Source organism: Methylobacterium sp. 142-1Y (genome assembly GCF_057747795.1).
The window spans coordinates 4,300,541-4,356,204 of record NZ_CM173224.1; the positions used below are offsets into that span (position 1 = coordinate 4,300,541).

The following is a 55,664-nucleotide window of genomic DNA, read 5'->3' on the forward strand; positions in this document are numbered from 1 at the left end:
ATCGCCCGCGCCGTTCACGCAAATGTCAAACTGTCCTGTCACCGGGTAAGGCGGGAAGCCGCGACCCGGCGTCGATCCAAGGAGGAACCATCGTGTCGGACACCGCTGCCGGAACCAGTGCTATCCCGGTCCTCGACGAGACCGAGGCGACGCCTGAGACGGGGGAGGGCGCCCGGCGCGACGAGGCCGAGATCCTCGCCGAGTCCAAAACGGCCCCCAAGACGGCGTCCAAGACGGCGTCCACGACCGGGGACGAGGTCGTCGAGGACGCCGCCCGCCAGGCCAGGGCCGATGCGGTCGCGGCCGGCCGGGCCCTGCGCCACGAGCCGGGCCGCTACGTCAACCGCGAGTTATCGTGGCTGCAGTTCAACCGCCGGGTGCTGGAGGAGGCCTCGAATACCGGCCATCCGCTGCTCGAACAGCTGCGCTTCCTGTCGATCTCGGCCAACAACCTCGACGAGTTCTTCATGGTGCGGGTCGCCGGCCTGCACGACCAGGTCCGGGCCGGGCTGACCGCGCCGTCGGCCGACGGCCTGTCGCCGGCCGAGCAACTCGCCCGCATCGACGCCGAGGTCACCGGGCTCGCCGGCGACCAGCAGCGGCGCTGGAGCGAATTGCGCGAGGAACTGCACCACAACGGCATCGACCTCGTCGAGGCGATGGACCTCTCGGCGGAGGAGGCGGCCTGGCTCGAGGATTACTTCCTCCAGCACATCTTCCCCGTCCTGACGCCTCTCGCCATCGACCCGGCCCATCCGTTCCCGTTCATCCCGAATCTCGGCTCGACCATCGCGCTCACCCTGGTGCGCCCGCGCGATGCAAGGGTGCTGCGCGCGCTGATCCGCCTGCCCTCGATTATCGACCGCTTCGTGCGCCTGCCCGATCTCGGCCAGACCGGCACCGCCCGGTTCATCGCCATCGAGCAGGTGATCGTGTTGTTCACCAGCCGCCTGTTCCCGGGCTACCTCGTCAAGGGCCAGGGCGGCTTCCGGGTGGTGCGCGATTCCGACCTCGAGATCGAGGAGGAGGCCGAGGACCTGGTGCGCCACTTCGAGACGGCGTTGAAGCAGCGCCGCCGCGGCGTGGTGATCCGCCTCGAAGTCGTCGCCACCATGCCGGAGGACCTGCGCAACTTCGTCGCCGACGAACTGGAGATCGCCAACGACGCGGTGTTCGTGGTCGAGGGGATGCTCGCCCTCAACGAACTCTCGCAGATCGTCGGCATCGACCGGCCGGACCTGAAGTTCAAGCCCTACAACCCGCGCTTCCCCGAGCGCATCCGCGAGAGCGGCGGCGATTGCTTCGCGGCGATCCGCCAGAAGGACTTCATCGTCCACCACCCCTACGAATCGTTCGATTCGGTGGTGCAGTTCCTGTCCCAGGCCGCCCGCGACCCGAACGTGGTGGCGATCAAGCAGACGCTCTACCGTACCTCCTCCAACTCCCCGATCGTCGCGGCTCTCGCCGAGGCGGCGGAGGCCGGCAAGTCGGTGACGGCCCTCGTCGAGCTGAAGGCGCGCTTCGACGAGGAGGCCAACATCCGCTGGGCCCGCAACCTCGAGAAGGCCGGCGCGCAAGTCGTGTTCGGCTTCATCGAGCTGAAGACCCACGCCAAGCTCTCGATGGTGGTGCGCCGCGAGGGCGACCGCCTTGTGAGCTACTGCCATGTCGGCACCGGCAACTACCACCCGATCACGGCGCGCATCTATACGGACCTGTCGTTCTTCACCGCCGATCCGGTGATCGGCCGCGATGTGTCGCGGATCTTCAACTTCATCACCGGCTATGCCGAGCCGGCGGAGCTGGAGCGGATGGCGGTCTCGCCGCTGACCCTGAAGAAGCGCCTTCTGGAGCACATCGCCGAGGAAATCGCGCACGCGAAGGCCGGGCGGCCGGCGGCGATCTGGATCAAGTGCAACTCGCTGGTCGACACCCAGATCATCGACGCGCTCTACGACGCGAGCGAGGCGGGCGTCGCGATCGACTGCGTGGTGCGCGGCATCTGCTGCCTCCGGCCCGGGGTGCCGGGCCTGTCCGAAAACATCCGGGTCAAGTCGATCGTCGGGCGCTTCCTGGAGCACGGCCGGGTCTACGCCTTCGGCAACGGCGTCGGCCTGCCCCACCCCAAGGCGCGGGTCTACATCTCGTCGGCGGACCTGATGAGCCGCAACCTCGACCGCAGGGTGGAGGCGATGCTGCCGATCCTCAACCCGACGGTGCACCAGCAGGTGCTCGACCAGATCATGATGGCGAATCTCCTCGACAACCAGCAGAGCTGGCGTGTACTGGCGTCCGGCGCGAGCGAGCGGATCGGGCCCGCCGAGGGCGAGGAACCCTTCAACGCGCACAAGTATTTCATGACCAACCCGAGCCTGTCGGGGCGCGGGAAGGCATCGAAGAAATCGAGTCCGCGCGCCCTCAGCCGGCGCGCCCAGCGCGCCTGATACGAGGTCCCAGGCCGGTCCCGGGGTCCCTGTCCGTCGGGCGGCGCTCCCGTGATGAGGACCTGGATGGGCCTGGATCAGACCGCCCTCAACGAAGCCGCACTCGCCCGGATCGAGCCAGGCAGCCCCGTCGCCATCATCGATATCGGGTCGAACTCCGTCCGGCTGGTCGCCTATTCGGGCATCAGCCGGGCACCGACCCCGCTCTACAACGAGAAGGTCCTGTGCGGCCTCGGCCGCAACGTGCTCTCCACCGGCCGCCTCAACGAGGAGGCGGTGCGCCGCGCCCTCCAGGCGCTCGCCCGGTTCCGGGTCCTGTGCGAGACCATGCATGTCGGCCAGGTCTTCGTGCTGGCCACCGCCGCCGCCCGCGACGCCGAGAACGGCCCGGCCTTCCTGGAGGCGGCGCGGGCCGCCTGCGGCCACCCGATCGAGCTCCTGTCGGGCCGGCGCGAGGCGGAGCTGTCGGCCTACGGCGTCATCTCGGGGTTCCACGCGCCGGACGGCGTGGTGGGCGATCTCGGCGGCGGCAGCCTCGAACTCGTCGATTTGCGCGGCTCGGCGGTCGGCAGCGGCGTGACCATGCCGCTGGGCGGGCTGGCCCTTCAGGATCTCAGCGGCGGCTCGCTCAAGAAAGCCCGCAAGATCGCGGCCGAAGCGCTGAAGAAAGCGGGCCCGCAGCTCGACACGCTCAAGGGCCGCACCTTCTACGCCGTCGGCGGCACCTGGCGGGCGCTGGCCCGCCTGCACCAGGCGGCGCGGGATTATCGCCTGCACGTCATGCACGGCTACACCATCGAGCCGAACGACGAGCTGTCGTTCCTTCAGGTCGTCGAGCAATCCGACGCCGCGACGCTCGCCGCCGTCGAGAGCGTGTCGGAAGCGCGCCGCCCGCTGCTCGCCTATGGGGCGGTGGTGCTGGAGGAGCTGATCCGCTCCGGGCGCCCGCGGGAGATCGCGATCTCGGCCACCGGCGTGCGCGAGGGCCTGCTCTACGAGAAGCTCGACGACGCGGCGCGGGCCCGCGACCCGTTGCTGCTGGCGGCGGCCGAGCTCAACCGCCTGCGCTGCCGCAGCCCCGGCCACGGCCCCGAATTGCAGGCCTGGACCGACGCCTTCATGGCGAGCCTGTCGACGCCCGAGACCGCCGACGAGCGCCGGCTTCGCCACGCCGCGTGCCTCCTCGCCGACGTCAACTGGCGCACCCATCCGGATTACCGCGGCGAGCAGAGCCTCAACGTCATCGCCCACGCCTCCTTCGTCGGCATCGACCATCCGGGCCGGGCCTATCTGGCCGTCGCGGTGTTCTTCCGCCACGAGGGCGTCGCCCCCGAGAAGGCGAGCCCGCTCCTGCGCCAGCTCGCCGGCCCGCGCCTGTTCGAGCAGGCGCGGCTGCTCGGCGCCGTCCTGCGCGTCGCCTTCCCGGTCTCGGTGGCGATGGAGGGCGTCCTGCCGCGCACGCCGCTGGCGATGCGCGACGGCGCGGTCGTCCTGACGCTTCCGCACGCCCTGCGGGATCTGGCCAGCGACCGGCTGTCGAACCGCCTGCGCGGCCTCGGGCGGCTCCTCGGGGTCGAGGCGCGGATCGAGATCGAGGGGTAGGGGGATCGCGGGGTTCGGCCGGCCGGGAATCTCCGCTAAGGTTCCCGCGCCTGTCCCCGAGCCCGGATTCCATGGACCAGACCCCTTCGCCGACCCCGATCGCCATCGACGATTTCCTGAAGCTCGACGTGCGGGTCGGCACGATCGTCGAGGCGGCGCCGATCCCGGAGGCGCGCCGCCCGGCCTACCGCCTCGTCATCGATCTCGGCGCCGCGCTCGGCTTGAAGAAATCCTCCGCCCAGGTGACGGTGCACTACACGCCCGAGACCCTGGTCGGCCGGCAGGTGCTCTGCGTCGTCAACCTGCCGCCGCGCCAGGTCGGCCCGGTGCGCTCCGAGGTTCTGACCCTCGGCGTGCCGGATGCGGAGGGCGCGGTGGTGCTGATCGCGCCCGAGCGGCCGGTGCCGAATGGCGGGCGGTTGTACTGACCCTCCGACTGACCTCCAGGAGATCGACCACACCATGACATCCAGCCACGGTCCCGGTTCCAACCATGGTCCCTTGCGGGTCGGCATCGGCGGCCCGGTCGGGTCGGGCAAGACCGCCTTGATGGAGGGCCTGTGCAAGGCCCTGCGCGAGCGCTACGACCTCTGCGCCATCACCAACGACATCTACACCAAGGAGGATGCGCGCCTCCTCACGGTGGCTGGAGCTCTTCCCGAGGAGCGGATCATGGGCGTCGAGACCGGCGGCTGTCCGCATACCGCGATCCGCGAGGACGCCTCGATCAACCTGGCGGCGGTGGCGGAGATGCGCCGGCGCTTCCCCGCCCTCGATCTCGTCCTGCTCGAATCCGGCGGCGACAATCTCGCCGCCACCTTCTCGCCGGAACTCGCCGACTTGACGATCTACGTCATCGACGTGGCCGGCGGCGAGAAGATCCCGCGCAAGGGGGGCCCCGGCATCACCCGCTCGGACCTTCTCGTCATCAACAAGACCGATCTCGCGCCCCTCGTCGGCGCCGATCTCAAGGTGATGGAGGAGGACACCAAGCGCATGCGGGGCACGCGTCCCTACGTCTTCGCCTCCTTGCGCCACGGCGACGGCGTCGCGGCGGTGGCGCGCTTCGTGGTGGAGGCCGGGGGGCTTTAGTGCTCCTCGACCTCCTGCACTGGGTCGCCCAGCCCGCGTCGCTTACGGCGCGGCGCCTCGGCTACGCCGGCGACAGCGTGCGGCTCGCCTCGCGCTCCCGGCGCTGCCGCGCGGCCTGGGCGCCGCATCTGGCGGCGGCGCAAGACGCGGTGCGGGCGGCGATGCGCGACCTGCCCCGGCGCGACACCGTCGTCGTGCTGGGCTCCGGCCTTCTCGACGACGTGCCGATCGACGATCTGGCCGCCACGTTCCGGCGGGTGGTGCTGGTCGATGCGGTGCATCCCTGGCGCGGCCGCTGGCGGGCGCGGCGCTTTGCCAACGTCTCGCGCCTCGTCCACGACCTGAGCGGCACGCGCGACCTGCTGCTCGGCCGTGGCGAGACCTTCGGGCCGATGCTGCCGCCTCTCTGCCGGGAGGCCGACCTCGTGGTCTCGGCCAACCTCCTGTCGCAACTGCCGATCCTGCCGGTGGCCCGGCTCGAGGCGGCGGGCCGGCTCGGGCCGTTCACCGACCCGGAGGCCTTCGGGGGCCTCATCGTGGCGGCCCATCTCGATGCCCTGGCGGGGCTATCGGCGCAGGTCTGCCTCGTCACCGACCGCGACGAGACCGAAGAGGACCGGGACGGGCGGGTCCTGGAGCGGATCGACCTCCTCTACGGCGTCGATCCGGGGCCGGCGGTGCGGGGGTGGGACTGGGTCCTGGCGCCGTTCGGCGAGGAGGCGCGGGACCGGCGCCTGGTGCATCGCGTCGGGGCTTACCCGGATTGGCGGCCGGCGGCATGACATGACGGCATGACGGCGCGGGGCCGGCACGGCTTCGCGCCGGGCGGCGAGGTGTCTAGTGTCAGGCTCCTGGCGGATGAGGGCTGTTCGGGGAAAAGGATGGCGCGGGTATTCCCCTCTCCCCGCGGGCGGGGAGAGGCCTGAGCCCCCCTTGTCGGGGGCGAAGGAAGCGCAGGCGCAGCCGGAGCGAGGGTGAGGGGGTGGCGCCGAAAAAGGCTCCTTCGGCAATACCCCCTCACCCTCGCCCTACGGGCTCGCTGCTCCCCCTGGACGGGGGATCAGCCCTCTCCCCGCCCGCGGGGAGAGGAGATTGCCCGCGCCATTCCGCGTCCCTGGCAGCCCCGTGGTGCATGGGCGGAGGACCACGACGATGACCCGCGACAGCGGCCCGGCCATCTCGGCCGAGGCGCCGGCCGAGGCCCCGGGAGAAGCCCATTGGCGGCGCAACCTCGCGGTGTGCGTGTTCGGCTCGTTCACGACGCTCGTGGCGATGACGCTGCTGCTGCCGTTCCTGCCGCTCTACGTCGAGGAACTCGGGGTCAAGGACCAGGCGGCGATCGTGCAATGGTCCGGCGTGGCCTTCGGGGCGACCTTCTTCAGCGCCGCCCTGGTGGCGCCGCTCTGGGGCCGGCTCGCCGACCTCTACGGCCGCAAGCTGATGCTGATCCGCGCGAGCCTCGGCATGGCGGTGGCGATGTCGCTGATCGGGCTCGCCGAGACCGTCTGGCAGCTCGTGGCCCTGCGGCTGCTGGCGGGGTTCCTGGGCGGCTACGCCTCGGGCTCGACGGTGCTGGTGGCGACGCAGACGCCGAAGGCGCGCTCGGCCTGGGCGCTCGGCACGCTGGGCTCCGGGATCATGGCGGGCAACCTCGTCGGGCCGCTCGTCGGCGGGGTGCTGCCGCCGCTGATCGGCATCCGCGCCACCTTCCTGGCCGCCGGCGCGGTGATCTTCGTGGCCTTCCTGGCGACGCTGTTGCTGATCCGCGAGGAGCCGCGCCCGCCGAAATCCGCCCGCAAAGGCGGCGGGTTCTCCAGCATCCCCGACAAGCGCCCGGCCCTCGCCATGCTGGCGACCGGCATGCTGCTGATGCTGGCGGTGATGTCGGTCGAGCCGATCATCACCGTCTACGTCGCCGAGCTGGCCGCCGATCCCGCCCGCGTCACCCTGGTCGCCGGGCTCGCCATGTCGGCGACCGCCTTGGGCAGCATCCTGTCGGCGCCGCGGCTCGGGCGGCTCGCCGACCGGATCGGGCCCTGGACCGTCATCACCGGGAGCTTGACCGCTTCGGCCCTGCTCCTGGTGCCGCAGGCCCTGGTGACGAGCGAATGGCAGCTCGTCGCCCTGCGCTTCCTGATGGGGCTGGCCTTGGGCGGGCTCCTGCCCTGCATCGCCAGCGTGATCCGCCATTCCGTGCCCGACCGGGTGGCCGGAACGATGCTGGGCTATTCCACCTCGTCGCAATATGTCGGGCAGGTGGTGGGGCCGCTCATGGGCGGCTTCGTCGGCGGGCATGTCGGCATGCGGGCGGTCTTCCTCGGCACGGCCGTGCTGATGGCCTTGGGGGCCGCCGGGACCGCCCTGGCGCGACCGAAGGGGATGAGAGCGTGAGCGAATTCGGGTTCGAACGGCGGATGATCGAGATCGGCGACCCGTCCGGCGGGTGCCTCGCCGCCCTGGAATTCGGGCCGGCCGAACAACCCCTCGCCGGCCTCCTGCTGCACGCCAACGGCTTCAACGCCCGCACCTACCGCAGCCTGCTCGAACCGCTGACAGACCTGCACGTCCTCGCCTACGACCATCGCGGCCACGGCCGCAGCACCCTGCCGGCGGAGCCCGAGGGGCGAACCGACTGGTGGGACGTCACGAACGACCTCATCGCGCTCCTCGACCGGCTCGATGCACCGCCCCTCGTGCTGATCGGCCACTCGATGGGCGGCACCGCCTCGCTGCTGGCCGCCGCCGAGCGGCCGGAGCGGATCCGCCGCCTCGTGCTCCTCGACCCGGTGATCCAGCCGCCGGAGCGCCGCGGCGAGGGCCATGCCGGCCTCGCCGAGGGAGCCCTGCGGCGGCGCAGCGAGTTCCCGTCCCGGGAGGCGGCGCTCGCCGCCTATCGCGGGCGCGGCGCGTTCCGCACCTGGCCGGAGGCGCCGCTCGCCGATTACGTGGCCGATGGGTTCCGGGATGGCCCGAGCGGCGTGACGCTGGCCTGCACCGGGGCCTGGGAGGCGTCGAGCTACAGGGCGCAAGGCCACGATCCATGGGCGGCGCTCGACCGCCTGTCCTGCTCGGCCGAGATCCTGCGGGCCGAGACCGGCAGCACCTGCGCGCTGGCCGAGAGCCGGGGCGCCGTCGAGGTCGAGACGGTGCCGGGCACCACCCATTTCCTGCCCTTCGAGGCGCCCGAGCGGGTCCGGGTCGCGATCCGGCGCGCCCTCGCCTGATCCGAAAGGCGGGGGCGCGGCTTACCTCTTTCGAGGGATGACGGGCGCCCCGACAATCCCCCATCGCGCAGATAGCTCCCGGCTGTCCCGGCGGCCCAATGTCGACCGGACGGGACGGCGCGGCTTTCCGCGGAGATCCGCCCGCTCGAGCCGGAGGGGCGCGTCATGAGATTCTGGCTCGGTCTGTCGGGATGCCTGGCGCTGGCGGGGGCCGGCGCGGCGCTGACGATGGAGGGAAATCCGCCCGCGGCGGGGCCGGTGCCGGCGGCGCAGCCGCGCGCGGCCACGGCCTGGACCGATGTCAGCGAGGCCGACCGGGCCGGTGTGCCGCGCCAGATGCAGGCGCGCGTCATCCTGGCCCGCCAAGCGGGCGATTGGGCCCGCCAAGCGGGCGATTCGGCCAGGCAAGCGAGCGATCCGCCGGGCCCGGCAGGCGATCAGTCCAGCGCGACGCCGAAACCCGTCGAGCCCGCGCGAACGGCCCCGGACATCCGGGCCGTCGAGGAGGCCCGGCAGCGGGCCGAGGCGCGGGTGCGGCGGGCGGAGGCCGAGGCGGATTTGGCCCGTCGACGCCTGGAGCAGGAGGAGGCCCGCGCCAACGCCCTGTCGGACGCCGCGATGGCGGCGCGCCGCGACCTGATCGCCGCCCGGGCCGAGGTCGAGGAGCTGCGGGCGCGGACGGCCGAACCGGTCGGTTCGACGGTCCATACCCAGGCGATCCATGCCCAGGCGATCCATGCCCAGGCGATCCATGACCAGGCGGCGGCCGCTGCCGACGAGGCTCGCCTGGCCGCGGAGAAGACCGCCGATGCGAGCCGGCAGGCGCTGGCGGAGGAGCGGGAACGGTCCGAGCAGCTGGCGGGTGCGCTCGCCGAGGCACGCCGCCGCGTCGCCGTGCTGGAGACGGCCGCCGAGGCCGCGCAGGTCGCCCATCAGGCCCAGGCGCAGAATGCGGCGCGGGAGCGTGCGATGATGCGGGCGGGCCTGCGCCGCCTCGCCGTCGCCCTGCGGGCCGCTCAGGTGGCCCAGTCGGAGGCCGCCGCCCGCGAGGTGCAGGCCGCCGGTGCCCGCGACCGGGCCGAGCAGGGACGGCTCGCCGCGGAGCGGACGACCGCCGAGACGCGCGGGCGCCTCGATCGCCTGAAGGCCGGCCGCGACCGCGACGCGGAGGCCTCCATCGACACGGCGCCGCAACGGCCGTCGCTGGTGCTCCAGACCCGCCCCGGCCCGGCGCCGCGGGGAGGGGCCGCCTGGACCGCACCGCGGCCGACGGCTGCGCCGGACACGCTCGACGAGGAGCGGCTGCTGGTCCAGGCCGCCGCCCTGCTCGGGCGCGGCGACATCAGCGGGGCGCGGCTCTTCCTCACCCTCGGCGTGCGGAGCGGCAGCGCCCGGGCGACCGCGCTCCTTGCCGAGACCTACGATCCCGACAGGCTTGCCGCCCTGCAGGTCCGCGGCCTGCGCGGCGACCCCGAGACGGCGAGCGCCCTGTACCGCCAGGCCCAGCAGAATCGGGGAGGCCGACAGCCGGATCTCGCGAGTCGCGATCCCGCGGCGACGCCGCCGGCCGGCCTCGGGCCGCAGGGACCGGCGGGCTGGACCAGCCCGGTCCGCCAGGCCGGCCTGCCGGGGCCCTTCGTGCCGCCCCTGGCCGCCCCATGGGGCGGCGAGTGATCTGAAGGGGAGAGACCGCATGACCCGCCGCGCCGCGCTCTGGTTCGCCCTCCTGCTGCCCTGGACCGGCCCGGAGGCCGACGCACAACCTGTCGCCGATCCCCCGCTCAGCCCGACGCCCGCGCCCGCCCGGCCGGCTCGGGCCGCTCCCCCGAAGCCGCGGGTGCAGGTCTCCGCCCCGCGGGAGAGCGCCGAGGACGTGGCGCTCGGCAGCCACCTCAACGCCAACACCGTGGCGGTGATCTCCGGCACCCCCGGCGGCACCTACTTTCGCATGGCGAGCGACCTCGCCTTCGTGCTCGACGGCGTCAAGGACCTGCGGGTGCTGCCGGTGATGGGCAAGGGCGCGGGGCAGAACGCCTACGACCTGCGCTACCTGCGCGGGATCGACATCGCCTTCGTGCGTACCGACTCCCTCGACCAGTTGCGTAAGGACAAGCGGGTCGGCAACGCCCAGTCGCACATCGCCTATATCGCCCGGCTGTTCAACGACGAGCTGCATGTCGTCGCCGGGCGCGACGTCACCGACATCCGCCAGCTCGCCGGCCGCAAGGTGAGCTTCGACGTGCGCGGCAGCGGCACCGACGTGTCGGGCCGCGCGATGTTCGCCGGGATCGGGCTGGCCGTCGACGCGGTCAACGTCGACCAGCCGAAGGCGCTCGCCATGCTGGAGCGGGGCGAACTCGCGGCCGTCGTCTCGGTGGCGGCCAAGCCCGTGGCGGTGCTGGCCGAATTCCAGGCCGGCGACCGCTTCCACCTGCTCGACGTGCCCTTCGCCGGCGGTGTCGCCGAGAGCTACATGCCGGCGGAACTGACCCATGCCGATTACCCGCTCCTCGCCCCGGAGGGGAGTGCCGTGCGCACGCTCGCGGTCGGCACCATCCTGGCGGCCTATAACTGGCCGAAGGGCAGCGAGCGCTACAATCGCATCGCCCGTTTCGTCGACGCATTCTTCAGCCAGTACGACGCCTTCCTCAAGGCGCCCCGGCATCCGAAATGGCGTGAGGTGAACCTCACCGCCGAGGTCGCCGATTGGCCCCGCTTCCCGGCGGCCCGGGACTGGCTGGAGCACCGCATCGCCCCGGCCCCGCGGGTCGCGGCGGCGCCCGGCGAGGTGGCGCAGTTCTTAGGCCAGCGCCGGGGGGCGGGCGAGGTCGACCGGGACCAATTGTATCAGGAGTTCCTGAAGTGGCGGGATGAGCGGGGGCGGTGAGGGAATCCTCATCAAGCTCGTCGGCGTATCCTACCCTCGACCTCATCCTGAGATGTCGGTTCATCGAAGATGGACCGACCTCGAAGGAGGGCTCCAGATGCCGCTGCGATCCCTGGAACCCTCCTTCGAGGTCAGCCGATCGAAGATCGGCTGATACGAAATCCGGAAGAACACTTCCGGATTTCGTATCACCAGCCCGCGCGGCGCGTGAGCGAAGCCGATTTCCGCATCGCGAAGCGATCAGTCGGAAATCGTATGACACCTCAGGATGAGGTTCTGAGCGGGATGGAATAAAGGTTCCTTCCGCGCCCCTTTGGAGGCCGGTAGAGATCGAAACGAAGACGGCGCCGCCCTCTTGCGAGACCGGCGCCGTCTTCTTCGCGAACCCGCTCCCCCTCAGAGCGGCCGCTTCAACGTCCGCGCCACGAGTCCCAGAATGCCCTCGCGGAACACCAGCACGCAGACCACGAACACCACGCCCTGGATGATCGTCACCCAGGCGCCGAACTGCGCCAGGTAGTTCTCCATCGCGATGATGACGAAGGAGCCGAGGATCGGGCCGAAGACGGTGCCCATGCCGCCGACCAGCGTCATCAGCACCACCTCGCCCGACATCGACCAGTGCACGTCGGTGAGCGAGGCGAGCTGGAACACGATCGCCTTGGTCGAGCCGGCCAGCCCCGCCAGCGTCGTCGAGAGCACGAAGACCGCGAGCTTGTACTGGTTGGCCCGGTAGCCGAGCGAGATCGCCCGGGGCTCGTTGTCGCGGATCGCCTTCAGCACCTGGCCGAAGGGCGAGTGGATGATGCGGTAGATCAGCAGGAGGCCGAGGAAGAAGATCACCGCGACGAGGCCGTAGAGCGCCCGGTCGTCGGCGAGGCTGATGATTCCGAACAGGTTGCCGCGCGGCACCGCCTGGATGCCGTCCTCGCCGCCGGTGAACTTCGCCTGCAGCGAGAAGAAGAACACCATCTGGGCGAGCGCCAGGGTGATCATCGAGAAGTAGATGCCTTGGCGCCGGATGGCGAGCGCGCCGAAGACGAGGCCGAGAAGCGCCGCCATCAGGGTGCCGCCGAGGATCGCGAGTTCCGGCGTCAGGCCCCAGTTCTTCGCGGTGTAGGCGGTGACGTAGCTCGCCATGCCGAAATAGGCGGCGTGGCCGAAGGACAAAAGGCCGCCGTAGCCGAGCAGCAGGTTGAAGGCCAGCGCGAACAGCGCGAAGCACAGCACCTTCATCAGGAAGACGGGATACAGGATGAAGGGCAGCACCGCGAGCAGGACCGCGATGACGACGAAGACGAGGCGATGGAACGCCTTGGCGTCCCGGCCCTCGGGCAGGGCGGTGGCGATCGGGGAGGCGTCGGTGGACGCCGCGGCGGAGGACATCGTGGGGGATCCTTCAGGCGAGGCGGGTCAGGCGGTGCGGCCGAACAGGCCGGCGGGCTTCACCAGCAGCACCAGCACCATGATGACGAAGATCACGGTCGAGGAGGCTTCCGGGTAGAACACCTTGGTCAGGCCCTCGACCAGCCCGAGGCTGAAGCCGGTGATGATCGAGCCGAGGATCGACCCCATGCCGCCGATCACCACGACCGCGAAGACCACGATGATGATGTCGGCGCCCATGTTCGGGTTCACCGAATAGACCGGTGCGGCGAGAACGCCCGCGAAGGCGGCGAGCGCCACGCCGAAGCCGTAGGTCAGCGTCAGCAGCAGGGGCACGTTGACGCCGAAGGCCTGGACCAGGGTCGGGTTCTCGGTGGCCGCGCGCAGGTAGGCGCCGAGCTTGGTCTTCTCGATGACGAGCCAGGTTGCGATGCAGACGACGAGCGAGGCGACGACGACCCAGCCGCGGTAGTTCGGCAGGAACATGAAGGGCAGGCGCTGGCCGCCCGAGAGCTCCGAGGGGATCGCGTAGGGCAGGCCCGACACGCCGTACTCGTTGCGGAACAGGCCCTGGATGATCAGCGCCAGGCCGAAGGTGAGGAGCAGGCCGTAGAGGTGATCGAGCTTGTAGAGCCGCGAGATCAGCAGCCGCTCCAGGATCACCCCGAACAGGCCGACGATGATCGGCGCGAGCAGCAGCGCCCACCAGTAGCCGAGACCGGCATAGTTCAGCAGCATCCAGGCGACGAAGGCGCCCATCATGTACTGCGCGCCGTGGGTGAAGTTGATGATGTTCAACAGGCCGAAGATGATCGCCAGCCCGAGCGACAGGATGGCGTAGAACGAGCCGTTGATGAGGCCGAGCAGGAGCTGGCCGAAGAGCGCCTGCATGGGGACGCCGAGGATCGTTGGCATGGGGTCTGGCGACTCGCGTGGGGACCGGGCCTGATTCGGATGGGCCGGCGGCGCTCGTCGAGCGCCGCCGGAAAGGAGCGTCGTACGACTTCCGATCGATCGCTTCGCGATGCGGAAGTCGGCTTCGCTCAAGTGCCGCGCGGGCTGGTCATACGCTATCCGGAAGGGATCTTCCGGATAGCGTATCAGCTCTTGTTCACCAGCGGGCAATTGCCCTGGTTGAGCGGGCGGAACGCCTCGTTGCCGGGGATCGTCGCCAGGGTCTTGTAGAGGTCCCACGGACCCTTCGACTCGGCCGGCTTCTTGACCTCGAACAGGTACATGTCGTGGATCGTGCGGCCGTCGGGGCGGATGTTGCCCTTGCCGAAGAGCGGATCGTCGGTCGGGATCTCCTTCATCTTGGCGACGACCTTTCCGCCGTCCGAGGCCGACTTCAGCGCCTCGACCGCCTTCAGGTAGTGCAGCACGCTGGCATAGACGCCGGCCTGCACGGCGGTGGGCTTCTTGCCGCCGGCCTGCTTGGCGAAGCGGTCGGAGAAGGCGCGGGTGCCGTCGTTGAGGTCCCAGTAGAACGGCTCGGTCAGCACCAGCCCCTGCGCCACCTTCGGGGTGAGCGCATGGATGTCGGACGAGAAGATCAGCAGGCCGGCGATGGCCTGGCCGCCCTCGGTGATGCCGAACTCCGCCGCCTGCTTGATGGCGTTGATGGTGTCGCCGCCGGCGTTCGCCAGCCCGATCACCTTGGCGCCGGACCCTTGGGCCTGGAGCAGGAAGGACGAGAAGTCGGCGGTCGGGAACGGCGTCTTGACCGCGCCGACCACCTTGCCGCCGTTCTTGGTCACCACCTCGGTGGTGTCGCGCTGCAGCGCCTGGCCGAAGGCGTAATCGGCGGTGAGGAAGAACCAGGTGGTGCCGCCGCGCTTGACCATGGCGCCGCCGGTGCCGTTCGCCAGCGCCACCGTGTCGTAGGTCCAGTGGACGGTGTTCGGCGAGCATTGCGGACCGGTGAGATCCGCGGTGCCGGCGCCCGAATTGATGAAGGCCTTGTTCTTCTCGCGGGTGACCTGGTTGATGGCGAGCGCCACCGAGGAGGTCGGCACGTCGAAGATCGCGTCGACGCCGTCGCGGTCGTACCATTGCCGGGCGATCGAGGCGCCGACATCCGGCTTGTTCTGGTGGTCGGCGGCGACGATCTCGACCTTCAGGCCCTTCTCGGCGGCCTTGAAGTCCTCCACCGCCAACCGGGCGGCGGCGACCGAGCCCTCGCCCGAGATGTCGGCATAGACGCCCGAGCGGTCGTTCAACACGCCGATCTTGACCGGGGTCTGCGCGAGCGCCTGGCCGGCGGCAACGGCGCAGAGCGCGCTGGCGAGCAACAACCGTTTCAGCATCGACTATCCTCCCTGGTGGCGCCGCCCGCACGCGGCGGCATTCGTCTCGAAATCCGGGCGGGCCTGTGATGCCCGCCTCTCGTCATTGCAGGACGTCCCGGCCCTCGTTCAGGGCCGCGCGCCCTCGTTCGGCGCCGCCGTCTCGGCCTGCGCGGCCTTGGTGACGAGCGGGCAGCCGCCCTGGTCGAGGGGCCGGAAGGCCTCCGCGCCGGGGATCGTCGCCAGCGTCCGGTAGAGATCCCACTCGCCCTTGGATTCGGACGGCTTCTTGACCTCGAACAGGTACATGTCGTGGATCTTGCGGCCGTCCGACCGGATACTGCCCTTGCCGAACAGCGGATCGTCGGTCGGCAGTTCCTTCATCTTCGCCACGACCCGGCGCCCGTCATCGGCCTTGCGCAGGGCCGCCACGGCCTTGAGGTAGTGCAGCACCCCGGCATAGACCCCGGCCTGGGCGGCGGTGGGCTTGCGGCCCCCGAACCGGCGGGCGAAGCGGTCCGAGAAGGCGCGGGTGCCCTCGTTGAGGTCCCAGTAGAACGGCTCGGTCAGGACCAGCCCCTGCGCCACCTTCGGGGTGAGGGAGTGGATGTCGGAGGAGAAGATCAGCAGGCCGGCCAGCGCCTGGCCGCCCTCGGTCACCTTCAGCCGCGCCGCCTCGCGCACTGCCCCGATCGTGTCGCCGCCGGCATTGGCGAGGCCGATCACCTTGGCGCCCGAGCCTTGCGCCTGGCGTAAGGACGGCGCGAAATCCGCCGCCGGGAACGGCGTCTTGACGCTGCCCAGCACCCTGCCGCCTTTGCGCAGGATGAGCGCCGTGGTGTCGCGCTGCACCGCCTCGCCGAAGGCGTAGTCGGCGGTGACGAAGAACCAGGTGTCGCCGCCGCGCTTGACCATGGCGCCGCCGGTGCCGTTGGCGAGCGCCACGGTGTCGAAGGTCCAATGGACGGTGTTGGGCGAGCAATCCGGCCCGGTGAGGTCGGCGGTACCGGCGCCCGAATCGACGAAGACCTTGTTCCGCTCGCGGGTGACCTGGTGGACGGCGAGCGCCACCGAGGAGGTCGGCACGTCGAAGATCGCGTCCACCCCCTCCCGGTCGTACCAGGCCCGGGCGAGCGCCGCGCCGACGGCGGGCTTGTTCTGGTGGTCGCCGGCCACGACCTCGACCGCGAGGTCGTGGCCTTGCGGGCGGAAATCCTCCACCGCCATGCGGGCGGCGACGACCGAGCCCTCGCCCGAGATGTCGGCATAGACGCCCGAGCGATCGTTCAGCACGCCGATCTTCACCGGGGCGCCGGCAACAGCCGCCACGCTCGAAGCGAGGCCCGCCAGCAGGGCCGTGAGGAGGACCCGCGCCCGCATCACACGCCGAGATAGGTGTGGAGCTTGTCGATGTTGGCGTCGAGTTCGCTGTTGGGGATCATGTCGATCACCCGGCCCTGCTCGACCACGAAGTGCCGGTCGGCCACGGTCTGGGCGAAGCGGAAGTTCTGCTCCACCAGGATGATCGTGTAGCCCTCGGATTTCAGCCGGGCGATGGTCCGGCCGATCTGCTGCACGATGACCGGTGCCAGGCCCTCGGTCGGCTCGTCGAGCAGGATCAGCTTGGCGCCGGTGCGCAGGATGCGGCCGATGGCGAGCATCTGCTGCTCGCCGCCCGACAGCTTGGTGCCCTGGCTGCCCGAGCGCTCCTTGAGGTTCGGGAACAGGGTGTAAATCTGCTCCACCGTCATCCCGCCGGGCTTCACCCGCGGCGGCAGCATCAGGTTCTCGTAGACCGACAGGCTCGAGAAGATGCCGCGCTCCTCCGGCACGTAGCCCAAGCCCAGCTTCGCGATGTTGCGCGAGGCCATGGCGATGGTCTCGGTGCCGTCGTAGCGGATCGAGCCCTTGCGCTTAGCCAAGATGCCGATGATGGCGCGCAAGGTGGTGGTCTTGCCGGCGCCGTTGCGGCCGAGCAGCGTCACCACCTCGCCGGGCTTCACGTCGAAGGAGATGCCGTGCAGCACGTGGCTCTCGCCGTACCAGCCCTCCAACCCCTGCACGGCCAGCAGCGGGGCGGCGCTCGCGCTGCCTGCGGGGACCGGCTTCGTCATCACCGCCTCAGCCATGACCGGCTCCGATATAGGCCTCAATCACGCGGGGATCCTTCGACACGGTGGCGTAGTCGCCCTCCGCCAGCACCTGGCCGCGCGCCAGCACGGTGATGCGGTCGGAGAGCGAGGCGACGACCGACAGGTTGTGCTCGACCATCAGGATGGTGCGGTTCGCCGAGACCCGGCGGATCAGCGCCGCAGTCCGGTCGACGTCCTCGTGGCCCATGCCGGCCATCGGCTCGTCGAGGAGCAGCATCTCGGGCTCCAGCGCCAGGGTGGTGGCGATCTCGAGCGCGCGCTTGCGGCCGTAGGAGAGTTCCACCGCCGGAATGTCGGCGAACTCGCTGAGGCCCACCGCCTCGACCAGCTCCAGGGCTTCCTGGTTCAGCGCCCGCAGCACCGTCTCGGAGCGCCAGAAGTCGAACGAGTCGCCGCGCTTGCGCCGCTGCAGGGCGATGCGGACATTCTCCTTGACGGTCAGGTGCGGGAAGACCGCCGAGATCTGGAACGAGCGGACCAGGCCGAGCCGGGCCACGTCCGCCGGCTTCATGCCGGTGATGTCGCGGCCGTTATAGCGGATCGAGCCCGCCGACGGCACCAGGAACTTCGTCAGCAGGTTGAAGCAGGTGGTCTTTCCGGCGCCGTTCGGGCCGATCAGCGCGTGGATCGTGCCGCGCTGCACCTCGAGCGTCACGCCGTTCACGGCGCGAAAGCCCTTGAACTCCTTGGTCAGTCCCTCGGTGGACAGGACGATGTCCCGGCCCTCGGCACCCGCTCGGGCGCGTCCCTCGGCGTGGGTGGTCGGTTGAGCCATGTCGGCGCGTCACCCCTGCGTTTCCTCACTCGCGCTTATGCGCGTATCGCATAGCGAAACAGCATGCCGCGAATGGAGTGTCAACGGGTTCGCGCCGGCCCGGCACGGGGAGTTCCGGGCTTGTCAGTGCTTAATTCACGGCCGGTCGCGGTGTGCGTGCCGGTTCGAGCACGGCTCGCGCGGCACGGGTAAGGGGCCGTTCGACGGTGCGGTGCAGCAGGATCGCCGCGAGGCTGGCGAGGACCAGCATCAGCACCGCCAGAATGCCGGGCCCGGTCAGGGCCGCGAGGCCCGTCGCCTCGGCGGCGATGCGCACGCCCCGTACGACGAAGGGATGAGCCAGATAGAGGGCATAGGACGCGTCTCCCAGTACGATGGCCGGCCGGAGCCGGCGTCCCGCCCCGCCCGCCGGCCCGAGCGCGACAGCCGCGACGAGGAGCAAGGCGGGCCCGCCCCAGGCGAGGCAGCGGGGAAGGGCGGGCGCCTCGCCGGCCAGCGATAGAAGGGCGAGTCCCGCGACGGCGAGCGCGAGACGGGCGGGGCCCGGCAATCGCAACCCCTCCTGCCGCGCCAGGGCGAGGCCGGCGCCGCAGGCGAATTCGAGCACGATCGGGTCGCTCCAGAACGCCAGCGGCACCGGCCATGGCCCAGGAAGCTGCCCGCTGAGCACGAGGCCGGCGAGCAGCGCGAGAACGCCGAGCACCGCGCCGCGCCGGCCGAGCGGCAGCGCGAGGGCGAAGAGTGCGTAGAACGCCATCTCGTAGTTGAGCGTCCAGCCGAGCGAGTACAGCGGCTGCACCGCGCCGTCGGTCCGGGCCATCGGCCAGAACAGGTAGGAGGCCACTAGATAGCCCGGTCCCTCGGTCCCGGCGCCGAGGAGGCCCGGCCTCGCAAAGGCGAGGGCGAGGACGAGCGTGGTGGCGAGCCAGTAGAGCGGCACCACCCGGGCGATCCGATGCGCGAGGAAGATCCGTCTCGGACGTGCCCGCCCGTGCAGGGGGGCTGAGGCGTGCACGATGATGAAGCCGGAGATGACGAAGAACACGTCGACCCCCGCCGGCCAGGGCAGCCACGCCGCCGGGACGAAGGAAAGTCCCGCCCGGGCGGCGAGGCCCGCGACCTCGAACTGCGCGTGGCCGGCCGCGACCATCAGGGCGGCGAGCGCCCGCAAGGCCTGGATCAGCGGCAGGGGAGCGGGGCGTGTCACGAGGGGTCGATCACGTCGCTGTTTCGCGCCCGGACGGTCCGGGGCGTCGAGGTCCGTCATACCGGAGCGGGCTGCCTTCCGGCCAGGGGCGGGCCGTGACGATGATGACGCAAAGGCGGGAACAATGTTCGCGAAAGCTCGTTGTCCGCACCGAAAGCGTCCTGCCAAGCCGCTCGGAACGAATGGCTCGATATTCGGTCGTTGACCGGACCCGACGCTCAAGAACAGAATTTCAGGAGATCACCGATGAAGACGCTCGTTGCCCTGACCGGTCTTGCCGTTGCGCTCGCCACCCCCGCCTTCGCGCAGCAGGTCGGCGATTTCAACCAGTTCCGCTCGATGGCGCTGATGTCGAACGCGTTCGAGGTCAAGTCGAGCCAGATCGCCCTCGAGAAGTCGCGCAACCCGCGCATCCGCACCTATGCCCGCGAGATGATCCGCGACCACCGTGCCGCCAACGTCGCACTGCTCGGCGGCCGTGAGAACGTGGCCCGCGGCACCGGCGCCGGCATCGGCGGCCTGATCGAGGCGCCCTTCGCCATCGCGGGCGGCGCGGTCGGCGCGGCCACCGGCGCGGCGGCGGGCGTCGTCGGCGGCACGCTCCAGGGCGGCCCGGTCGGCGGCCTCGAGGGTCTCGGTGCGGGTGCGGCCCGCGGCGCGCAGGTCGGTGCCAACGCGGTCGATTTCGACGGCGACGTGACCACCACGGCGGCCACCCGCGCCATCCCGCTCGGCCCGCAGCAGCAGGCGATGCTCGCCGAGCTCGCCGACACCCCGGCCGGCCCGGCCTTCGACCGGACCTATGCCCGCATGCAGGTCCAGGCCCACGGCATGACCGTCGCCAGCTACCAGGCCTACGCCCAGTCGGGCCCGAATCCGGCCCTGCGCGCCTACGTCCAGCAGGCGCTGCCGGTGATGGAGCAGCACCTGGCGATGGCCCAGCGTCTGCCGGGCGCGCGCTAAGACCGGCGATCCGGTGAGGTAACGAAGCGGCGGGCCGGAAGGCCCGCCGTTTCCGTTCGCGTCACGCGGGTATGTGCGCGGCCTTCGGAAATGGCGGCGCCAAAGCACCGAAAGATTCGGTGTCGCCGATTGATTGACGTAGCGGCCGGGCCTATCTTCGGCGGGTGAGGGCTCGCGGGTGGCGGCCCGCGAGCCCTCTTGTCAGTGGTTCAGCTCACTACATGAGCCCGATCGTGATGGTCAGAGACCATCCGGTCGGGCTTTTCGTGATGGTGATGGTGAGTATCGGAAAACCGTTCACATCCGTCACCTCCTTCCCGGCCATGCCTGCTCAGCCCTTTCGGGTTTCGACGGCGGCCGGCGAATGCCGCCGTACACCCACGCGCCATGGGCTCTCGCAGCCGGGAAGGTGTCCGCTGACGTAAGGATCATAGCGGCTGCCGGACGGGTTGTCTCCATCCCGTCTTCGCCTCGTCGTCGACGCGGGCCCTCAGATCTCGACTGCGCCGATCGTTTCCTCGTCGAACGCCACGCTCTTCACGATCGCCACCACCGGCAGGCCCGGCACGAGGGCGAGTTCGTGGACGGCGAGACGCGTCACCTCGGCGACCAGGCTCGCCTCGCCGCAGGCGATCTCGACCCGGGCATGGGGTCCGTGACCCGGGGCCACGGCTGTGACGGTGCCGGAGAGGACGTTGCGGGCACTCAAGGAGCGCGGCGCCTCGCGGGCCACCAGCACGTCGCGGGCCCGCACCCGCACCCGCACGGTCGTGCCCAAAGGCAGGGGCAGCCGCGGCACGGTCAGGCGGCCGGGCGGGCCGTCTAGGCGGGTGAGGCCGAAGGCGTTGTCATGGGCGGCGACACGCAGGTGCAGCAGGGCGCCGGTCTCTCCCGTGTCGCGGCCCGGAAACAGCCCGCCCCGGCGCAGGATCTCGGCGGCGGGGCCGCAGGCCGCCACTTGTCCGTGATCCAGCACCACCACCGTGTCGGCGAGGCGTGCCACCTCGGCGAGCGCATGGCTGACATAGATGATCGGCACCCGCGCCTCGTCGCGCAGGCGCGCCACGTAGGGCAGGATCTCGGCCTTGCGCGCCTCGTCCAGCGCCGAGAGCGGCTCGTCCATCAGCAGGAGCCGCGGCCGGGCGAGCAGGGCCCGGCCGATCGCGACGCGCTGGCGCTCCCCGCCCGACAGCCCGGCCGGCCGCCGGTCGAGCAGGGCGCCGATTCCGAGAAGATCGGCCACCGCCTCCAGGCTCGGTCCACCGGAGCGGTCGCGGGAAAACCAGCGCCCGAACACGAGGTTCTGGCGCACGCTGAAGTGCGGCAGGAGCCGCGCGTCCTGGAAGACGTAGCCGATCCGGCGCCGGTGCACCGGCACCCGGACACCATGATCCGTATCGAGGAGCGTGACGCCGTCGACCACCACCCGCCCGCGATCCGGCCGGACCAGCCCGGCGATCACGTCGACGAGGGTCGACTTGCCGGAACCGGAGCGGCCGAACAGCGCGGTGACCCGCCCCTCCGCAGTGAAGCCCGCATCGAGCGCGAAGGCGCCGCGGACGTGCCGGACCGCGACCTCGATCATGCGCCCAGCCTGCGCTTCGCCCGCCGCGCCAGCCACTCGGAGGCCAGCAGCGCCGCCATCGACAGGGCGACGGAAACCAGGGTCAGGTGGAGCGCCCCCGCCTCACCCCCCGGCACCTGGGTCAGGGTGTAGATCGCGGACGGAAGGGTCTGGGTCTCGCCCGGGATGTTCGACACGAAGGTAATGGTGGCGCCGAACTCCCCCATCGCCTTGGCGAAGGCGAGCACCGCCCCGGCGAGGATGCCCGGGAGCGAGAGCGGCAGGGTGACGACGAGGAAGACCGCGGCCGGCGAGGCCCCGAGCGTGCCGGCAGCCTGTTCGAGCTTGCGGTCGACCGCCTCCAGGGAGAGCCGCATCGCCCGCACCATCAGCGGGAAGCCCATCACCGCGCAGGCGAGCGCCGCCCCGGTCCAGCGGAACGAGAACACGATGCCGACTTCCGCGAGCGCCGGCCCGAACCAGCCCCGGCGCCCGAAGGCGAGGAGCAGCAGGTAGCCGGTCACCACCGGCGGCAGGATCAACGGCAGGTGGACCAGTCCGTCGAGGAGCGCCCGGCCGCGGAACTCCCGGCGAGCGAGGAGATAGGCGACCGCGAGCCCCGGCAGCAGGCTCGCGAGCGTCGCCACGCTCGCCACCAGCAGGCTGAGCCGGAGCGCGCTCCACTCGTCGGGGGTGAGGAACAGGGGAGGGGTCATCCGGCGGACAGAACCCGTACCATGGCGGATCGGCGCCCGGAGTCCAGGCCCCGCGCGGCAACGCTGGGTTTCGGGGCCTTCGATTGATCCGGGCCGCGATTTGAGGCCTGTGAGGACGACCCACCCGCTCCCCGGAGGCCCGGATGATCACCTTCTACTTCAACGGCTCGCCCAACCCGACGAAGGTCGCGCTCTTCCTGGAGGAGGCGGGGCTCGCTTACGAGCCGGTGGCGGTGGATACCCGCAAGGGCGAGCAGTTCTCGGCCGATTTCCTGAAGCTCAACCCGAACGGCAAGGTGCCGGTGATCGTCGACGACGGCACGGTGGTGTTCGATTCGAATGCGATCCTGCTCTACCTTGCCGAGAAGACCGGCCGCTTCCTGGCGCCGGCCTCCGAGCGCGGCACGCTGCTGTCCTGGCTGATGTTCGTCGCGACCGGCATCGGGCCGTTCTCGGGCCAGGCGGTGCATTTCCGCCATTTCGCCCCCGAGACAGTGCCTTACGCGAACGATCGCTACCAGTACGAGGTGAGGCGCCATTACGGGGTGCTCGACGGCCATCTCGCCGGGCGCGAGTGGATGGTGGGCGACGCCTACGGGATCGTCGACATGGCGGTCTGGGGCTGGGCCCGGATGCTGCCCTTCGTGCTCGGCGAGGGCGCCTTCGACGCGTTCCCGAACCTGAAGCGCCACCACGACGCCATCGCGGCCCGCCCCGCCGCTGCGAAGGCCGTCGCCCTGAAGGACCGCTTCCCCTTCAAGGCGGAGCTCGACGCCGAGGCGCGCGGGCACATGTTCAAGCACCTGAAGCCGGCCGTCTGAGCCGGTACCAGGAAAAGGGAGGAGACACGTCATGAAGACCTTCGACAACCCATTCAAGCGCGCGCTCGCGGAAGGGCGGCGCCAGGCCGGCCTGTGGATGACCACCGGGGCGCCCGGCATCACCGAGCTTGCCGCCGGGGCCGGCTTCGCCTGGATGCTGATCGACATGGAGCATTCGCCCAACGACCTGATCCAGGTCGTCGACCACCTGCGGGCGGCGGAAGGCGGCACCGCCGAGCCGGTGGTGCGGGTGCCGTGGAACGAGCCGGTGATGGTCAAGCGCCTGCTCGACCAGGGCGCCCGCTCGCTGATGTTCCCGTTCGTGCAGAATGCCGAGGAGGCGCGCCGGGCCGTCGCCGCGACGCGCTATCCGCCCCACGGCATCCGGGGGTTCGCCGGCACCTCCCGGGCCACCGGCTATGGCCTGCGGCCGGATTACCATGCTCGCTCGGGCGACGAGGTCTGCGTCATCGTGCAGGTCGAGACCAGGGAGGCGCTGGCGGCGGCCGGGGAGATCGCGGCGGTCGAGGGCGTCGACGGCGTCTTCATCGGCCCGAACGACCTCGCCGCCAGCATGGGCCATCTCGGCGAGCCCGATGCGGCTCCGGTGCGGGCCGAGATCGCCGCGGCCCTGACGCGGATCCGCGCTTCGGGCAAGGCGGCGGGACTGCTCAACTTCAACGAGGCCGGCGCCCGAGCGGATTTCGAGTCCGGGTTCGGCTTCGTGGCGGTGGCCGGCGACGCCCACCTGCTCGCCCGCGAGACGCAGCGGGTTGCCAAGCTCTTCAACACCTGACCCACCCGCCCCGGAGGACACGAGATGGCCGCCCCGTCGTTCCAGCACCGCTTCGAGCCCGCCACCGACGCGGGGTCCGTGCCGCTCCTGCTCCTGCACGGTACCGGGGGCGACGAGGACGACCTCCTGCCCCTCGGCCGGGCTTTGTCGCCCGGGGCGGCCCTGCTCTCGCCCCGCGGCCAGGTGCTGGAAGGCGGCGCGCCGCGCTTCTTCCGCCGCCTCGCCGAGGGCGTGTTCGACGAGGCCGACCTGGTGCGCCGGGCCGGCGACCTCGCCGGTTTCGTCACCGCGTCACGGGAGGCCTACGGCATCGCCGCGCCGCTCGCCGTCGGATTCTCGAACGGCGCCAACATCGCCGCCGCCCTGATGCTGCTGCATCCGGGCGTGCTCGCGGGCGCCGTGCTGCTGCGGGCGATGGTGCCGCTCTCCGCCCCGCCGGCCGGGCGCCTCCAGGGTGAACCGGTGCTGATCCTGTCGGGCCGGATGGACCCGATCGTGCCCGCCGACAACGCCGCGCGCCTCGCCGGGATGCTCACGCAGGCGGGCGCCGCCGTCACCCACGAGGTGCTGCCCGCCGGCCACGGCCTGTCGCAGGCGGATCTGGTGCGGGCGAAGACGTGGTTGACGGGACGGCCCGGCTGACCGGGCGGCCGCGATCGTCTCTCAGGCAAGCCCGAGCAAGGCCGCGAGGCGGGCGCGCACGTCGGCCATCAGTTCGGGCGGAGCAACGGCAAGCGGGCACGCACCGCGCTCGTGCCATGACACGCTCTTGGCCTGGTCGGACAGCACCACGCCGCGCAAGCTGTCCTGTTCCGCTCCGTCGAGGAGGCCGAGACCCGGCGGAAGGGCAATGCCCGCCGGGACCGGAACCGCGAAAGGATAATCCTTCACGCGGCTGGTGATCGGGCAGACGATGCAAAGCCGCGTCACTGTATTATAGCGCTTCGGCGTGAGCACGAGGGCCGGGCGGATGCCGGCCTGCTCGCGCCCGGCCTGCGGGCTGAAGTCGAGGGCGATGACCTCGCCGAGATCCGGGCAATGCGGCTGATCAGGCGATTTCCGCGCCTCGCGGAGCATCCGCGAAATATTCTTCATAAATATTCTCTTCTGTGATGCCAGCGAGCAACTCGTCGAGCGAGTAGCGAGGCTGCTGGTGAATAGGCTTCACAATCAATTTTCCGGATTCGACACTCAGGTCTGCTGTCATGCCTTCTGCCGCGCCAAGCTCACGTAATGCGTGGCTCGGAATACGCAGGGCGATACTATTGCCCCATTTTGCGAACTGCACAAGCATTGCCAAACCTCAAACACACACCCTGACACATATCGGTTGTCGATACGAGGTATATACGTACAGGCGATTCCACACAAGGTGCGCCCCAGGCTTGCACGGGCGTCGCCCGCTTGGGCGCGAGGGGAGGCCGGGCAATGCGGCGTCTTTTCTCGTCAGCGACGAAATCCCCTCACGTCCGCTCCGCCACCGTCTTGCCCCCGTGCTTCTGGCGCAGCGCGTCGATCTGCTCCTCGGCTTGGCGGAAGGCGGCGAGGCTCGGGCCGGTCAGCTCGCGGGCGCTCGGCAGGCGGATCTTCATCGGGTCGACGAAGCGGCCGTTGATCGCGACCTCGTAATGGACGTGGGGACCGGTCGAGAGGCCGGTGGTGCCGACCGCACCGATCACCTGGCCGAGACGCACCCGGGCGCCCGGCGCGATGCCGCGGCCGATATAGGCCATGTGGTTGTAGGCGGTGGTGTAGCCGTTGGCGTGCTGGATCTCGACCCGGTTGCCGTAGCCCGAGCGGGCGCCGGCCGACACGATCGTGCCGTCGCCGGTCGCCATGATCGGCGTGCCGCGGGTCGCCGCCCAGTCGACGCCGTTATGCGGCCGGGAATAGCCGAGGATCGGGTGCTGGCGCAGGCCGAAGGGCGACGAGATCCGCCCCTCGGCCACGGGGCGCCGCATCAGGAATTTCTGGCTCGAGCGGCCGTTCGGGTCGAGGTAATCGACCTCGGAGGTGCCGGGCACCCGGTAGCGGTACAGGCCGTAGGTCTCGTCGTGGACGCGTAAGCCCACATAGAGCAGCTCGGGCTTCGCGTCGTCGTCCTCGGTGAAGAACAGCTCGGCCCGGTCGCCCGCAGAGGTGCGCTGCTGCAGGTCGGTGGAGGTCGCCAGCGCCATGACCATCTCCTCGATGATCGGGCGCGGCACGCCGTTCTTGAGCGCGGTGCCGTACAGGCTCTCGTAGAGGGTGACGCCGGATTCCTCGTCGTCGTCCTGCGTCGCGCCCGCGCGCGGTGGCGCCACCGAGACGAAGCCGCCGCGGTCGTTGGCGGCCACGATCTCCTGGATGCCGTCCTCGCCGTAGAGGGTGACCCGGACGATGCCGCGCTCGTTCCCCTTGCCGCTTCCCTGGCCCTCGCCCTCGGGGGCGATGAGCAGGCGCACGTGCTGGCCCTCGGACAGGTCGCCCTTCGCCCGCGCGCTGAGGCTCGCCAGCATGGCGTTAAGCCGCGCCGGCTCGGCGCCGTTGCGCTTGAGGAGATCCGCCAGGCTCTGGTCCTTGGCGAGCACGAGGTCGCGCTCCTCGACCAGCCGCCCGCCGGCACTCTCGCCGCCGGTGCTGGTCTCCGGGATCTCGGTCAGGTTCTCGGGCAGGATCCGGACCTCGATGTTGCGGAACCGTGCCTCGAGCCCGGGATCGTCGGGGAGCGCGGCCGGCCGCAGGGCCCGGGACAGCAGGCGCTCGGCCGGGAAGGCCGGCGGCAGCGCCCCGTTTGCGAGGGTCTGGGTCTCGGCCACCAGGGCGTCGACCTCCGCATCGGTGAGGGCAGGCGCATCGTCGTCGAGCGCCGCCTCGGCCAGCGGGCTGCGGGTCAGGGTGACGGCGGTCTCGGCCGGGTCGGTATCGCCCTCGGGGGCGGCCGGCGCCTCGATGCGGGCGCTGCGCATGGGATCGAAGGGCGGCACCGGCACGTCGGGCGCGCGCAGGGGCAGTTCGGTGGCGATCTGCACGTAGGCGTGGAGGCGGATCACCTCGCGCTCGCCGGCCCGCTCGCTCATCGGCGCCTTGAAGGCGGTCTTGGCCGCCACGATCATCTCGTCGCGCACCAGCCGGTCGCCCTTGCGGGCGGCGTCGCCGGACCCGGCCTCGCCGTGGGGCGGCAGGGCCCGCTCGGGCGGCGTCGCGACCACGCCGTCGGCGGCGGCGAGGTAGAGCGCGACGCCGATCAGCCCGGCGCCGGTGATGCCGGTGAGCAGGCTGCCGGCGAGCCAGCGCAGGTTGAGGGCCTGCCGGGGCGGCCGCGACGCGACGGGCGAAGCGGGAAGGGAGGGCGCGTCGACGAAAGCGGACAAGGAATCGGGCCCTGGAATCAGGCGGAGGCTTGAGCCCCGCCCTTGGCGCCGAAACCGTGACCGTTTTGAGACGCGGACGGCTCTCCCTACTCTGCCGCTTCCCGCGCCGCGTAGCCGAGGCGGGCGTTCAGCTCGTCGATCAGCGAGGAGGCGGCCTCCGCGATGACGGTGCCGGGCGGGAAGATCGCCGAGGCGCCGGCCTGGCGGAGCGCCGCGAAGTCGCCCGGCGGGATCACGCCGCCGACGACGATCATCACGTCGGGCCGGCCGGCCTCGTCGAGGGCCCGCTTCAGTTCCGGCACGAGCGTCAGGTGGCCGGCGGCCAGCGACGAGACGCCGACGATGTGGACGTCGTTCTCCACCGCCTGGCGCGCCGCTTCCTCGGGGGTGGCGAAGAGCGGCCCGATATCGACGTCGAAGCCGAGATCGGCGAAGGCCGACGCGATCACCTTCTGGCCGCGATCGTGCCCGTCCTGGCCCATCTTGGCGACGAGGATGCGGGGACGGCGCCCGTCGGCCTCCTCGAAGGCCTCGACCTGCCCTCGCACCCGCTCGACCGCCGCCGACATGCCGCCCATCTCCCGCTTGTAGACGCCCGAGATCGCCCGGATCTCGGCCCGGTGCCGGCCCCAGGCCCGCTCCAGCGCCTCCGAGATCTCGCCCACCGTGGCCTTGGCTCGCGCCGCCTCGACGGCGAGCGCGAGCAGGTTGCCGGAGCCCTGCGCGGCCTCCGTCAGGGCCGCGAGCCGCGCCTCGACCGCCTGCCCGTCGCGCTCGGCGCGCAGGCGCTTGAGCTTGTCGATCTGGAGCGTGCGGACGTTGCCGTTATCGACCCGCAGGAGGTCGATCGCCCGGTCGCCGTCGGGCTTGTAGCGGTTGACGCCGACGATGACCTGCTGGCCCGAATCGATCCGCGCCTGGGTGCGGGCCGCCGCCTCCTCGATGCGCAGCTTCGGGATGCCGGCCTCGATGGCCTTCGCCATGCCCCCGAGCGCCTCGACCTCGCGGATATGGGCGGAGGCGCGGGCGACGAGATCCTGGGTCAGCCGCTCGACATAGTAGGAGCCGCCCCACGGATCGATGATCCGGGTGGTGCCGCTCTCCTGCTGCAGGAACAGCTGGGTGTTGCGGGCGATGCGGGCCGAGAAGTCGGTGGGGAGCGCCAGCGCCTCGTCGAGGGCATTGGTGTGCAGCGACTGGGTGCCCCCTTGCGTCGCCGCCATCGCCTCGACGCAGGTGCGGGTGACGTTGTTGAACACGTCCTGCGCCGTCAGCGACCAACCGCTCGTCTGCGAATGGGTGCGGAGCGCCAGCGACTTGTCGGATTTCGGCGAGAAATCCTTGACGAGGGAGGCCCAGAGCAGGCGCGCCGCCCGCATCTTGGCCACCTCCATGAAGAAGTTCATCCCGATCGCCCAGAAGAACGACAGGCGCGGAGCGAACTTGTCGATGTCGAGCCCTGCCGCCATCCCGGCGCGGATATACTCGACGCCGTCGGCCAGCGTGTAGGCGAGTTCGAGGTCCTGCGTCGCCCCGGCCTCCTGCATGTGGTAGCCGGAGATCGAGATCGAGTTGAACTTCGGCATGTTGGCCGAGGTATAGGCGAAGATGTCCGAGATGATCCGCATCGACCCGGCCGGCGGGTAGATGTAGGTGTTGCGGACCATGAACTCCTTGAGGATGTCGTTCTGGATCGTGCCGGCGAGCTTTTCCGGCGGCACCCCCTGCTCCTCGGCCGCGACGATGTAGAGGGCGAGGACCGGCAGCACCGCGCCGTTCATCGTCATCGACACGGTCATCTGGTCGAGGGGGATGCCTGAGAACAGCGTCCGCATGTCGTAGATCGAATCGATCGCGACGCCCGCCATGCCGACATCGCCCGAGACCCGCGGATGGTCGGAATCGTAGCCGCGGTGGGTCGCGAGGTCGAAGGCGACCGACAGGCCCTTCTGCCCGGCCGCGAGGTTGCGGCGGTAGAAGGCGTTCGAATCCTCCGCCGTGGAGAAGCCGGCATATTGCCGGATCGTCCAGGGCTGGGTCGCGTACATGGTGGGGTAGGGCCCGCGCAGGAACGGCGCGATGCCCGGATAGGAGCCCGCGAGGTCGATCCCGTCCCGGTCCCGTGGGCCGTAAGCGGCCTTCACCGGGATGCCCTCCGGGGTCATCCAGGGCTCGGCGGCGGCCGCACTCGTGGCTTGATGGGCCGCCGCGGCCGGCGCGAAGGCGATTTCCGAGAAATCCGGGATGCGGGTCATCGGCCTGCGGCTCTCGTTGCTGGCGTTCCTTGTCGCCAAACTTATAGGGGCGCGTACCGCCGCGGCCAATGGGTTGAAGGTCGGAAGGCGCGGCGCGGTCAGCGCGCCCCCTCGCCCCCCGCCACCCGGCCGCGGGCCCTCGCCCGCACCCAGTCGCGCCGACGCTGGTCCGCCTTCGATTCGACCGCTTCCCGGTCCGCCGGCACGGTGGCGTAGAAATCCGCGACCGCCGCGCCGCCGTGGATGCGCTGGCCGCGGCCGGCCTCGTGACGCAGCCGCCAGCAGCCGAGCGCCTCCCGTTCGCCGTCGCTCCGGGCGCGGCTGCAGGCCTCCGCCCGGTTGGCGCGGGGCGAGGCCTCGGCGTGGCCGGCGAGGGCGAGGAGGGGGGCCAAAACGGGGGCGATGACGGCGAGACGGGACAGCGACGGCTTGCGGAGCATTCCGGACCTTTCGTATGGGGAGGGCCACAAGCCTAGAGACCCGTCCCCATGCCTGCAACCTCCCCGAGCACCCGGCCGTGACGCAGCCGGACAGCGCCGCGCGGCTCTGGGCGCCGCTCGCCGGGTTCGCGGCGGCCGAGGAACGCCTCGGCGAACGGGCGCGGGCCAAGGGCTCGGTCGCGGCCGGCCTCTACGAGTTCCTGCGCTTCGGCGTGAAGCAGGGCTGGGCCTGCCTGTTCGGCGGGGCGATGTGCGGCCTCCTGATCCTCACGCACCTCGCCTGGCCGGCCGGCGCGCCGATCGCCCGCTACGATTTCCTGACGCTCGCGGCGGTCGCGATCCAGGTCGCGATGCTCGCCTTCCGCCTCGAGACCTGGGAGGAGGCCAAGGTCATCCTGGTCTTCCACGCCGTCGGCACCGCCATGGAGCTGTACAAGACCCGGATGGGCTCCTGGGTCTACCCCGAGGCGAGCTGGCTTCGTCTCGGCGGCGTGCCGCTCTTCACCGGCTTCATGTATGCCAGCGTCGGGTCCTATCTCGCCCGGGTGTGGCGCCTGTTCGATTTCCGCTTCACCCGCCACCCGCCGCTCCCGGCCCTCGCGATCCTGTCCCTGGCGATCTACGCCAATTTCTTCACCCAGCACGTGATGACGGACCTGCGCCTCGCGCTGTTCGCCGCCGCCGCCGCCCTGTTCGGCCCCGCTGTCGTTCATTTCCGGGTCTGGCGGGCCTGGCGGCGCATGCCGCTGCTGCTCGGCCTGCTCCTCGTCACCCTGTTCATCTGGTTTGCCGAGAATATCGGCACGGCGACGCGGGGGTGGATCTACCCGCACCAGGCCGCCGGCTGGGCGGCGGTGTCGCCGGCGAAATTCGGCTCCTGGTTCCTCCTGATGATCATCTCCTACACGCTGGTGGCGCTGGTGAGCCGGCCGAAGGCGTTCACCACGCCGCCGCCCGAGCCGAGCGCGGCCATTGACGCGGGCGCTGCCAAGCCCACTTCCCGGATGGCCGTCGCCGCTTCCGTTCCGGCAACTCCCCTCTCGACGAATTCCCCATCGGAGTGACGAATACGGTGCCCGATCGCTTCCTGCGGGTCGCCCTGACCACCGCCCTCGTGCTGCTGGCCCTGTTCGTAGCGCAGCCCTACGTCACGAGCCTGCTGTTAACCGCCGACGCGCCGCGGGCGGTGACGGCACGCGGCGACCTGTCGCCGATCGAGGCCTCGACCGTGGCCCTGTTCGAGCGTGCGGCGCCCTCCGTGGTCTACGTCTTCGCCCGCCAGCCGCAGGGCGCGGTGACCTTCGATCCCGAGACCGGCGAGCGCCGGCAGGGCGGGGGCGAGCAGACCGGATCCGGCTTCGTCTGGGACGCGGCCGGCCACATCGTCACCAACAACCACGTCATCCAGGGCGGCGGCGACATCCAGGTGCGGCTCTCCACTGGCGAGGTGGTGCCCGCAACGATAGCCGGCACCGACCCGAACTACGACCTCGCCGTGCTGAAGCTCGGGCGCGTCACCGCGAGCCCGCCGCCGATCGCCATCGGCACCTCCGCCGACCTCAAGGTCGGGCAGTTCACCTACGCGATCGGCAACCCGTTCGGCCTCGACCACACCCTGACCACCGGCGTGGTGAGCGCGCTCCAGCGCCGGCTTCCGACCGCGGAAGGACGCGAGCTCTCCGGGGTGATCCAGACCGACGCGGCGATCAATCCGGGCAATTCCGGCGGGCCGCTGCTCGATTCCGCCGGGCGCCTGATCGGCGTCAACACCGCGATCTTCTCGCCGTCCGGCGCCAGCGCCGGGATCGGCTTTGCAATTCCCGTCGACATCGTCAACCGGGTGGTGCCGAACCTGATCCGCACCGGCCGCACCCCGAATCCGGGCATCGGCATCGTGGCGGCGAGCGAGGAGGCGGCGGCCCGCCTCGGCATCGACGGTCTCGTCGTGGTGCGGGTGCTGCCCGGCTCCCCCGCCGCCCAGGCCGGCCTCCAGGGCGTCGATCCGGCGACGGGCGAACTCGGCGACATCATCATGGGGGTGAACGGCCGCCCGGTGCGCCGGCTGGCCGACCTCACCGCGGCCCTCGAAGCCGCCGGCGTCGGCAGCAGCGTGACGCTCCAGGTCGAGCGCGACGGGCGGGCGATCACCCTCTCGGTCACCCCGGCGGATATGGGGCAGCGCCGGCGCTGACGCTCCGGTCGCGGAGCGGGGCCGGATCGGCTATCCTGGCGCCGATCCGCCCTGGAGCTTGTTTTTCGTGACTCCACGCCTCCTGGCCGCCTTCCTCTTCACGGCCGCCGCGCTGCCTGCTGCCGCGGGCGAGCGCGGCACCCGCATGCCGCGCCTGTGCCCGCAGGACGCGCCGCCGGGCGTGCGCCTGCCCGACCGGCCCGAATGCCGCGAGGCGCCTCCCGCGGCCGTCCGGGCGCCGGCGCCGGGCTTCGTCGATCTCGGCAACGGCACCTCGCTGCGCGTCAGCGGCCGGGCCGCCTACGAGGTCGGATATACCGGGCGCTAGCTCCGCTCCTCGACCGCCGAGGATCCGGACCGAATCGCACGCCCGAAATCCGCCGCTCCGGAACCCTCCCGGCCTCCGCCGCATTCGCTGTGACCTGGCCTGCGCTGCGATTTGGCGCGACGGACTCGGCGTGACGGAGGGCGTGATGATCCTGGCAGCCTGTGAAGGCCGGCACTGGCAATACGAGATCGTCGAGCATGCCGACGGCTACGTCGTGCGGATGCGCGACCTCGATACCGGCGACGTCGATGCTGACGGCGCCACGGTCTTCCGTACCATGCCGGTCGCCTTCGCCTTCGCGGCGATGTCCGCCGCCTTCGACCGCTTCACCGCCTCGACCGACGAGGAGCCGGACGACGCCCAGATGGCCACCGACTTCGCGGTGAGCGAGCAGATTTTTTGCGATCTCAGCAGCCGCCTGTGCGACGGCGGCGTCGCCGGCAGCCTGGTCCAGGCCTGGGAGCGCCGGCCGGCGGAGGGGCCGCGGCTGACGCTGCACTGAGCCTCACGACCCGGAGGCTCACGACCCGAGCCGCTTGAGCGCGTCCCGCGCCGCCCGCTCGCCGTCGAGCGTCGCCCCGCCGACCGTCATCGCCGCCCCGCCCGCGGCGGCCTCGCCGGCGAGGAAGATCCGCCCGGCGACCGGCAGGCGCAGGGCGTCGCGGGCGGCGAGGTGGCCCGGCCGGGCGAGCGAGTAGCTGCCGCGGGCGAACGGATCGGTCCACCAGGCGGCGAGGCGGCCTCCGGTGACCGCGGCGCGGATCTCCGCCCCGAAGACGCTCACGAGATGGTCGGTCGCCGCGGCGAGGGCCGCCGTCTCGCCGGCCTCGCACAGGGCGCGGGCGCCGTCGCCGCCGCAATGCAGCACCGCCAGCGGCTTCCCGAACGGCTGCATCTCCAGATAGGCGGTGAGGCCCGGCGTGCCGGTTCGCAGGATCACGGCATCGCGCAAGTCCTGAGCCTTCAGCCGGGCGAGGTCGAGGGCGAGGCCGATCTTGGTGTAGGCACCCATCGTCAGCCCCGCCACCGCGTCCGCCGCCGCCGCCGGCAGGGCGGGGGTGAAGCGCAAGGACCCCGAGGCCAGCACGCCGACCGGCACCGTCACGATGGCGCAGGCCGCCCGCAGGGTCCCGCGCGGCGTCTCGACGGCGACGCCCGGGCCGCCCCAATCGATCGCCGTCACGGGCGTGTCCAGCCGCACCGGCAGGTCGGCATAATGGCCGGCCACCAGGGCGCCGTAGCCGTCGACCCAGATGTCGTCGCCGGACCAGAGCTGGTCGTAATCGGCGGCGGAGACCCGGTCCGGCTCCTCGCCGAGGGTGAGGCGGGTGAGCCCGGTCGCTGCGGCCCGCACCGCCTCGTCCTCGCCGGCAACGGCCTGCGCCACCGAGCGGTCCGGGCCGGCCGGGTGGTCGAGGAGGGCGCTCACCCGGCCGAAGCCGGTCCGGCGCTGACGCCGCTCGGTCTCGCTCGCCCGCACGCCGTCCCGCACCAGGACCGGCCAGGGGCTGGTGGCATCGTCGCTGGTGCGGACGCCCGCGGCCCGCACGATCTCCCGCCACGGATTGCGCTCGGCCCAGTGCACGTATTGCCCGCCGGCATCGAAGCTGCGTCCCGGGCCCAAGCTGGTCTCGGTGAAGGCGCGCCCGCCGATGCGCCCGCGCGCTTCCAGCACCACGACGCTGTGGCCGCCGCGCCGGATCGCCGCCGCCGCGGCAAGGCCCGCGGCGCCCGCGCCGATGACCGCGACGTCGGCATCCGCCGCGGCGCGGGCCTTGGCCGAGGCGGCCAGGATGGCGGCCCCGGCTAGCAGGGAGCGACGCGACAGCGTCATCCCGATTCTCCGTCTCGATGTCCTGTTCGTCCTCACCTCGGCGGCGGCGGGCCGCCGGCAAGCCTCGCGCGGCGAAAACGAGCGTCGCGCGGCGAAATATCGCCCGCTTCGACACCCGCGCTTCCGCGCCGCGGCATCGCTCGCTATGAGCGCCGCCATGCTGATTCGCCCCGCCCGCCCCGACGACGCCCCCGCCATCTGGTCGATCATCGCCCCGGTGATCCGCGCCGGCGAAACCTACACCCTCGACCCGGAGATGAGCGAGGCCGAGGCCCTGGCCTACTGGACGGGGCCGGACAAGGAGACCTTCGTCGCCGTGGAGACCGGCGAGATCCTCGGCACCTACTACATGCGGGCCAATCAGGCCGGCGGCGGCCGCCACGTCTGCAATTGCGGATACATGACGCGCCAAGGCGCAACGGGACGCGGAATCGCCCGGCGGATGGCCGAACACTCGCTCGATCACGCCCGCGCGCGCGGCTACCGGGGGATGCAGTTCAACTTCGTCGTCAGCACGAACGAGCGGGCCGTGCGGCTGTGGCACTCGCTCGGCTTCGAGACGGTCGGGCGGCTGCCGCTGGCGTTCCGGCATCCGGCTCACGGTGAGGTGGATGCGCTGGTGATGTTCCAGGCATTGTGAGAGCCGTTTTGAGTGAGTTGTACGCCGAAAAATGAGGTGGATCACGAGATATCCCGCCCTCTCACCTCATGATGAGAGCCTGTTTAAGTGGCAATTTCTGAAAAATACTTGAGTTTATTGGGTGGTATCCTGCCCGCCACCTCATCCTGAGGTGCGACCGTAGGGAGCCTCGAAGGAGGGCTCCAGAAATCTCCGAGCTAACTGGAGCCCTCCTTCGAGGCTCCTTTCAGTCGCACCTCAGGATGAGGTGAGAGGGTGGGAGAGCCTTGGTTTCCACAGTTCTTGAACAAAAATCCCTTTCACACGATTTCCAGAAGATTCTTGTCGAAAATCGTATCAACAGCCCCCGACCGTGAGTTTCCGCCTCACACGCATGAGCCAAGCTGATTTCCGCGTCGCGAAGCGATCATCATGAAATTGTATCAAACAGTCTCTGAAGGACGTGCAGCAGAGCGGGTCTGTTCGAGGAGATCGATCAGGGCATCGCTGGATTTCGAAGTGCCGCGGCGCCATCATGGGCTATCGGCGATGTCGAGCTTCGCTATGGCGGCGAGTGGTGCCGGTTCGGACTCGTCGCGCCCGGTTGCCGAACCGTCACGCCCATGCCGAGAACGCCATCCGCCCCTGATTGTGCCCGAGATTGCGCGGCATCCGCTCGGCATGGAAGCCGGCCTCCCGCAGCCGGGCCAGCATCGCGGCCTCCTCGTACCGGGCAAGACCCAGCGTCCGACGCAGCGAGCGGTAATCCGAGAGCAGGGTACGGACGAGGCCGATGGCGGCCGCCACGAGGAAACCCTCGCGCCGGGCGAAGGCGAGAAGGACCGTCGCATCAGCCGCGGCGCCGAGATGCGGCGGGATCACGTCGGCGAGGATCAGGCGCCCGCCCGGCTTCAGCAGCCGGCGCCAGTCCCGCAGGCAGGCATCGAGTTCCGAGACCGTGAGGTATTGCGCCAGGGAATTCGCCACCACGAGGTCGAGGCTCGCCGCCGGCAGGGCGGCGACGTCGTCGGGGGAGAGAACCGCGATGGTCGGGCAGGCGGCGAAACGCTGTCCCAGGGCGTCGCGCTGGCGCGGGGAGGCGTCGCAGAGGAGGAGCCGGCCGCAAACTCCCGCGACCCGGTCGGCGTACAGCGCCTCGCCGCAGCCGTGATCGAGCACATGGGCGCCGGGACCATGGGCGCCCGGATGCGGCACCAGGGCGGCGATCTCCTCGGCCAGCCCGGCATAGTGCCGGGCCTTGTGGCGAGCATTGACGTAGATCGGGTTGTCCCGGTCCCAGAATTCGCGCCAGGACGAGATCACGCCGATCCTCCGGCCTTCCGCGCACGCGGCGGCGTCAGCCGCCGATGAGCAGAACCGAGACGGCCCGGTCGATCGAGAGGTAGAACACCGCGAAGGCGACGGCGGCGGCGAGCGCGAACTCGGCGGCGTCGTTCGGCAGGGCGCGCAATTCGCGCAGGGTCTCGCGGCCGTAGACGGCGCCGAGCCAAGCCACGGTCAGCACCACCGGCATCGCGAACAGGAACGACCAGGTGCTTTCCACGCGGCCCGCGGTCGGGTCGATCAGCGCGCGGATGTTGCGCACCCAGGGCGCCTGGGCGGCGGCCGCCAGCGTGGTCACCCAGGCCAGCCCCACGGCGATGCCGAGATGGGTGGTGAAGGTGCGGTGCAGGCGCGAGAAGCTGTCGGTGGCGGCGTGGTCGGTCACTGGATTCAAGCCCCGAATCGCGGCCCCGCGACGATCGTTCCTCGTCGTCGCTCCAGGGCGGTGGACGGCCGGGAGAATCGGCCGCGAGTTCGGGTTTTTTGTGGCTGCGGCCGGAACCGGCGCAACCTTTTTCGGAATTACGCGTTGCTGCTCTTCGTCTCACGCATGAGGCTGACGAAGCGGTCGAACAGGTAGTGGCTGTCCTGCGGGCCCGGCGAGGCCTCCGGGTGGTGCTGCACCGAGAAGGCCGGACGGTCGGTGAGCGACAGGCCGCAATTCGAGCCGTCGAACAGCGAGACGTGGGTCTCGACGGCGTTGTCCGGCAGGCTCGACGGATCGACCGCGAAGCCGTGGTTCATCGAGACGATCTCGACCTTGCCGGTGGTGTGGTCCTTCACCGGATGGTTGGCGCCGTGATGGCCCTGGCTCATCTTCACCGTGCGGCCGCCGAGCGCCAGGCCCATCAGCTGGTGGCCGAGGCAGATGCCGAAGGTCGGGACCTTCTTATCGAGGAGGGCGCGGATCACCGGCACGGCGTATTCGCCGGTCGCCGCCGGATCGCCCGGGCCGTTCGACAGGAAGACGCCGTCGGGCTTGAGCGCCAGCACCTCCTCGGCGCTCGCGGTGGCCGGCACCACGGTGACGTCGCAGCCCGCCTTGGCGAGCAGGCGCAGGATGTTGCGCTTCACGCCGTAATCGATCGCCACGACCTTGAGTCCCTCGCCCGCCGCCCGGCTGCCGTAGCCGGCCGGGTGCTGCCAGGAGGTCTCACCCCAGGTCGTCGAGGCCTTGCTCGTCACCGGCGGCACGAGGTCGAGGCCTTCCATCGGCGGGAGCGCGGCGGCCTTGGCGATCAGGGCCTCGCGGTCGAAGCGGCCTTCCGGGTCGTTCGCCAGGATCGCGTTCGGCATGCCGCGGTCGCGGATCAGGGCGGTGAGCGCGCGGGTGTCGACGCCGGTGATGCCGACGATGCCGCGGGCCTTCAGCCAGCCGTCGAGGTGGCGCGAGGAGCGCCAGTTGGACGGGTTCGTCACCGCCGAGGCGATCACCGCGCCGCGCACGCCGGAAGCCGGTGCCGCGTCGAGGCTCTCCAGGTCCTCGTCGTTGGTGCCGACATTGCCGATGTGGGGGAAGGTGAAGGTGACGATCTGCCCGGCATAGGACGGATCGGTCAGGATCTCCTGGTAGCCGGTCATCGCGGTGTTGAAGCAGACCTCGCCGGCGGCCTCGCCGGTGGCGCCGATGCCGAAACCCTCCAGAACCGTGCCGTCGGCGAGCACCAGCAGGGCGGTCGCGACGGGCTCGGCCCAGCCTTCGGGTTGCGCGGGGGCGGCCGCGTCGTCTTGCAGCATGATCGTGAACTCGCTTATGTCGCGGCCGGGCATGGCCGACGGGCGCGGCCGGCTGTTTACGAGGCCGGCGGCGGCCCGGTCAATCTGGGGATGCCCCGGTATCCCCTCAAGTGCCTCACCTTTCAAGTGCCTTGCACGACACGACAACACCAGGAGACCGGCATGCTGCGCCAGCGCCTCACCGCCGAGATGAAGGAAGCCATGAAGGGCGGCGACAAGGCGAAGCTCGCCACCGTCCGGCTGATCCAGGCCGCCCTCAAGGACAAGGACATCGAGGCCCGCGGCCTCGGCAAGGAGCCGCTCTCCGAGGAGGAGATCTTGTCCCTGCTCCAGAAGATGATCAAGCAGCGCAACGAATCGGCCACGGTCTACGACCAGGGCGGCCGCCCCGAACTCGCCGAGGGCGAGCGTGCCGAGGCCGCGATCATCGCCCAGTACCTGCCCCAGCAGATGGACGAGGACGAGACCCGCACGGCGATCCAGGCCGCCATCGCGGAGACCGGCGCCGCCTCGCCGAAGGACATGGGCAAGGTCATCGCCGCCCTCAAGGGGAAGTATGCCGGCCGAATGGACTTCGCCAAGGCGAGCGGCCTCGTGAAGGGCATGCTGGCCTGACGCGACCCGGGCCCCCGGCGAGGGGGCCCCATCGCGGTGCCGACGGGACGTCCTGCGGGGACCGTTCCGGATTCTTCTGTGCGGCCGTTTCGCAAGTCCTAGGCAGTCATGTGCCTGTTATCCAGTCGCGCTTCGAGGCTCGGAGCATAGTCGCAGATCAAGCATCCGGCTTTGTCACGAAAGCCCGCGGTAGTTAGTGCTTCTTTAGGGAAGTTGTCGTCCTCTGCGACCCTGTCGGCGTGAAATCCGGGCGGTTTCCGGCATTCAGGGGGTCGCGGTGAAGTCGTTGCTGTCCATCCGGGCCCTGGTGCTCGGAATTGCGCTCGCCCTCGGGGCGATCGTCGGTGCGATGACGCTCGACGGGGTGGTGTCGGCCTGGACCGGCCACCGCAACGCCCAGACCGTCGCCGCCGCGGCGAAGCTCGACCAGCGCATCCTCGAGGCGATGCAGGCCTTCCGCTCGGAGCGCGGCGACACCGCCGCCACCTTGAGCCTGTCGGGCGAGCAGGTCGGGGCGATGCGCAAGGTGATCGACGGCCATCGCGGCCGGGTCGATACCGCGATCCGGGCGCTCCTCGCGGCGCCTGCCGACCTCGCCGTTCCGGGCTTCGCCGAGACGCTGAAGGATCTCGGCTCCGCCTACGACGACCAGCTCGCCCTGCGGCGCGTGGCGGATGCGGCCTACGGCCTCGAGACGGGCGCCCGGGACAAGGCCCTGGCCCCGCGGGTGCTGAAGACCGGCGACGCGGTGCTGGCCCGGCTCGAGCGGGTCTCCGCCGCCCTCGAACGGCAGATGGCCCGCCTCGATCCCGAGACCCGCGTGCTGACCGGCGCCAAGAACAACGCCTGGGCGACCCGGGCCAATGCCGGCTCGCTCGCCGTCGTGGTCAACACCGTGCTGTCGAGCCAGACGCCTCTGACCCTGGAGCAGGCCGAGGCGGTGCAGACCTTGCGCGGCCGCTACGAGGCGACGTGGAAGCTCGTCGAGGCGGCGACCTCCGACCTGCCGCCCGCGATCGCCACGACGGTCGCGACGGCGCAAGGCGCCTATTTCACGCCTGAAGTGACGGCGGTGATCCAGCGCAACCTGCGCGCCTTCTCGCCCGGCTCCGAGGCCGCCATGAGCCTGCCCGAGTGGCAGAAATTCGTCACCCCGAAGCTCAACACCATCGTGGCGGTGGCCAACGAGGCCCTCGCCGCCGGCGTGGCATCGGCGGATGCCTCGGCCGAGGCGGCACAACGCCGTCTGATCCTGAACGCGGCCCTGTTCGGGGCGGCGCTCCTGCTCGTCGCCTTGAGCTGCGCGGTGGCGCATTTCCGCATCGCCCTGCCGATCCGGCGCATGACGCAGGCGATGCAGGCCTTGGCCGAGGGCGACGCCACCGTGGCGGTGCCGGCGCAAGGGCGCCGCGACGAGATCGGCGCCATGGCCGCCACCGTGCGGGTGTTCCGCGACAACCTGATCCGCACCCGGGCCCTGGAGGAGGAGACGGCGCTCGCCCGCGCCTCGGCCGAGGAGCAGCGCCGCGCCGGCATGCGCCAGATGGCGGACGCCTTCGAGCACGCCGTCGGCGGCATCGTCGGCCAGGTCGCGGCCTCCGCCACCGAGCTCCAGGCCACCGCCGCGGTGATGACCGACGGCGCCACCCGGACCGCCGGGCGCTCCACGGCCGTCGCCGCCGCCGCCGGGCAGACCGCCGAGAATGTCGGCACCGTCGCGGCCGCCGCGGAGGAACTCGGCGCTTCGGTTCACGAGATCGGCCGCCAGGTCTCGGGCTCGGCGGCGCTCGCCCGCACCGCCGTCGACGAGGCCGCCGGCACGGCCGGGCACATGCGCGAGCTGAGCGAGGCCGTGTCGCGCATCGGCGACGTGGTCGGGCTGATCTCGTCGATCGCCAGCCAGACCAACCTCCTGGCGCTGAACGCCACCATCGAGGCCGCCCGCGCCGGGGCCGCCGGACGCGGCTTCGCCGTGGTTGCGGCGGAAGTGAAGGAACTCGCCGGGCAGACGGCACGAGCCACCGAGGAGATCACCGGCCAGATCGGCCGCATCCAGGGCAAGACCGGAGACGCCGTCTCGGCGATCGAGGCGATCACCGGGCGGATCGCCGAGATCAGCCGCGTGTCGGTGGGAATCGCCGCCGCCGTCGAGGAGCAGGGCGCGGCGACCCAGGAGATCGTCCGCAACGTCGCGGAGGCCGCCGACGGCACCAATCAGGTGACGCACACGATCACCGCGGTCGCGGGCGCTGCCGAGGAGACGGGGGCTGCGGCAACGCAGGTGCTCGCGGCCTCCTCCGAGCTGTCGCGGCAATCCGAGCAGCTCTCGGCCGAGGTGAAGCGCTTCCTCGCCACCGTCCGGGCGGCGTGATCCACGTCTCGGTGCGGCCGATCAGATCGGCCGTACCTCGCCGGGGCGCAGTTTCAGCCGCGCGGCGAGGCGGTCCGAGAGGGTGCCGCTCAGCTCCACCGCCGCCTGCGGCGCCACCGCCTGCACGGCGGCAACGGCCGCGAGGGGATCGTTCGCCATGGCGACGTAGACCCGCAGGCCCAAGGCGCTGGCCCCGTCGTCGGCCGCCGAGACGGCGACGGTGAAGGCGGTCTGTTTCGGTTTTTTGGCGGGCATCAGGTTCTATCGCACGTGGCAGCCCGCCTGTCCTCGGTCGAGCTGCCATCGTGGGTACGCCTTTCGCCGCGGCAGAGCCTCGCCGATCCCCGAGATGCCCGCCTCGCTGAACCGTGATTTGCGCAGAGTGTCGTTCGCCCCGATCTCCGCTGCAGGTATCCCTGCCCTCACGGGGACAGGTCTCAAGGGGACGGGTCCATGCTCATCAAGGTCAAGCGCGGCTGGGAGATGCCCGAGCGCCTCGCCACGCCCGAATCGGTCTTCCTCGACCGCCGGGCGCTCCTCGGCGGCACCCTCGGGCTGGCCGCGGCCTCCCTCGCCGGCGGGCCGGCTCTCGCCGCGGTGCCGGGGGCGGGGACCGGGGCGGTGAAGACCGCCGACCTCTATCCGGCCAGGCAGAACCCGGCCTACACCCTCGACCGCCCGTTGACCGCCGAGCGCTACAGCGCCGACTACAACAATTTCTACGAGTACGGCACCAACAAGACCGTCACGCCGGGCTCCGACGCCCTGAAGGTCCAGCCCTGGACGATCAAGATCGACGGGCTCGTCGAGAAGCCGTTCGAGATCGGCTTCGAGGATCTGGTGCGCAAGATGGCGCTGGAGGAGCGGCTGTATCGCCACCGCTGCGTCGAGGCGTGGTCGATGGCGGTGCCGTGGACCGGCTTCCCGCTCTCGGCCCTGGTGGCGCTCGCCAAGCCGAAGGGCGACGCCAAGTACATCCAGATGCAGACCTTCATTGACAAGGCGATGGCGCCGGGCCAGCGGGCGTTCTTCTATCCCTGGCCCTACACGGAAGGCCTGACGATGGCCGAGGCGAACAACGAGCTCGCCTTCATGGTGACCGGGGTCTACGGCAAGCCGCTGCTCAACCAGTTCGGTGCGCCGCTGCGGCTGGCCGTACCGTGGAAATACGGCTTCAAGTCGGTGAAGTCGATCAACCGCATCACCTTCACGGCGGAGCGGCCCAAGACCTTCTGGGAGGGCTTGCAGGCCTCGGAATACGGCTTCTGGGCCAACGTGAACCCGGCGGTGCCGCATCCGCGCTGGAGCCAGGCGAGCGAGCGGGTGCTGGGCACCGACGAGCGGGTGCCGACGCTGATCTACAACGGCTACGGCGCGCAGGTGGCGGATCTGTACAAGGGGCTCGAGAAGGAACGCCTGTTCGCGTGAGGAGCGAGGGCCGCGTCGCCTGAAACCCTCCCCCCTTTGCGGGGGAGGGTGCCCCGCGGATGCGGGGCGGGAGAGGGGGCGCCGCTTCCGGACAAGACTGAACCGCTGTGAAGGGCGCCCTCTGCAGCACCGTCGCGCTGCCCCTCTCCCGGCCCGTGCTGACCCAGGGGCCACCGTCCCCCATCCCAAGTCGGGCAAGCCGACTTGGGCATTTGGATGCGGAACTCGGGCTTGCCCGAGTTCAGTGGGGGGGTTCGGCGTGGTGACCGTTGTTACGCCGTCCCGTCACCCTGCAGATAACCGGACTTGCGGCTGTCGGGCATCTGCAGCGAGACCAGGAACGCGATGGCGCACATCGCCGTCACGTACCAGAAGAAGGTGGTCTCGTAGCCGTATTCCTTGAACTTCAGCGCCACGAACTCGGCCGAGCCGCCGAAGATCGCGTTGGCGATGGCGTAGGACAGGCCGACGCCGAGCGCGCGCACCTCGGCCGGGAACATCTCGGCTTTCACCAGGCCGCTGATCGAGGTGTAGAACGAGACGCATAGGAGCGCCGCGGTGATCAGGGCGAAGGCCGCGACCGGGCTCTGCGCGTCGCCGATCGCGTGCATCAGCGGCACGGTCAGCAGGGTGGTGAGCCCGCCGAACAGCAGCATCGAGGTCTTGCGGCCGAACTTGTCGGCGAACATGCCGAAGAAGGGCTGCGCCACCATGTAGGTGAACAGCACCGCCGTCATCACCAGGTTGGCGGTCTTCTTGTCCATGTGCGCGGTGTTCACCAGGTACTTCTGCATGTACGTGGTGAAGGTGTAGAAGATCAGCGAACCGCCGGCGGTGTAGCCGAGCACGGTGAGGAAGGCGCGGCGATGGTTGCGCCAGATCGACGCCATGCTGCCGGCCTCCCGAGAGGTGCGGGTCTCGACGGTCGAGGTCTCGTGCAGGGAGCGCCGCAGGTAGAGGGCGACCACGGCGGCGGCGGCACCGATGAAGAACGGGATGCGCCAGCCCCAGGCGGTCATCGCCTTGTCGTCGAGGGTGAGGGTCACCAGCACGACGACGAGCGAGGCCAGCAGCTGCCCGCCGATCAGCGTGACGTATTGGAACGAGCCGTAGAAGCCGCGCTTCCCCTTCAGCGCCACCTCGCTCATGTAGGTCGCCGAGGTCCCGTACTCGCCGCCGACCGAGAGCCCTTGCGCCATGCGGGCGAAGAGCAGCAGGATCGGCGCGAAGACCCCGATCTGGGCGTAGGTCGGCAGGATCGCGATGACGAGCGATCCGGCGCACATCATCATCACGGAGATCAGCATCGAGGTCTTGCGGCCGTAGCGGTCGGCGACGCGGCCGAACAGCCATCCGCCGATCGGCCGCATCAGGAAGCCGATCGCGAACACCGCCGCGGTGTTGATGAGCTGCACCGTCGGGTCGGCGCCGGGGAAGAACACGTCCTTGAAGTAGATCGCCGTGAAGGCATAGGCGTAGAAATCGTACCACTCGACGAGGTTGCCCGACGAGGAGCCGATGATGGCCTTGATGCGGGCCTTGTTGTCGTAGGCCGCGATGGTGGGATTCGGTGAGGCGAGGCTGTCGGCCCCGGGTCGGCTCTGGACGGTGGTGGTCATCGCGGCGTCTGTCTCCTCCCGGGGGTCGGCGATGGTGGCAGGCCGCATGGGCCTCGCGCCGTGTCCGCACTAGGAGAATGCCGGGCCGGGGTACAGCCCCGCACCGCACCATTCCCGCATTTTCCTCTATCCGGCGCCGAATGTCCCAAGGAGAGAGGCCTGACGCAAGGTCCCGAATCGCAAAATTCCACATCCGAAACGGCGTCCGGATCCTCGACGGAAACCGGCAAGACCAGGGCGGACATCATGCGGCAATGCGGCAATCCTGCGAAGACTTGTCAGGGACTCGCCGGGCAGGCCTCCCGGGGCTTCGCGCCGCCGGTGCCGGTCTCGCCGGCGACGCGTTCGGCCTGGGCCGCCACGGCAGCGTCGAGGTGCGGATTCAGGCGCTCGCGCGGGGCCGAGATCTCGTCGCCGACCTGCACCCAGCGGGCGCCGGTCCATTCCTGCAGGGTGAGCGGGCGCCGGCCGCTATGATCGGCGCAGGTGAGGCGGATGCGGCGGGCGAAGCCGACGAGGCCGAGCTCCTTCCAGCGCACCGGATCGAGGTTGATCGCCTCGAGCCCGCGGCGCATCTCGGGCCCGTCGATCGCCCGCTTGCCGGCGAGGCGCTGGCCGTTGCGGATGCCCTCGGCCAGGATCACCCCGGCATAGACGCCGCGGTTGTAGAGCGGGCCGGGGCTGTCCTCCTTGGGCGTGCGCGACAGCCCGGCATCGATGACCAGGAGGTCGATCTGGTCGAAGGCCGGGAAGCTGTCGCCCGGCGCGTGCCAGGTCACGGTGCGCAGGCCCTTGGCGGTGAGATCCCGGGCGCCGGCGGCCGGCCGCAGCAGGTCGTCCTCGCCGGTCCAGCCGACCACGACGACCCGGTTGAGGGGCAGGCCCGCGGCGGCGGCGTCGCGCAGCGGCGTGCCGGAGAGGCCGGCGGTGGCATCGAGGATCACGGCGTCGGGATCCGCCGCCCGCACGGCGCGCCACGGCGCCGTATTCTCGTCGAGCGAGGCACCGTCCGGCAGGGCATAGGCGCGGAAGGCGAGGCCGGCCTCGGATGCCAGCGCCCGCAGCACCGGCTCCGGCTCGCGCCCGGCCGGGCTGTCGCGGTGGACATAGGCGAGGCTGCGCCCTTGCGGGCTGTCCTCGCTGCCGCCTTGCCCGACGAAGGCCAGCGCCACGCTCAAGGCATCCCACACCGTCGCCGGCGGCGCGAAGGCCCAGGGCAGCACGTCGCCCCGCGCCATCGCGGCCGGGCCGTAGCCGGCGGCGACGAGGGGCATCCGGTCGGCGGAAAGCCGCGGCAGCAGCGCCAGGGCTGCGTCGGCATTGCCGGGAACCAGCGCGATGCTGCCGCGGGCGACCGCCGCCTCGTAGCAGGAAAGCGCCCGCGCCGCCTCGCCCCCGGTCTCGCATTCCTCGACTGCGAGCGGGATTCCGCCGACGCCGCCGTCGCGCCGGCCGAGCATGGTCAGGTAGTCCGACAAGCCGTTCGCCAGCGGCGTGCCGACGGCGGCCATCGGGCCGGTGCGCTCGGTAAGGATGGTCAGCGGCAGGCCGTCGACCGCGGCGGCGGGGCCGGCGAGGAGGCTCAGGAGGACGGCGATGACGGCGGGGCGGGGCGGCATGGCCGTGTCCTGACGGGGCTTTTCGGCGGGGACCATCGAGCGGTGGAGCCTAAGCCCGGGACCGCTCGGGCGATAGGTCAGGATTCGAGCACCCGGGTGGCCGGGAACAGCACCTCGACCAGCGTCCCCTCGCCCTTGCGGCTGGTGATCCGCAAACTGGCCCGGTTCGCCTCGACCAGCGCCTTGGTCAGCGGCAGGCCCAAGCCCGTGCCGCCGCCGCGGCGCTGGGCGGTGGCGATCTGGCGGAAGGGCTGGAGCGCGGTCTCGACCTCCTCCGGGCTCATGCCGATGCCGGTGTCGCGCACCCGGAGCGCCACGCCGCCCCGGTCGGTCGCCGCCGTCGAGACGATCACCTGCCCGCCCGCATCGGTGAACTTGATCGCGTTCGAGATCACGTTGAGGGCGGCCTGGCGCAACGACCGTTGGTCGGCCAGCACCGCCGGCAGGCCGGCGGCGAAGCTCGTGCGCATCACCACCCGCTGGCGCGCGGCCTGGGGCTGCATCAGGGCGACCGAGGCCGCCACGAGGTCGTTGAGGGCAAGCCCCGCAAAGGCGAGGTCGAGGTGGCCGGCCTCGATCTTGGCCAGATCCAAGAGGTCGTTGACCAGGCTGACCACGTGCTCGCCGGAGGTCCGGATGTCGCGCAGGTAGTCGCGGTAGCGCTCGCTGCCGACGGGACCGAACTGCTCCTCCAGCATCACCTCGGCAAAGCCGATGATGGCGTTGAGCGGCGTGCGGACCTCGTGGCTGATCGTGGCCAGGAAATCCGACTTCTGGGCGCTCGCCCGCTCGGCCTCGCGGCGGGCCCGCACCAGTTCGGCCTCGGTGCGCCGTGACGCCGAGACGTCGCGCAACACCGCGGCGACGCGGCGCGGTGGCCCGCTCGCCACCGGCGCCAGGGTGAGGATCACGGGCAGCGGGCCGTCCGGCCCCCGCGCGATGACCTCGTCGCCGGTCGTCGCGGTGGCCCCGGCGCTCGCCCGCAGCAGGGCGGCCTGGGCGGCCGGGCGGCTCTCGGGCGAGAACAGCCCGATCAGGGGCTCGCCCGCGACCTCGCGGGGATCGGCGCCGAGCAGGCCTTGCGCGCCGCGGTTCATGCTGACGATGCGGCCCTCCTCGTCGAGCACCACCACCCCGTCGGTGACCGCGTCGAGGATCGCCGTGGTCTCGCGCAGGTTGGCGTCGCGGTGGGCGAGATGGACCTCGGCCGCCGCCAGCGACTGAACCGGATCGGCATCGGGCAGGCGCCGGATCGTCAGCAGGCTCGCGGGCGCACCGTCCCACTCGATCACCCCGACGGTGACGCCGACCGGCACGCTGCCGCCGGTCCGGGTCGCCAGTGCGATCGGGGCGCTCTCGCCGGGCCCGGAAGAGGCGGACGGGTCGCGGCCGCGGAAGATCACCCCCGACCCGCCGGCCGCCGCCAGGGCCTCGGGGCTGTCGTAGCCCGACAGGGCCAGGAGATGGCGGTTGGCGAGCAGCACCTCGTCGCCGCGATGGACCAGGAGCCCGACCGGCAGCCGCTCGACGAGGCGGGCGAGCGCCGCCTCGGCGCCGGGCTCGGGGAGGCGAGCGAGCGCCTGCGCCCCGCGAAACGGCGTCACCGCATTCCGGATCGGCGCCCCGTGCGGCGCCGGAGCCGCGGGCGGCGCGGCCTCGGCGCTCTCCGGATCCCCGGCGAAGCGGGCGCCCAGCGCCCGGGCGATCTCCCGGAACGCCGCGTGCTCGTTGAGGGAGAGGGAGGGGTTGCGCGGCCGCTCCTCCGCCGGGGACTCGGCGGACGGTGACGGATCGTCCGCCGGGGGCGCAGAGGAATCGGGCTCGGCGGCAAGGGGCTCGGCGGCAAGGGAGCCGGCGGCAAGGAAGCTGGCGGCATGTGCCGGTGGGGACGGAGGGGCAGCCTGGGACGCGTCCCGGTGCGGTGACTCTCCGGAGTGTTCCCCTCCCGAAGACGACTCGTCCGGGTGCGAGTCTCCCAGGTTAACCTCTCGCAGGTGCGCCTCTTGCAGGTGCGCCTCTCGGGACCCCGCTCCCTCGGGCTGCGCCTGCACCGGGGGCGACATCGCTTTCGCGGCGGATGCCTCTGCCGGCGGAGGGGGCGTCCGCGTCCCGAATCCCCAGCTCATCCCGAGATGCGCGAAGGGGGCCGCCATCAGGCCGGCGAATTCCGCCATGGTCGCCCCGGCGAGGGACGCGAAGTCGGGCGCATCCGGATCGGGCTCCGGCATGCGCGGCGGGGAGGCGGGCACCGTGTCGGGGCGGGGCGCTGAATCCGGGGCGGGATGATGCCATGCCGCGGGATCCGCGGCGGGCTGGCGCCCGACGGCGATCACCGCGGCGGCGCGCTCGCGTAAGGAAGGGCGGGGCGGCTTCGGCTCGGCCGTCTCGGGCCGGTCGGCCGCGGGGACGACCCGCTCCGGATGGATGACCCCGAAGCCGCTGAAGCCCGCGAAGGCGCGGCCGGCCCCGAGGCGGGGGGCGCCCGAGAGGTCGACCGCCACGGCCTCGCGGGTGCCCGCGATGCGCCAGCGCAAAGGCACGGCCCGGAAGGTGTGGCGCTGCGCCAGGGCCTCGGCCAAGGACGAGCCCAAGGACGAACCCAAGGACGAGCCCATGTCGGGCTCCGCTTCGACCGGGCCGGCGAGCAGCTCGTCCCAGCTCCGCCCGACCGGGGAGGCGCCGACGGTCTCGGACAACCCGCCGGTCACCTCGACGAGACAGCCGCGGGCGTCGCTGCGCCACAGGAAGCGCAGGCCGGGCCCGGGAGCCGGACGGGGAGCCGGCTCCGTCGCGGCGGGGACCGGCGCGGGGGCGGGTTCGGGGCCCGGCTCCGCCGCTGCGGCGGGCAGGGCTGCCGTGGAACCGGCGAAGGCCGGCGCGCGGCGAGGGCGACGGACGGGCAGGGGATCGAGGATCGCGACGGCGAGGCCGGTCTCGCCGTCCGGCAGGGCGGCGGGCAGGCAGGCGCAGAGCAGCGGCGGGGCGAGGCGCCCGGCGAGGCGCAGGCGCTCCAACCGCGGCTGCGCCGTCCCGACGGGCAGGCTCAGGGAGCCCCGCAGTTGCGCCGGAAGACCGAGGGACGAATCGATCCGCCCGTCCGCATCCGCGAGCGTCTCGCACAACGGCGCGGCGGCTGGGGAGGCGTGGAGCAGCCGCGTCGCCGTCCGGTCGAGGAGCAGGAACGCGCGATCGTCACCGGCGATCCGCTGCCCGAAGGTCGGAACGGCCCGCAGGGCCTCGATCGTCGTCTCGAAGAGCACGTCCCGACCCACTGCTTCTCCCCGCGCACCACCGCCGCACCCGGTTCTTGCCCGGTTCTTGTCCGAACACGACCCGCCCGGCCTGCTTTAAACCAACTGGCACCTTCCCGCACCGGCACGAAATGCGCAGTCGCTGCGTTATCCTGCCGTCAACCTTAATGCCTGCCGGAAAAGGTGGCATTCCGCTCGGACCATGCTATTGTGCGGTGCACAATAGTGCCCGGCCCCAGCGCACCGCGCCGCGGGACGCGCCCAACATGAGGAGACGAACATGACCCAGACCCCGAACTACGAGATCCCGACCGAGATGCGGGACTTCGCGGAGAAGAGCGTCGAGCAGGCCCGCAAGGCGTTCGATTCGTTCCTCGGCGCGGCGCGCAAGACCGCCGACACGCTCCAGGGCTCGGCCGAGATGGCCCGCACCAATGCCCAGGAAACCTCGACCCGCGGCTTCTCCTTCGCCGAGCAGAACGTGAACGCCGCGTTCGACCTCGCCCAGAAGCTCGTCCGCTCGAAGGACGTCCAGGAGGCGATGCAGCACCAGGCCGAGTTCGTGCGCAGCCAGTTCGCCGCCATGCAGACGCAGGCCCGCGAGTTCGGCGGCCTCGCCCAGAGTGCGATGCAGCAGAGCGCCGAGAACGCCAAGCAGGCGATGCAGCAGGGCGCCGAGCAGGCCCGTACCGCCATGCAGCAGGGTGCCGAGCACGCCCGCCAGGCGATGCAGAAGGGGACTGAAGCCGCCCGCAGCGCCACCGACCAGGCCACCAACGCCGCCAAGGACGCCGCGTCCTAAGACGCGCGGGCCGGCTTTTCCGCACGGCCTCGGCCGCGCCCTGCGAGGGGCGCGGCCTTTTTCATGCTCGTCGTGCGTCTTTACCCCTCGCCGCCGAACAAGGCCCGGGCCTGCACCGGCGAGGCGACGGCAATCCCGATGCTCCGTGCCAGGGCCGCGAGAGCGGCGACCTGCGCGGCGTTGTCAGGTGCCAGGCTCCCGTCCGGCCGCCACAGGTTGTTCTCGAATCCGACCCGCGCATGACCGCCGACCGCGGCCGCGGCGACGAGGCAGGCCGCTTCCCGCGGGCCGAAGGCGCAGAGCGCCCAGGGCAGGTCGAGATGGTGCTCGGAGTTCCAGGCGGTGAGAAAGGGCAGCAGGTCGGCCGGGTCCGAGCGCTGGCCGACGGCGTAGCGGCCGAGCACGAACAGCACGCTCGTCCGCTCGAGCGGGATCAGCCCTCGCGCCACCAGGCCCTGGAAGCGGGTGACGTCGCCCGCATCGTACAGGATGTGCTGCACCATGACCCCCGCCCGGGCCTGCTCGGCCAGGAAGGCGGCGGCGGCGCCCTCGTCCTCCGGCTCGGCGAAGAGTTCGCGCAAGGCCACCGAGAACGCTTCGGGCTTCAGCGCCCGCATCGCCGCCATCTGCTCGGCCGGGCCGTAGAGGCCGACCGCCTCGGTGGTGACCTGACGGATCATCTCCGGCCCCGCCTCGCGGCGCACCGCCGCGAGCGCCGCCCGGTAGCGGTCGAGGTCGAGGGTGTGGCGCTGTTCGGCGTCGCGCACGTGCAGGTGGATCATCGCGGCGCCGGCCTCGCGGCAGCGGGCGGCTTCCAGGCCGATCTCCCGCGGATCGATCGGCAGGGCGGGGTGGTCGGCTTTGGTACGGCGGGCGCCGTTCGGCGCCACGGTGATCACGAGGGGGATGGCCATCTGTCTTCCCGGTTCTTCGCGCTCGTTCCGATTCGGCGACGCCGCATTCTGCACGGCCGGCGCACAAGGTAGTCTGGCACCCGTCACACCGGATGGTCCCGGCGCGAGCGCCGGTGCAGCCCGAGCACCAGGAGGCCGATGCCGAGGACCGTGGCGAGGCCGGACGCCGCCAGGATGCGGCGGATCAGCGGGGTGTAGATCCCGGTCTGAGGATCGTACCCGTAGCAGAGCAGCACCAGCCGGTCGGCGAGGCCGCCGACCCGGCCCTCGCCGGCCTCGACCAGGGCGAGGCGCAGGTCGCGGGCGGTCATCGCTAGCGGCGAGAGGACCCGGGCGACCCGGCCGTCGCCGGCCAGCACCAGGGCGCCGGCCGGGTGGGCATAAGATTCGGTGTCCCGGTCATAGGCGTAGGCGTAGCCGACGGCGCGCGTCACCGCCTCGACCGGTCCCGGTGCCCCGGTGAGCACGACGGCGCTGGCGAGGAGCGGCCCCTGGCCGAGCTGCTCCGTCACCATGGCGCGGGCGGTGGCGGCCGGCGCGCGCGGGTTGAAGCCGAGCGTCACCAGCTTAAAATCCGTGCCCGGCACGAGGCCGGTGGCGGCGAGCGCCGTGCCGGCAAGGCTGAGCATCGGGTCGCAGACGTTGCGGCAGGCGTAATCGAGGGGCATCAGCAGGGTCGGGCGCCCGGCGAGGGCCTGCCCGAGCGTCAGGCCGCGTCCGTCGGCGGCATCGGTGAAGGCGGCATCGAGCGGCGCCCGCGCGCCGGGGGGCGGCGCCAGCCCGACGCCCGACAGGTCCTTCGGCGTCAGCCCGGCCGCGGCCGGCTGGCCGAGGAGGGCCAGGAGTGCGGCGAGGCCGAAGCGGGCGGCGAGGCCGCGAACTCTCATCGCTTGCATCGATCGCCCGGACCTCGCACCTTCGGGGTGACATAGGGCGGCCGCGTGCCTCGTCGGCGCGACGGATTCATCGCCCCGGCGGACACGACGCCGCAGTGGAGCGACGGAGGCGGAATGGACGGGATTCGCGACGCAGACGCCCTGCGCGACCATATGGGCCCGGTCAGCCGCCTGGCCGAGGGCAAGGTCCAGGTTCGCCTCGACCGGCATGCCCGGGCGTTCATCGCGCTCTCGCCGTTCCTGGTGGCCGCCACCGCCGACGCGGAGGGCCGGGCCGATGCGAGCCCGCGCGGCGACGCGCCGGGCTTCGTTCAGGTGATCGACGACGTCACCCTGCTGATCCCGGATCGGCGCGGCAACAACCGCGCCGACAGCTTCGGCAACCTGCTGGCCGCGCCGGGCATCGGCCTGATCTTCCTCGTGCCCGGAATCACCGAAACTCTGCGGGTCAACGGCACCGCCCGCCTCACCACGGATCCCGCCCTGCTCACGCCGCTCGCCGCCCAGGGCAAGGTTCCGACCACCGGGCTGGTCGTCGCGGTGCGGGAGGTGTTCTTCCATTGCGGCAAGGCGGTGATGCGGGCGCGGCTGTGGGACCCCGCGGCACAGGTGCCGCGCGAGGGCTTCCCGAGCCTCGGCCGCGTGCTCGCCGAGCAGACCGGGGCGATCGGCATCTCCGAGGCCGAGCGGCTGATGGACGAGTCGTATCGGACGCGGCTGTATTGAGGGCCTGGTCAGTCACCTCGACAGATCATCCTGCTGCCGAATCCTGATTTCGAAGCCCGTTTCGAGTCAGATTTTTCATTGAATAATGAGGTGGGAACGGCGAATCCCATTCTCGCGCCTCATCCTGAGATGCTGGTCGATCGGAGATCGACTGACCTCGAAGGAGGGCTCCAGAAACCTCCGTGATTCCTGGAGCCCTCCTTCGAGGCTCGCTTCGCTCGCACCTCAGGATGAGGTGATACGAAATCCGGACGATCACTTACGGATTTCGTATCGTCAGCCCGCGCGGTGAAGCCGTAGGCTTCACACGCCTGAGCAAAGCCGCTTTCCGCATCGCGAAGCGATCAATCGCAAAGCGTATGAGGGTGGGATACGCCATCCGTCGCACGTCCCGTGCGCCCCGCCCCACTCACGTCCCCGAAGGCCCGAGCGCCCGGGGGGCCGGGCTGACGATCGTCGTGCCGCCGGAGCGGATCTCGAACACCGCGAGCGTCCGGTCGCTGGTGCCTTCCGGGCGGAACCGGAACGTGCCGTCGATTCCGGCGAAGCCCGAGGGGTTGGTGAGGGTCGTGTCGGCGAAGCGCTGCGACCCGTATTGCCGGTTCAGCGCCGCGGCGAGGGACACGGCGTCGTAGGCGAGCGTCGCGACCCGCACCGGATCGGAGCCGAACCGGGCCCGGTAGCGCTGGCTGAAGCCGGAAAAACCCGCCGGATCGCTGGCGGCGAACCAGCCGCCCTGGAAGGCCGGCAGTGCGAAGACCCTCGGGTCGTTCCACACCGCGGTGCCGACCGGCTTGACCCGGGCCGGGTTGAAGCCGGCGCGGGTCAGCGCCGGGCCGGCGACGCCCAGGCCCTCCGGCGTATCGGGCAGGAACAGCGCGTCGGCCTGCGGCGCCGGTCCCGCGATCAGCGGGGCGAGGCGCCCGATCGAGGCGGCGGGGTTGCCGGCGGGGTAGCGTTCGATCGCCACCACGCGGCCGCCGCGGCGGGCCACCGCCTCGCGGAACTGCGCCTCGACGACGTGGCCGTAGGTCGAATCCGGGATCAGGGCCGCGAAGGAGCGCCGCCCCGCCGCCGTGGTCTCGTCGACGATGCGGTCGACCTCGGTCTGGGGCAGGAAGCTCAGCAGGTAGACGCCGCGTGCCGCCACGCTGGCATCGGTCGAGAAGGCGATGACCGGCTTGCCGCTGGGCCTCACCGTGGCGGCGGCCGATTGCACCGTGGCGGCGAAGAGCGGGCCGATGACGAGGTCCGCCCCTTCCGCGAGCGCCGCGGCCGCGGCCTCCCGGGCTCCCTCCGGCGTGCTGCGGTCGTCCTTCACCAGGATCTTCAGGTCGGGGCTCTGCGATTCCTGCAGCGCCATGTCGGCGGCGTTGCGCAAGCTCGCGCCGACCGCCGCGCCGGGCCCGGAGAGCGGCAGGATCAGCGCGACCTTGACGCTGCCGGCGCCCAGTACCGTCCCGTCGCCGGCCGGGAGCGGCGCCTCGACCGGCGCGGTGCGGGTGGCGACGACCGGGCTGTCGACCCCGCCGCAGGCGGCGAGCAACGACAGGCCGGCGAGCACGGCGGCGCTCCGTCCGAAACGCCTCACAGTCTGAAGGCCGATGCCCCCCATCGCCCGCTCCCCCGGTCCGGTAGCCCGCGCCGCGAATCGGCGACGGCAACCCGGCAGCAACATCCGTGCCCGGTGCATAAAGTCTGCCGGTGAAAAGTAAACGACCGCTCCCGTCCGACGCGCCATGGCGCCGCGTACCTGGGCCGTGGCACTATGGCGGCGATGACCCAGCGCAGCGACGATTCCCGCCGCCGTTCCCCGGACCGCGCGTCCGGCCGGGGCCCGGCCGTCTACACCGCCTTCGGCCTCGCCGCCGAGGCCGAGCCCCTGTCCCCCGGCCTGCACGTCGTGGCGACGCCGATCGGCAACCTGAGGGACGTGACCTTCCGGGCGCTCTCGACGCTCGCCGCCGCCGACGCGGTGCTGGCCGAGGACACCCGGGTGACCCGCACGCTGCTGGCGCATTACGGCATCACCACGCCGCTCGTCGCCTATCACGAGCATTCGGGGGAGGGCGTGCGCGAGCGGATGATTGCTCGCATGAAGGACGGCGAGGCCCTGGCGCTGGTCTCGGATGCCGGCACGCCGCTGGTCTCGGATCCGGGCTTCAAGCTGGTCCAGGCGGCGATCGAGGCGGGGCTTGCCGTCACCCCGATTCCCGGCCCTTCGGCGGCGATCACCGCGCTCGTCGCCGCGGGCCTGCCGACCGATCGGTTCTTCTTCGAGGGGTTCCTGCCGCAGAAGAGCGGGGCGCGGCGCAACCGACTGGCTCTGCTCGCGGGCATCCCCGGTACGCTGGTGCTGTTCGAGGCGCCCCACCGCCTGCCCGAGATGCTGGCGGACGCGGCGGACGTGCTGGGCGGCACCCGCCCCGCCGCGGTGGCGCGCGAACTGACCAAGCTGTTCGAGACCGTGCGCCGGGGCGACCTCGCGGGGCTCGCCGCCGACTACGCCGCCTCCGGCCCGCCGAAGGGCGAGGTGGTGGTGGTGATCGGCACCGCGCCCGAGGACGCGCCGGGCCCGGAGCACGACGCCGACCTCGATGCCCGGATCGAGGCGGCGCTCGCCCGCCACTCGATCAAGGACGCCGCCAGCCTCGTCGCCGACGAGACCGGCTTGAAGCGGCGCGAGGTCTATGCCCGCGCCCTGGTTCTGGCCCGCCGCGCCGACGATGCCGGCGAAGCCTGACGCCGCCCGCCGCCGCCTCCATCTCGCCCGCGGCCGGCGGGCCGAGTGGCTCGCGGCCTCGGCCCTCCTCCTCAAGGGGTATCGCCCGCTGGCCTGGCGGGTCTCGATCGGCGGCGGCGAGATCGACCTGATCGTGCGCCGCGGCGGCGTCGTCGCCTTCGTGGAGGTCAAGGCGCGGCCGACCCTGGCGGACGCCTCCATCGCGATCGACGCCCGCAAGCGCCGTCTGTTCTCCCGTGCCGTCCGGGCCTGGATCGCCCGGGCGCCGTGGAGCGCCGCCCTCACCTTGAGGGCGGATGCGGTGTTCGTCGCGCCCGGGCGCTGGCCCCGCCATGTCGTCTCGGCCTTCGAACTGGAGATGGACCCCTAATCCGAATTCTGCAATTGCGTTCATCTTGCGTGCAGCGCAGCATGCTTAAGCTCGCGGTCGCGATGGTGTCGGAGGTGAGGGGGTCACGAGATGCGCAGCGGTTTCGGATGCGAGTCCTGCGGCTCGCCGGGGGTGCGCCTGCCGGCCGATCTGACCGACGACGCCATGATTCAGTGCGATGGCTGCGGCTGCACCCTGATGGCCTGGGGCGCGTTCAAGCGCCGCGTCGAGGCGCAGGAGGCGGCCGACGCCCGGAAGCCCACCGAGCGGCGGGCTGTCGCTGCGCCGCAGCGG

General features: G+C 71.3%; 51 protein-coding genes (1 of these 51 cut by a window edge). 26 read left to right on the forward strand and 25 right to left on the reverse strand.

Annotation, left to right across the window (positions count from 1 at the left end; genetic code table 11):
* Window positions 1–191 precede the first annotated feature (191 nt).
* The 9 genes from AC3AOF_RS19650 (at window position 192) to AC3AOF_RS19690 (ending at window position 11,249) form a co-directional block, all read left to right on the forward strand.
* Window positions 192–2,444, forward strand: coding sequence for an RNA degradosome polyphosphate kinase (locus AC3AOF_RS19650; protein WP_488349019.1), 2,253 nt, complete (start codon window positions 192–194; stop codon window positions 2,442–2,444).
* Between the two features lie 66 nt (window positions 2,445–2,510).
* Window positions 2,511–4,046, forward strand: coding sequence for an exopolyphosphatase (gene ppx / locus AC3AOF_RS19655; protein WP_236989283.1), 1,536 nt, complete (start codon window positions 2,511–2,513; stop codon window positions 4,044–4,046).
* Between the two features lie 71 nt (window positions 4,047–4,117).
* The gene (locus AC3AOF_RS19660; RefSeq protein ID WP_236989282.1) at window positions 4,118–4,474 is read left to right on the forward strand and encodes a tRNA-binding protein; all 357 of its coding nucleotides are present in this window, start codon (window positions 4,118–4,120) and stop codon (window positions 4,472–4,474) included.
* Window positions 4,475–4,508: 34 nt separating this feature from the next.
* Entirely contained in the window at window positions 4,509–5,138 is a 630-nt protein-coding gene (ureG, locus tag AC3AOF_RS19665; protein WP_236989281.1) for an urease accessory protein UreG, read from the forward strand.
* Complete coding sequence (locus AC3AOF_RS19670) at window positions 5,138–5,920, forward strand: hypothetical protein (RefSeq protein ID WP_236989280.1); 783 nt, start codon at window positions 5,138–5,140, stop codon at window positions 5,918–5,920. The genes ureG and AC3AOF_RS19670 overlap by 1 nt, the downstream gene beginning before the upstream one ends.
* Before the next feature lie 370 nt (window positions 5,921–6,290).
* Window positions 6,291–7,529: an MFS transporter gene (locus AC3AOF_RS19675; protein WP_488346257.1), complete on the forward strand. Its 1,239-nt coding sequence runs from the start codon at window positions 6,291–6,293 to the stop codon at window positions 7,527–7,529.
* Entirely contained in the window at window positions 7,526–8,362 is an 837-nt protein-coding gene (locus AC3AOF_RS19680) for an alpha/beta fold hydrolase (RefSeq protein ID WP_488346258.1), read from the forward strand. The genes AC3AOF_RS19675 and AC3AOF_RS19680 overlap by 4 nt, the downstream gene beginning before the upstream one ends.
* Window positions 8,363–8,527: 165 nt before the next feature.
* Window positions 8,528–10,036 carry a coiled-coil domain-containing protein gene (locus AC3AOF_RS19685; protein WP_488346259.1) on the forward strand — a complete coding sequence of 503 codons (1,509 nt, stop codon included), beginning with the start codon at window positions 8,528–8,530 and terminating at the stop codon, window positions 10,034–10,036.
* Window positions 10,037–10,055: 19 nt separating this feature from the next.
* A complete protein-coding gene (locus AC3AOF_RS19690) occupies window positions 10,056–11,249 on the forward strand; it encodes a TAXI family TRAP transporter solute-binding subunit (protein WP_488346260.1) in 1,194 nt (397 codons plus the stop codon).
* A gap of 396 nt (window positions 11,250–11,645) precedes the next feature.
* Here the strand turns inward: AC3AOF_RS19690 and AC3AOF_RS19695 are convergent, their stop codons facing one another.
* The 7 genes from AC3AOF_RS19695 to AC3AOF_RS19725 form a co-directional block, all read right to left on the reverse strand.
* The gene (locus AC3AOF_RS19695) at window positions 11,646–12,635 is read right to left on the reverse strand and encodes a branched-chain amino acid ABC transporter permease (RefSeq protein WP_236989275.1); all 990 of its coding nucleotides are present in this window, start codon (window positions 12,633–12,635) and stop codon (window positions 11,646–11,648) included.
* Window positions 12,636–12,662: 27 nt separating this feature from the next.
* Complete coding sequence (locus AC3AOF_RS19700; protein WP_048426114.1) at window positions 12,663–13,550, reverse strand: branched-chain amino acid ABC transporter permease; 888 nt, start codon at window positions 13,548–13,550, stop codon at window positions 12,663–12,665.
* A 185-nt stretch (window positions 13,551–13,735) separates the two neighbouring features.
* Window positions 13,736–14,941, reverse strand: coding sequence for an ABC transporter substrate-binding protein (locus tag AC3AOF_RS19705; RefSeq protein WP_488346261.1), 1,206 nt, complete (start codon window positions 14,939–14,941; stop codon window positions 13,736–13,738).
* Window positions 14,942–15,049: 108 nt separating this feature from the next.
* Window positions 15,050–16,300: an ABC transporter substrate-binding protein gene (locus AC3AOF_RS19710; RefSeq protein WP_488346262.1), complete on the reverse strand. Its 1,251-nt coding sequence runs from the start codon at window positions 16,298–16,300 to the stop codon at window positions 15,050–15,052.
* Window positions 16,300–17,049 (reverse strand): ABC transporter ATP-binding protein, encoded by a 750-nt coding sequence (locus AC3AOF_RS19715; protein ID WP_236989272.1) that lies wholly within the window; start codon window positions 17,047–17,049, stop codon window positions 16,300–16,302. The genes AC3AOF_RS19710 and AC3AOF_RS19715 overlap by 1 nt, the downstream gene beginning before the upstream one ends.
* On the reverse strand, window positions 17,042–17,848 hold the full coding sequence (locus tag AC3AOF_RS19720; RefSeq protein WP_236989271.1) for an ABC transporter ATP-binding protein: 807 nt from the start codon (window positions 17,846–17,848) through the stop codon (window positions 17,042–17,044). The genes AC3AOF_RS19715 and AC3AOF_RS19720 overlap by 8 nt, the downstream gene beginning before the upstream one ends.
* 130 nt (window positions 17,849–17,978) lie before the next feature.
* On the reverse strand, window positions 17,979–19,055 hold the full coding sequence (locus AC3AOF_RS19725; RefSeq protein WP_488346263.1) for an acyltransferase family protein: 1,077 nt from the start codon (window positions 19,053–19,055) through the stop codon (window positions 17,979–17,981).
* A 246-nt stretch (window positions 19,056–19,301) separates the two neighbouring features.
* Between AC3AOF_RS19725 and AC3AOF_RS19730 the strand changes: the two genes are divergently transcribed.
* Window positions 19,302–20,018: a DUF4142 domain-containing protein gene (locus AC3AOF_RS19730; protein WP_236989269.1), complete on the forward strand. Its 717-nt coding sequence runs from the start codon at window positions 19,302–19,304 to the stop codon at window positions 20,016–20,018.
* Window positions 20,019–20,508: 490 nt separating this feature from the next.
* Here AC3AOF_RS19730 and modC read toward each other — a convergent pair whose 3' ends face one another.
* A complete protein-coding gene (modC, locus tag AC3AOF_RS19735; protein ID WP_488346264.1) occupies window positions 20,509–21,603 on the reverse strand; it encodes a molybdenum ABC transporter ATP-binding protein in 1,095 nt (364 codons plus the stop codon).
* Complete coding sequence (gene modB, locus AC3AOF_RS19740) at window positions 21,600–22,298, reverse strand: molybdate ABC transporter permease subunit (RefSeq protein WP_488346265.1); 699 nt, start codon at window positions 22,296–22,298, stop codon at window positions 21,600–21,602. Before modB ends, modC begins: the two co-directional genes overlap by 4 nt.
* A gap of 143 nt (window positions 22,299–22,441) precedes the next feature.
* Here modB and AC3AOF_RS19745 point away from each other — a divergent pair, with 143 nt between their 5' ends.
* The 3 genes from AC3AOF_RS19745 to AC3AOF_RS19755 are packed head-to-tail and all read left to right on the forward strand — an operon-like array spanning window position 22,442 to window position 24,557.
* Window positions 22,442–23,119, forward strand: a complete 678-nt coding sequence (locus AC3AOF_RS19745; protein WP_488346266.1) for a glutathione S-transferase family protein — start codon at window positions 22,442–22,444, stop codon at window positions 23,117–23,119.
* 31 nt (window positions 23,120–23,150) lie between these two features.
* Entirely contained in the window at window positions 23,151–23,915 is a 765-nt protein-coding gene (locus tag AC3AOF_RS19750; RefSeq protein ID WP_488346267.1) for an HpcH/HpaI aldolase family protein, read from the forward strand.
* 24 nt (window positions 23,916–23,939) lie between these two features.
* Window positions 23,940–24,557, forward strand: a complete 618-nt coding sequence (locus AC3AOF_RS19755) for an alpha/beta hydrolase (RefSeq protein ID WP_488346268.1) — start codon at window positions 23,940–23,942, stop codon at window positions 24,555–24,557.
* A 21-nt stretch (window positions 24,558–24,578) separates the two neighbouring features.
* Here AC3AOF_RS19755 and AC3AOF_RS19760 read toward each other — a convergent pair whose 3' ends face one another.
* From AC3AOF_RS19760 to AC3AOF_RS19780, 5 genes are all read right to left on the reverse strand, one after another.
* Window positions 24,579–24,992, reverse strand: a complete 414-nt coding sequence (locus AC3AOF_RS19760; RefSeq protein ID WP_236989263.1) for a type II toxin-antitoxin system PemK/MazF family toxin — start codon at window positions 24,990–24,992, stop codon at window positions 24,579–24,581.
* Window positions 24,964–25,209, reverse strand: coding sequence for an AbrB/MazE/SpoVT family DNA-binding domain-containing protein (locus AC3AOF_RS19765; protein WP_236989262.1), 246 nt, complete (start codon window positions 25,207–25,209; stop codon window positions 24,964–24,966). Before AC3AOF_RS19765 ends, AC3AOF_RS19760 begins: the two co-directional genes overlap by 29 nt.
* Before the next feature lie 169 nt (window positions 25,210–25,378).
* Window positions 25,379–27,268 (reverse strand): peptidoglycan DD-metalloendopeptidase family protein, encoded by a 1,890-nt coding sequence (locus AC3AOF_RS19770; RefSeq protein WP_488346269.1) that lies wholly within the window; start codon window positions 27,266–27,268, stop codon window positions 25,379–25,381.
* Window positions 27,269–27,354: 86 nt separating this feature from the next.
* A complete protein-coding gene (gene scpA / locus AC3AOF_RS19775; RefSeq protein WP_488346270.1) occupies window positions 27,355–29,523 on the reverse strand; it encodes a methylmalonyl-CoA mutase in 2,169 nt (722 codons plus the stop codon).
* 98 nt (window positions 29,524–29,621) lie between these two features.
* A complete protein-coding gene (locus tag AC3AOF_RS19780) occupies window positions 29,622–29,963 on the reverse strand; it encodes a hypothetical protein (protein ID WP_488346271.1) in 342 nt (113 codons plus the stop codon).
* A gap of 77 nt (window positions 29,964–30,040) precedes the next feature.
* Between AC3AOF_RS19780 and AC3AOF_RS19785 the strand changes: the two genes are divergently transcribed.
* The 4 genes from AC3AOF_RS19785 to AC3AOF_RS19800 all read left to right on the forward strand — a co-directional run bounded on the left by AC3AOF_RS19785 (window position 30,041) and on the right by AC3AOF_RS19800 (window position 32,984).
* A complete protein-coding gene (locus AC3AOF_RS19785) occupies window positions 30,041–31,027 on the forward strand; it encodes a DUF817 domain-containing protein (RefSeq protein ID WP_488346272.1) in 987 nt (328 codons plus the stop codon).
* Window positions 31,028–31,035: 8 nt separating this feature from the next.
* Window positions 31,036–32,154 carry a S1C family serine protease gene (locus AC3AOF_RS19790; protein WP_488346273.1) on the forward strand — a complete coding sequence of 373 codons (1,119 nt, stop codon included), beginning with the start codon at window positions 31,036–31,038 and terminating at the stop codon, window positions 32,152–32,154.
* A 67-nt stretch (window positions 32,155–32,221) separates the two neighbouring features.
* Window positions 32,222–32,482 (forward strand): hypothetical protein, encoded by a 261-nt coding sequence (locus AC3AOF_RS19795; RefSeq protein WP_236989256.1) that lies wholly within the window; start codon window positions 32,222–32,224, stop codon window positions 32,480–32,482.
* A gap of 145 nt (window positions 32,483–32,627) precedes the next feature.
* The gene (locus AC3AOF_RS19800; protein WP_236989255.1) at window positions 32,628–32,984 is read left to right on the forward strand and encodes a hypothetical protein; all 357 of its coding nucleotides are present in this window, start codon (window positions 32,628–32,630) and stop codon (window positions 32,982–32,984) included.
* Between the two features lie 18 nt (window positions 32,985–33,002).
* Here the strand turns inward: AC3AOF_RS19800 and AC3AOF_RS19805 are convergent, their stop codons facing one another.
* Window positions 33,003–34,316, reverse strand: coding sequence for a flavin monoamine oxidase family protein (locus AC3AOF_RS19805; protein ID WP_236989254.1), 1,314 nt, complete (start codon window positions 34,314–34,316; stop codon window positions 33,003–33,005).
* Between the two features lie 157 nt (window positions 34,317–34,473).
* On the opposite strand from AC3AOF_RS19805, the gene AC3AOF_RS19810 reads away from it, so the two are divergent.
* A complete protein-coding gene (locus tag AC3AOF_RS19810; protein ID WP_236989253.1) occupies window positions 34,474–34,956 on the forward strand; it encodes a GNAT family N-acetyltransferase in 483 nt (160 codons plus the stop codon).
* 594 nt (window positions 34,957–35,550) lie between these two features.
* On the opposite strand, the gene AC3AOF_RS19815 is transcribed toward AC3AOF_RS19810, so the two are convergent.
* The 3 genes from AC3AOF_RS19815 to carA all read right to left on the reverse strand — a co-directional run bounded on the left by AC3AOF_RS19815 (window position 35,551) and on the right by carA (window position 38,016).
* Window positions 35,551–36,258, reverse strand: a complete 708-nt coding sequence (locus tag AC3AOF_RS19815) for a class I SAM-dependent methyltransferase (RefSeq protein ID WP_488346274.1) — start codon at window positions 36,256–36,258, stop codon at window positions 35,551–35,553.
* A 34-nt stretch (window positions 36,259–36,292) separates the two neighbouring features.
* Window positions 36,293–36,664 (reverse strand): hypothetical protein, encoded by a 372-nt coding sequence (locus tag AC3AOF_RS19820; RefSeq protein ID WP_236992737.1) that lies wholly within the window; start codon window positions 36,662–36,664, stop codon window positions 36,293–36,295.
* A 137-nt stretch (window positions 36,665–36,801) separates the two neighbouring features.
* Window positions 36,802–38,016 carry a glutamine-hydrolyzing carbamoyl-phosphate synthase small subunit gene (carA, locus tag AC3AOF_RS19825; RefSeq protein ID WP_488346275.1) on the reverse strand — a complete coding sequence of 405 codons (1,215 nt, stop codon included), beginning with the start codon at window positions 38,014–38,016 and terminating at the stop codon, window positions 36,802–36,804.
* 162 nt (window positions 38,017–38,178) lie between these two features.
* On the opposite strand from carA, the gene AC3AOF_RS19830 reads away from it, so the two are divergent.
* Both AC3AOF_RS19830 and AC3AOF_RS19835 read left to right on the forward strand, forming a co-directional pair.
* Window positions 38,179–38,631 carry a GatB/YqeY domain-containing protein gene (locus AC3AOF_RS19830; RefSeq protein ID WP_236989250.1) on the forward strand — a complete coding sequence of 151 codons (453 nt, stop codon included), beginning with the start codon at window positions 38,179–38,181 and terminating at the stop codon, window positions 38,629–38,631.
* A gap of 277 nt (window positions 38,632–38,908) precedes the next feature.
* The gene (locus tag AC3AOF_RS19835; protein WP_488346276.1) at window positions 38,909–41,002 is read left to right on the forward strand and encodes a methyl-accepting chemotaxis protein; all 2,094 of its coding nucleotides are present in this window, start codon (window positions 38,909–38,911) and stop codon (window positions 41,000–41,002) included.
* 21 nt (window positions 41,003–41,023) lie between these two features.
* On the opposite strand, the gene AC3AOF_RS19840 is transcribed toward AC3AOF_RS19835, so the two are convergent.
* Entirely contained in the window at window positions 41,024–41,257 is a 234-nt protein-coding gene (locus tag AC3AOF_RS19840) for a hypothetical protein (protein ID WP_236989249.1), read from the reverse strand.
* A gap of 198 nt (window positions 41,258–41,455) precedes the next feature.
* On the opposite strand from AC3AOF_RS19840, the gene msrP reads away from it, so the two are divergent.
* Complete coding sequence (msrP, locus tag AC3AOF_RS19845) at window positions 41,456–42,430, forward strand: protein-methionine-sulfoxide reductase catalytic subunit MsrP (RefSeq protein ID WP_236989248.1); 975 nt, start codon at window positions 41,456–41,458, stop codon at window positions 42,428–42,430.
* 272 nt (window positions 42,431–42,702) lie between these two features.
* On the opposite strand, the gene AC3AOF_RS19850 is transcribed toward msrP, so the two are convergent.
* The 3 genes from AC3AOF_RS19850 to AC3AOF_RS19860 all read right to left on the reverse strand — a co-directional run bounded on the left by AC3AOF_RS19850 (window position 42,703) and on the right by AC3AOF_RS19860 (window position 48,940).
* Complete coding sequence (locus AC3AOF_RS19850) at window positions 42,703–44,049, reverse strand: MFS family transporter (protein ID WP_236989247.1); 1,347 nt, start codon at window positions 44,047–44,049, stop codon at window positions 42,703–42,705.
* 278 nt (window positions 44,050–44,327) lie between these two features.
* A complete protein-coding gene (locus AC3AOF_RS19855) occupies window positions 44,328–45,668 on the reverse strand; it encodes an ABC transporter substrate-binding protein (protein WP_488346277.1) in 1,341 nt (446 codons plus the stop codon).
* A gap of 77 nt (window positions 45,669–45,745) precedes the next feature.
* Window positions 45,746–48,940 (reverse strand): PAS domain-containing sensor histidine kinase, encoded by a 3,195-nt coding sequence (locus AC3AOF_RS19860; RefSeq protein ID WP_488346278.1) that lies wholly within the window; start codon window positions 48,938–48,940, stop codon window positions 45,746–45,748.
* Between the two features lie 259 nt (window positions 48,941–49,199).
* Between AC3AOF_RS19860 and AC3AOF_RS19865 the strand changes: the two genes are divergently transcribed.
* The gene (locus AC3AOF_RS19865; protein WP_236989244.1) at window positions 49,200–49,721 is read left to right on the forward strand and encodes a phasin; all 522 of its coding nucleotides are present in this window, start codon (window positions 49,200–49,202) and stop codon (window positions 49,719–49,721) included.
* Window positions 49,722–49,801: 80 nt separating this feature from the next.
* On the opposite strand, the gene AC3AOF_RS19870 is transcribed toward AC3AOF_RS19865, so the two are convergent.
* Complete coding sequence (locus AC3AOF_RS19870) at window positions 49,802–50,635, reverse strand: beta-keto acid cleavage family enzyme (RefSeq protein ID WP_236989243.1); 834 nt, start codon at window positions 50,633–50,635, stop codon at window positions 49,802–49,804.
* Between the two features lie 83 nt (window positions 50,636–50,718).
* A complete protein-coding gene (locus AC3AOF_RS19875; protein ID WP_236989242.1) occupies window positions 50,719–51,522 on the reverse strand; it encodes a thioredoxin domain-containing protein in 804 nt (267 codons plus the stop codon).
* A gap of 123 nt (window positions 51,523–51,645) precedes the next feature.
* On the opposite strand from AC3AOF_RS19875, the gene AC3AOF_RS19880 reads away from it, so the two are divergent.
* Window positions 51,646–52,257, forward strand: a complete 612-nt coding sequence (locus tag AC3AOF_RS19880) for a pyridoxamine 5'-phosphate oxidase family protein (protein WP_488346279.1) — start codon at window positions 51,646–51,648, stop codon at window positions 52,255–52,257.
* 409 nt (window positions 52,258–52,666) lie between these two features.
* On the opposite strand, the gene AC3AOF_RS19885 is transcribed toward AC3AOF_RS19880, so the two are convergent.
* Window positions 52,667–53,872 (reverse strand): penicillin-binding protein activator, encoded by a 1,206-nt coding sequence (locus AC3AOF_RS19885; protein WP_488346280.1) that lies wholly within the window; start codon window positions 53,870–53,872, stop codon window positions 52,667–52,669.
* Window positions 53,873–54,034: 162 nt separating this feature from the next.
* Between AC3AOF_RS19885 and rsmI the strand changes: the two genes are divergently transcribed.
* The 3 genes from rsmI to AC3AOF_RS19900 all read left to right on the forward strand — a co-directional run.
* Window positions 54,035–55,000 carry a 16S rRNA (cytidine(1402)-2'-O)-methyltransferase gene (gene rsmI / locus AC3AOF_RS19890; protein ID WP_488346281.1) on the forward strand — a complete coding sequence of 322 codons (966 nt, stop codon included), beginning with the start codon at window positions 54,035–54,037 and terminating at the stop codon, window positions 54,998–55,000.
* Window positions 54,984–55,370, forward strand: a complete 387-nt coding sequence (locus tag AC3AOF_RS19895) for a YraN family protein (protein ID WP_236989238.1) — start codon at window positions 54,984–54,986, stop codon at window positions 55,368–55,370. The genes rsmI and AC3AOF_RS19895 overlap by 17 nt, the downstream gene beginning before the upstream one ends.
* A 90-nt stretch (window positions 55,371–55,460) precedes the next feature.
* On the forward strand, window positions 55,461–55,664 hold the 5' portion of the coding sequence (locus tag AC3AOF_RS19900) for a hypothetical protein (protein WP_236989237.1). 12 nt of this gene lie beyond the right edge of the window; only the first 204 of its 216 coding nucleotides appear in the window; the start codon lies at window positions 55,461–55,463; its stop codon lies beyond the right edge, outside the window.

What these genes read in the sequence shown, in the direction of transcription:
- AC3AOF_RS19715 (WP_236989272.1), bottom strand. Translation starts at nt 17,049, where the DNA reads ATGGCTGAGGCGGTGATGACGAAGCCGGTCCCCGCAGGCAGCGCGAGC.
- AC3AOF_RS19875 (WP_236989242.1), bottom strand. Translation starts at nt 51,522, where the DNA reads ATGAGAGTTCGCGGCCTCGCCGCCCGCTTCGGCCTCGCCGCACTCCTG.
- AC3AOF_RS19660 (WP_236989282.1), top strand. Translation starts at nt 4,118, where the DNA reads ATGGACCAGACCCCTTCGCCGACCCCGATCGCCATCGACGATTTCCTG.
- AC3AOF_RS19865 (WP_236989244.1), top strand. Translation starts at nt 49,200, where the DNA reads ATGACCCAGACCCCGAACTACGAGATCCCGACCGAGATGCGGGACTTC.
- AC3AOF_RS19800 (WP_236989255.1), top strand. Translation starts at nt 32,628, where the DNA reads ATGATCCTGGCAGCCTGTGAAGGCCGGCACTGGCAATACGAGATCGTC.
- AC3AOF_RS19805 (WP_236989254.1), bottom strand. Translation starts at nt 34,316, where the DNA reads ATGACGCTGTCGCGTCGCTCCCTGCTAGCCGGGGCCGCCATCCTGGCC.
- AC3AOF_RS19730 (WP_236989269.1), top strand. Translation starts at nt 19,302, where the DNA reads ATGAAGACGCTCGTTGCCCTGACCGGTCTTGCCGTTGCGCTCGCCACC.
- carA (WP_488346275.1), bottom strand. Translation starts at nt 38,016, where the DNA reads ATGCTGCAAGACGACGCGGCCGCCCCCGCGCAACCCGAAGGCTGGGCC.
- AC3AOF_RS19840 (WP_236989249.1), bottom strand. Translation starts at nt 41,257, where the DNA reads ATGCCCGCCAAAAAACCGAAACAGACCGCCTTCACCGTCGCCGTCTCG.
- AC3AOF_RS19720 (WP_236989271.1), bottom strand. Translation starts at nt 17,848, where the DNA reads ATGGCTCAACCGACCACCCACGCCGAGGGACGCGCCCGAGCGGGTGCC.
- AC3AOF_RS19895 (WP_236989238.1), top strand. Translation starts at nt 54,984, where the DNA reads ATGCCGGCGAAGCCTGACGCCGCCCGCCGCCGCCTCCATCTCGCCCGC.
- AC3AOF_RS19765 (WP_236989262.1), bottom strand. Translation starts at nt 25,209, where the DNA reads ATGCTTGTGCAGTTCGCAAAATGGGGCAATAGTATCGCCCTGCGTATT.
- AC3AOF_RS19755 (WP_488346268.1), top strand. Translation starts at nt 23,940, where the DNA reads ATGGCCGCCCCGTCGTTCCAGCACCGCTTCGAGCCCGCCACCGACGCG.
- msrP (WP_236989248.1), top strand. Translation starts at nt 41,456, where the DNA reads ATGCTCATCAAGGTCAAGCGCGGCTGGGAGATGCCCGAGCGCCTCGCC.
- AC3AOF_RS19870 (WP_236989243.1), bottom strand. Translation starts at nt 50,635, where the DNA reads ATGGCCATCCCCCTCGTGATCACCGTGGCGCCGAACGGCGCCCGCCGT.
- AC3AOF_RS19830 (WP_236989250.1), top strand. Translation starts at nt 38,179, where the DNA reads ATGCTGCGCCAGCGCCTCACCGCCGAGATGAAGGAAGCCATGAAGGGC.
- AC3AOF_RS19745 (WP_488346266.1), top strand. Translation starts at nt 22,442, where the DNA reads ATGATCACCTTCTACTTCAACGGCTCGCCCAACCCGACGAAGGTCGCG.
- modB (WP_488346265.1), bottom strand. Translation starts at nt 22,298, where the DNA reads ATGACCCCTCCCCTGTTCCTCACCCCCGACGAGTGGAGCGCGCTCCGG.
- AC3AOF_RS19760 (WP_236989263.1), bottom strand. Translation starts at nt 24,992, where the DNA reads ATGCTCCGCGAGGCGCGGAAATCGCCTGATCAGCCGCATTGCCCGGAT.
- AC3AOF_RS19850 (WP_236989247.1), bottom strand. Translation starts at nt 44,049, where the DNA reads ATGACCACCACCGTCCAGAGCCGACCCGGGGCCGACAGCCTCGCCTCA.
- AC3AOF_RS19685 (WP_488346259.1), top strand. Translation starts at nt 8,528, where the DNA reads ATGAGATTCTGGCTCGGTCTGTCGGGATGCCTGGCGCTGGCGGGGGCC.
- ppx (WP_236989283.1), top strand. Translation starts at nt 2,511, where the DNA reads ATGGGCCTGGATCAGACCGCCCTCAACGAAGCCGCACTCGCCCGGATC.
- modC (WP_488346264.1), bottom strand. Translation starts at nt 21,603, where the DNA reads ATGATCGAGGTCGCGGTCCGGCACGTCCGCGGCGCCTTCGCGCTCGAT.
- AC3AOF_RS19695 (WP_236989275.1), bottom strand. Translation starts at nt 12,635, where the DNA reads ATGTCCTCCGCCGCGGCGTCCACCGACGCCTCCCCGATCGCCACCGCC.
- AC3AOF_RS19705 (WP_488346261.1), bottom strand. Translation starts at nt 14,941, where the DNA reads ATGCTGAAACGGTTGTTGCTCGCCAGCGCGCTCTGCGCCGTTGCCGCC.
- AC3AOF_RS19710 (WP_488346262.1), bottom strand. Translation starts at nt 16,300, where the DNA reads ATGCGGGCGCGGGTCCTCCTCACGGCCCTGCTGGCGGGCCTCGCTTCG.
- AC3AOF_RS19700 (WP_048426114.1), bottom strand. Translation starts at nt 13,550, where the DNA reads ATGCCAACGATCCTCGGCGTCCCCATGCAGGCGCTCTTCGGCCAGCTC.
- ureG (WP_236989281.1), top strand. Translation starts at nt 4,509, where the DNA reads ATGACATCCAGCCACGGTCCCGGTTCCAACCATGGTCCCTTGCGGGTC.
- AC3AOF_RS19675 (WP_488346257.1), top strand. Translation starts at nt 6,291, where the DNA reads ATGACCCGCGACAGCGGCCCGGCCATCTCGGCCGAGGCGCCGGCCGAG.
- AC3AOF_RS19880 (WP_488346279.1), top strand. Translation starts at nt 51,646, where the DNA reads ATGGACGGGATTCGCGACGCAGACGCCCTGCGCGACCATATGGGCCCG.
- AC3AOF_RS19750 (WP_488346267.1), top strand. Translation starts at nt 23,151, where the DNA reads ATGAAGACCTTCGACAACCCATTCAAGCGCGCGCTCGCGGAAGGGCGG.
- AC3AOF_RS19855 (WP_488346277.1), bottom strand. Translation starts at nt 45,668, where the DNA reads ATGCCGCCCCGCCCCGCCGTCATCGCCGTCCTCCTGAGCCTCCTCGCC.
- AC3AOF_RS19780 (WP_488346271.1), bottom strand. Translation starts at nt 29,963, where the DNA reads ATGCTCCGCAAGCCGTCGCTGTCCCGTCTCGCCGTCATCGCCCCCGTT.
- rsmI (WP_488346281.1), top strand. Translation starts at nt 54,035, where the DNA reads ATGACCCAGCGCAGCGACGATTCCCGCCGCCGTTCCCCGGACCGCGCG.
- AC3AOF_RS19690 (WP_488346260.1), top strand. Translation starts at nt 10,056, where the DNA reads ATGACCCGCCGCGCCGCGCTCTGGTTCGCCCTCCTGCTGCCCTGGACC.
- AC3AOF_RS19810 (WP_236989253.1), top strand. Translation starts at nt 34,474, where the DNA reads ATGCTGATTCGCCCCGCCCGCCCCGACGACGCCCCCGCCATCTGGTCG.
- AC3AOF_RS19885 (WP_488346280.1), bottom strand. Translation starts at nt 53,872, where the DNA reads ATGGGGGGCATCGGCCTTCAGACTGTGAGGCGTTTCGGACGGAGCGCC.
- scpA (WP_488346270.1), bottom strand. Translation starts at nt 29,523, where the DNA reads ATGACCCGCATCCCGGATTTCTCGGAAATCGCCTTCGCGCCGGCCGCG.